A 56738-nucleotide genomic window follows, 5' to 3' on the forward strand; every position below is an offset into this window, starting at 1 on the left:
CCCGCGGAGCGGGTCCCTACGGGCCTTCGGCCCTCCGTTCGCGCCTGACCTTCGGTCAGGCGGCGGACCCGCTCCGCGTGTCCGCACCCGGGCTTCGCCCGGGTGGGCCCGGCGCTTCGCGCTCGGGCCGGCACCACTCCGCTTCGCTCCATGGTGCCGGTGGGCTGAGGTGTGTTCACATGGTTGAGCTGGGATTTTGGTTGAGCTTACTACGGGCTGACTAGGAGGGGGGTGGCGCGGAGAGGGCGCGTGCGGGTCGGCTTCACTCCTGCCAGATTGGTCTAGACCGTGGTCCAGTCCACTGTTTCGACCCCGCCGGGGGTCCGGCGTGCGCTACCCTCGAAGGGTGAGCAACGATCCTCGGTGTATCAGTCTTAGAGTGTCAGGCGATCCCGCCGTGAGTGGGGTCCGGACCCGTATTTTCCGGGTGTTCACCGGAATTCGTTACCGGGGACTGATATCCTTCCGGATGGTCGCTTCTATCGGGCTTGATTTCCGGTCGCCTCGATTCTCAGGCCGGTCCGTCGAATGTATCAGTAGGGCACTGTCAGCATTTCCCGCGTGGTCCCTGGTGTGGGCTCGGGAATGGGTGAGGGGAGACACGTCTTCGTGAACGTCGTGAAGCCTGGCCTGATGGCCGCTCAGTCCGCCGCCGGCATCTCGCTGCGCGGGCACCAGGAGGAGGCCCTGGAGGCCATCGTTCGGGGCCTGACGCCCCGTCCGGGGCACCCGGCCCCGGGCGGGCTGCGGGTGACGGTGCAGATGGCCACCGGCTCCGGGAAGAGCTACGTCGGGGCCGCAGCCGGGCAGAAGCTCGCGCCACGGGGCGTGATCCTGGTGGTCGTCCCGACCCTGGATCTGCTGGTGCAGATGATCGGCTCGTGGCGGGCCGCCGGCCGCGCCGGGGACATGCACGCCGTCTGCTCGCTGGTCGACAGCGAGCTGCCCTACGGGGTGATGGCGACCACCAGCCCGCTGATGATCGGCATGTGGCTGTCCCACGCGGCCAAGCACCGCCGGCCAACCACTCTGTTCGCCACCTACACCTCGGTCAGTGCCGTCGCGGACGCCTACACCTACTGGGCCGAGAGCAAAGGCGAGCTGCTGCCCCCGCTCGCCCTGATGGTCTGCGACGAGGCGCACCGGTCCTCCGGGAGCGTGGAGAAGACCTGGACCGTGGTCCACGACCAGGCGGCGATCCCGGCGGAGCGCCGGCTGTACATGACGGCGACGCCGCGGATCTGGGCGCCGCCCAGCAGCGCCATGAAGCGGCGTGAGAACGCCCACCAGCCGCTGCCGGAGGAACTGGCGGTGTCCATGGACGACCAGCGGATCTACGGGCCGCACGTCTACTCCCTGGGCCTGGCGGAGGCCATCGACCGCAAGCTGCTCGCGCCGTTCGAGATCGTCGTCCTGGAACTGCGCGACCCGCTCGGCGACCGGAAGGCCGCCGAGCAGCAGGGCGTGCCGTGGGGTCCGGGCGTCGGCGAGGCCGAGGACGGGAGCGAGGACGAGGTGCCGGTGGAGCGGATCGCGGCCATCCAGGCCGGCCTGCTCAAGACGGTGGTCGAGCGGGGGCTGGAGCGGTGCATCACGTTCCACAGCCGCACGATCGAGGTCCGCTATTTCTCGGAGACGCTGAACCAGACGGCCGAGAAGCTGCACTTCGAGAACCCGCAGAAATACCCGCCTGAGGTCTGGGCGCAGTGGCTTTCCGGCGAGCATGACATCGACTACAGGAAGGAGCTCATCGGAGACTTCGGAAAGGGCGAGGAGGACGACGGCCTCAGGCACCGGATCTTCAGCAACTGCAAAGTCCTGGGCGAGGGTGTCGACATGCCGAATGCGGATTCTGTTCTTCTGCAGGGCAGGGGCAGCATGGTGGATATCGTCCAGGCCATCGGCCGGGCCCTGCGCATGCAGCCCGGAGAGGGAAAGACCGCCAGCCTGATCGTACCGGTTTTCCTAAGGGCCGGTGAGCAGCCCGGGGAAATTCTGGAGTCGGACAGCTATGGTCCGCTGATCAAGATTCTGACTGCCTTGCGCTCTCACGACGCCAAGGTGGTGGAGGCCCTGGCGGTGCCGCAGAAGTCGGGCAAGCGGACGACCGGGCGCGGCGCTGAGGCTGCTGTTGGGCCTGGTGAGAGCATGGTTGGTGCGGGTGGGTCGGGGGCGTTCACGTTGCCGGTGCGGTTCCAGGCGCCGGTGGATGAGAACGTGCTGGCGCTGTTCATCGCGTCGCGGGTGCTGGTCGGTGAGACGCAGTTGTGGCGTGAGGGTATTGGTCATGCGCGGCGCTGGTTTGAGGAGACCGGCGGGCTTGATGTTCCTTATTCGGCGCTTGTCGGGGAGATGGGGAATTTCCCGCTCGGAAAGTGGCTTTCGGATCGTCGCGGTGAGAATGCGAATGGTGAGCTGGCGTCATATCGGGTGGAGATGCTGGACGCGCTCGGGATGATCTGGTCCGTGAGCGATGCGCGGTTCGAGGCCGGGTTGGACTGGGCGCGGGTGTGGGCGAAGGGTCATGGCGGGTCGCTGGCGGCGCCGGCGCGGGCCTCGGTCGGCGGGTACGCGATCGGGACGTGGCTCTCGGAGCTGCGGGCCGCGGCGCAGGTGCCGGCGGGCGAGCAGGGGGCGCTGGCGCCGGAGCGGCGGCGGGCGCTGGAGGAGATCGACCCGTGGTGGTGCCCGACTTGGCCGATCACCTGGCAGCGCGCCTACGCCACCGCCCGGCAGTGGTGGCTCGACTCCGACGGCCTGGTCGACTGGACCGTGCTGCCGGTGGACACCGTGTTCGAGGGTGAGCAGCTCGGGCGATGGGTGCGGGCGCAGCGGGCCGACTGGCCGGGGCTGAAAGCCGATCAGCGGGACCTGCTGACGGCGATCGGCATCGAGCCGGACGCCGATCTGGTGGCCGCGAAGGCCGCCGCCGAGGCGAAGCCGAAGGTGTCCCGCGGCGACAGGTTCGCCCAGGGCCTGGCCGCGCTCGCCCAGTTCGTCGAGCGGGAGCGGCATCCCCGGGTGCCCCGCCCGCACAAGGAGCCGATGGAGGCCGTGGAGGCGGGTCCTGGGGGTGAGGAGCAGGTGGTGGTGTCGCACTTCGCGCTGGGCACCTGGCTCAACAACCAGAAGGCCCGCCGGACGAAGCTGACCGCGGGCCAGCTCGCGCAACTCGCCGAGCACGGCGTCGAGTGGGCGTGACCGGTGTCGGACGCAATCCGATTGCTGGTGGTCGGCATCGCGCCGGCCACCGGCAACCGCCGTGCGGGGCGCGCCGTCTTCCTGCTCGGCGGGGGGCGCGGGGCCCGGGACTGCGGGGCCATGGGGTACGGTCACGGTTTCACGTCCGCTCAGTTCCGGTGACGGTCCGTCCGGATCGCCACCGGGAGAGCGGTGGGTCCCACCCGAACCGTGTACAACCCCTAGGGAGCTTCCTCGTGCACCAACTCCTGCGCCGGAGCCTTCCGGCCCTCGCCGCCCTCGGCATAGCCGTCGGCGCTCCGCTGCTCACCGCCGGCACCGCGCAGGCGCAGGCCGAGCACGGGTGCGGCGCCGTCGGCGTCCAGTTCTCCGTCGACGGCGGCGAGGGCTGGATCTCCGACGGCCGGATGTCCGAGCCGCATGGCGTCATCCAGGTCCGCCTGGTCGGCGACGTCGTGGACGGCTGCGACTACCGGGTCTCGCTGGCCTCCTACGACACCGAGGGGCCGACCTGGGCCACCTCGGGCAAGCAGACCTTCCTCGGCTGGGCGACCACCACGCTGCGCAGCGGAAACCGCCAGGCGACCCTGGACGTCTCCGCCCACCTGCCGAAGTGCTACGGCCAGATCGACCTGTACAACGGCGACAAGAAGTTCGACGGCGTCGCCAACCCCGCGCCGAGGTACCCGGACGGCGTCTTCCCGGACAACCTGATCTCGGCCTGGAACGGCGGCAAGGCCTGCACGCCGACCCCGACTGGCACGCCGACCGTCCCGGTGCCGACCTCCTCGGCGTCGCCCACGTCCACCGCGGCCCCGCACCCGACCGGGACGCCCACCGCCACGACGACGCCTTCGGCCACCGCCTCGCCCTCCACCACTGCCAAGCCGTCGGCGCCGGCCACCACCGGGACGCCGTCCAGCGGCACCCCGTCGACCGCCCCGGCGGACACGACCGGCCCGGTCGGCAAGCCGACCGCCAGTCCGGTCTCGACCACGCCGGCCAGCACCCTGGCCAGCACGGGTGGCAACAGCAGCCAGATGATCGTCTACGGCGCTGGTGGGGCCGCGCTGCTCGCCGTCGGCGGGGGCGCGCTGGTGATCGCCCGCCGTCGGGGCGCCCGCCGCTGACGCGGCACCGCTGAGGTACCCAGGACGCCCGCGGTCCCCGGACCGCGGGCGTCCGTCGTCCGTTCACGGTCCGGAACCGGCGCCGGTACCCCGTCTGCGTCGTACCGAGCTCGCGGCGGCGGGCCACGTTGGAGGAGATCGACCCGTGGTGTGCCCGGCCTGGCCGATCACCTGGCAGCGCGCCTACGCCACCGCCGGCCGTGGGCAACGCGGCCGGCACTGCGTCCCTGGAAGGCTGGTTCGGGGTGACGGCCGCGCCGGTGATGGCGTTCCTCGCGCAGTCGATGAACCACGTCACCCACGCACGATGACGCCGGACCGACCGCCACCGCGAACCTCCTTTGAGGTGGCGCCGGTGTTCGGAAATGGGCTACGGCTGGTATTGGAAGGTGGCGCCGTTGCTGGTGCCGCCCGGGCAGTGGACGGTGACGGTGGCCGGGCCGACGGCATGAGCTGGTGAGGTGGCCACGACCATGGTGTCGGAGACGGCGGCGAAGGACGCCGGGGCGGTGCCGAAGAACGCAGCGTCGGTGTAGGTGAGGTTGCTTCCCCTGATCAGGACGTCGTCTCCGCCGGATACCGAACCCTGGGCGGGGCTGATGGAGGTGATGACCGGTGGTGCGACGTAGATGTAGTAGGCGTTGCCCAGCCCGATGGTGCTGGTGCCGCCTGGTGTGGTGGCCGTGACCAGGACGGTCCCCGTGCCGGCGGGCGCGGTGACCGTGATCTGACTGTCGGAGATCACGGTGGTGTTGGTGGCCGCGGCGGAGCCGAAGTGCACGGCGCTGGTGAGAGCCAGGCCGGAGCCGAAGAGGGTGACGGTGTTCCCGCCGCCACTCGGACCCGTGGTCGGAATCAGGCCGGTGACGTCCGGGGCCGCGACGTAGATGTAGGGCAGTGGGTTGCTGGTGCCCGCGCTCGTCGTGACGGTGACGTTGACCGACTGCGCGGCTCCCGCGGGTGCCGTGACCGTGATCTGGGTGCCGGTGTTGGCGGTGATCGTGGCGGCGTGGGTGCCGAACAGCACCGAGGTCGCGCCCGACAGGTTGGTGCCGGAGATGGTGACGGTGTTCCCGCCGCTGGTCGGTCCCTGGTTCGGGGTCAGGCCGGTGATCACGGGTGCGTTGACGTAGGTGTACGTCACGCTGTTGCTGGTGCCCGCCGAGGTGGTGACGGTGACGGGGACGGAACCGGTGCCCGCGGGCGCCGTCGCCGTGATCTGGGCATCGCCGACGACCGTGAACAGTGCCGGGGTGCTGCCGAAGTGCACCGACGTCGCGCCGGTGAATCCGGCGCCGTTGATCGTCACCGTGTTGCCGCCGCCCGTTGGCCCGGAGGCCGGGCTCACCGCAGTGATCGCGGGTGGGGCGGTGTAGGTGAAGGCGACGTTGTTGCTGGTGCCCGCCGGTGTGGTGACCGTGACCTGGATTGTTCCGGAGCCCGCGGGAGTCGTGGCCTGGATCTGCGCATCGCTCTGCACCGCGAACGTCGCCGAGGCGGTTCCGAAATGCACGGACGACGCGCCGGTGAACCCCGAGCCGCTGATGAGCACCGAGGTCCCGGCCGTACCCGAGGCCGGGCTCAGAGCGGTGATCACCGGCACGGCACCGTAGGTGTAGATGACGCCGTTGCTCGTGCCGAGCGGCGTGGTGACGGTGACGGCGGCCGAACCGGTGCCCGCAGGAGCGATGGTGGTGATCTGGCTGTCGCTGACCAGTGTGAAGAATGGCACCGGCACGGTCCCGAACTTCACCGAGGTCGCGCCGGTGAGGCCGCTGCCGCTGATCGTGACGGCGGTACCACCTGCGGCTGGCCCGTGGTTGGGGTTGATACCGCTGATGACCGGAGCCATCGGTGCTCCTTTGCATGGCTGACGAGGATGCCCTGGCCGCCGTAGGCGGGCCAGGGCGCGGCGGGTCCGCGGTCGCGGACCGTCTGGTCCGCGCCCACGGCCGCGGGGACGGGGCGACCGTGCAGCCCGCTGCGCAGTGCCCGGACCTGCCCGAGGCCTAGACGACGACGAATTGGTCTGCGACGACGGCCGTGCTGGTACCGCCGGGGTTGCTGATCTGGATGTCGTAGGTGCCCGCGGCCAGGGTGCCGGGCACGTCGAGGGTCAGACTGCCCACAGCGGTGACGCTGACGTTGTCGGCCGGCACGGACGCGCCACCGCCGACCGGGGTGAACGTCACGGAGCTTACGTCGACGAAGCAGGTGCCGGCGACGATGACCCCGGTGGTGCCCGCCGACCCCGTGCCGGGCGTCACGCCGGTGACCGTCGGCAGCTTGTAGTAGGTGAACTGACCGACCGCCCCGATCGGGGAGCTGGTGCCGCCGGCGTTGCTGACGAGGCAGTCCGTCGCGTCGGTGCAGCCGGTGAAGGCGCCGTGACCCGGAGGGGTGACGGTCAGGTGGCCGTCCGACAGGACGGTGGGGACGGCGGTGCCGACCGTGCCGAAGGCCACCGAGGTCGCGGTCGAGAAACCGGTGCCGAAGACGTCGATGGCGCCGGGCGCGGCGGGGCCGGTGCTGGGGGTCAGCGCCGTGACCGTCGGGGCGGCGACGTAGAAGAAGGCGCTGCTGTTGCTGTTGACCCCGGAGACGGTCGCGATGACGTTGGCCTGACCGCTGCACCCCGACGGGATGGTGAAGGTGACGGAGGTGCTGCTGGCCGTGGTCGGCGTGACCGTCTTGGTGCCGATGTTCACCCTGGTCGTGCTCAGGCTCCCCAGACCGGTGCCGGTGATGGTCATCGTCTGGCCCGAGTGGCCCGAGGTCGGCGAGATGGAGCTGATAACGGGTGCCATGACTGATCTCCTTCGCTGTTTGCTGATCGGTTGGGTGCCACAGCGCCTGGGGAGGTGAGCCCGGCGATGTAGTGCCTTCGCCGTCAACCTGCGGCTCTGTGGTCGAGTTGGGCGCCGCGAGTCGCCCCCGGCCTCAGCAGGGCGCGGTCAGGGGCGGGGTGGCGGCGCAGTTGTCCGGGGTGTTGCCGGCGACGTTGGTGACGGGCAGCGTGACGGAGCCGGCGTTCTTGTAGATGCCGCCGCCCTCGACCGTGGCGGTGTTGCCGGTGACGCTGCTGGCAGTCATCGTCAGTGCGGTGTCGGTGTAGATGCCGCCGCCGAACGAGGCGCGGCTGTCGTTGACACCCCCGCCGGTCACGGCGACCGACCCACCGAGGTTGGCGATGCCGCCGCCCACCCCGAAACCGGCGTCACCGTTACTGATGGCGACCGCGGTCAAGCCGAGCTGACCGTTGTCGGCGGGCAGATGCGAAGGCCCGTCCACCTCGATGATGCGAAACGCGGGCGCACCCGGCGCACGGGAGATCTCGGTGGCAAGCCCGGTCATGGTGATCGGCGTGGTGATGTTCGGCAGCCCCGTCGGTCCAGCGCCCCCCGAACTGTGGACGCTGGTGAGGGTGTAGGTGCAAAACGGTGCCAGGATCAGGCCCCCGCCTCCGGCGGCGTTGGCCTCATTGAGGGCGCTCACCAACGCGGCTTCACTGCACGGCACGATCACCGCCAGCGCCGCACGCGGGGTCTGCGCGTGGGCCGCCGGGGCGGTGAACACGAGCGCACCGACAGCACCGATCCCAAACAGCGCTCGAAGCATCGTGATGGCTCGCAAGAACGCCTCCTCGGACGTATGAGCCACCCTCGTCAGCCAGTGCACCGAACGAGCACCCCGGCCAACGGCCTCCTCCGATGGGCGCCCTCGCGGACGAGCGGCAGGCACCCACACCACCAACACGCATGGGCGACCGTCCCCAAACGGAGGGGATGGGCAGCCCACCTGATCGGACGCTACGAGTAAGCCATCCGAGCTACCACACAGACAAGAGAGTTGACGATAGTTCGCCCATCCGGCGGAACACATCGCCGGTGTCGTTACGGGCGGTACGGACAAGGGGTGAGACACCCACGCGGGAGGCAGTTCAGGAACGCTGGGCTGTCCGAGTGACTAACCGTCAATGCTATTGCTTCATATCCATCCTGTCAGCGTAATGGTGACGTCTGAACCGGCGGGCCGCCCATCCCGTGCCGGGGAGCTCAGCCGGCGGCCGATCCGTTGTTCCAGCCCCCTCCCGGGCGTCCGGGGCTGATCCACTCCAGCCGTCCTGGCGCCAGCTCACCGGTACTCGCCGCAGCCCCTGGCCCAGACGCGTCGGTGTCCACAGCCGCGTGCCTCTCGGCCCGCCCTACGGCCGTTGACCGGCCGTGCCGCACGACCGCTCGGAGGGGTGACTGGACAGCCGACAGGACCGGGCCGGGCGGCGCGGCTGAAGGCCCGCCCGGCCGCCTTCACCTCACACAGGAGACGAATCGTGAACACAACTGTGCAGGCGGCGTCGTTGGCGCCGAGCCTCACGCTGCCCTGGCCGCTACCGCCCGTGCTGTTCGTGGACAGCCCCAACGCGGGGCCCGCGGCCGGCGGCAACATCGTCGCCCTCACCGGGCTGGGCCTCAACGCCGCCACCCAGGTCCACTTCGGATCGGCTCCGGCCACCATCGTGGCCGGTGACGTCCTCGGCTTCAGTCTCGTCGTCGCGGCCCCGCCCGGAAGCGGCACGGTGGCGGTGACCGTCACCACCCCGAACGGCACCAGCAACCCCGTGGCCTACACCTACCTGGTGGTTTCGCCGCCGTCCACGCCCAACCCCACGGCCATCACGCCCGTCTCCGGTCTGGTCGCCGACGGTACCCCGTTCATCATCACCGGTACCGGGCTCGACGGGGCGAGCGTGACCTTCGGCGGCGCCGTGGCCACCGTGCTGGCCAGCGCCTCGAACGTGATCGCGGGCCTGATCCCGGCGCACGCCGCGGGCAACGTCCCCGTGGTGGTGACCACCCCCGGTGGATCGGCGATCGTCCCGGGCGGCTTCACCTACCTCGCGCCCCCGCCGCCGGTCGTCACCACGCCCATCACTCCGGTGATCAGTATCCCGGCGGGTGGTGGCGTGTTCACCATCATCGGCACCGGCCTGACGGGTGCGGCCGTGACCTTCGGGGCGATCCCGGCGACGGTGACCAGCAACACCGGTAACGTCATCACCGGCATCATCCCGGCCGGTACCCCGGCCACCACCGTGCCCGTCACCGTGACCACTCCCGGGGGGACGGCGCCCGCCGGAACCATGACCTACACCGCCTGATCGACCCGGTGGCGCTGCCAGCCTTCGGATGTCACTCCGAGGGCTGGCGGCTGCTTCGGTGAGTTCGGGTCAGCGGTACTCACCGGTCATCTCCAGAGTGCGAGCTCGGACGGGCTGTCAGTTCCACAGGTCGGTCTGGTGCGCCTTGGGGCCGTGCTGCTGAAGTCGGTCGAGGTGGACCGTCAGGCCGGTGGAGGCTGGCCGCGATGTGGCCGGTGCGCCGTCCGCACCGATCGGTCGGTGCCGCTCGGAGCAGGGCCGCGCCTCCCGTCGAGGTGGCGGGAGGCGGGGTGGCCCGGCGGGTCCTGTCAGGGAGTGACGACCCCGATCTGGCTCGCGGTGCTCTCGGTGAACCAGAGGTTGCCGTCGGATCCGGTGGCGATCTCCAGCGGGCTCGAGCCGGAGGTCGGGATCGACAGTTCGCTGATCGTTCCCGAGGTCGTGATCTGGCCGATGTCGTTGCCGACGTTCTCGGTGAACCACAGAGCGCCGTCCGGCCCGGTGGTGATGCCCCACGGGAACGGGAAGAAGGCGGTATCCGTGAGGTCGTAGCCGGTGAACACGCCCGCGGTGGTGACCTGTCCGATCTGCGTTGCTCCGGCGTCCGTGAACCAGAGGTCGCCGTCCGGTCCCGCGGTGATGCCGATGGGCAGCGAGAACAGTGAGGGGACCGCGTACTCGGTGACCGTGCCACCGGTGGTGATCTGGCCGATGCTTCCGGACAGCACTTCGGTGAACCACAGGGCGCCGTCCGGCCCGGCCGTGATGCTCAGCGGGAAGGCGCCGGAGGTCGGCAGCGCGTACTCGGTGACCGTGCCGCCGGTGGTGATCTGGCCGATGTTGTCGGCGCCCGGCTCCGCGAACCAGAGGTTGCCGTCCGATCCGACCGTGATGCCCCACGGGTAGGCGCCGGAGGTCGGCAGCGCGTACTCGGTGAAGGTGCCGTCGGTGGTGATCCGGCCGATCTTGTCGACGTTCGACTCGGTGAACCACAGGGCGCCGTCCGGCCCGGTGACGATCCCGGCCGGGCCCGCGTTGGTGGTGGGCACCGAGTACTCGGTGAACGTGCCGCCCGTGGTGACGCGCCCGATCGCGTTGGCGGAGTTCTCGGTGAACCACAGGGCGCTGTCCGGCCCTGCGGTGATGCCGACCGGGGCCGCGTCGGCGGTGGGTGTCGCCAGTTCGCTGATCGTGGGGGTCAGCAGGGTCGGTGACATCCTCGGTCGGGGGTGTTTGCCCCGGAGGCAGGCCACGAGCCCCGCCGGCCCCCGGTACCGCACGCAGGACTTCACCCACGGGCGCAGGGACCCGGGAGGGCGGTGCTGGGAGTCACCGAGGGCGACGGTGCCGGGCGCTGCGACAACGGCCGTCAGAACGAGGACGACGAGCGCACGGGAAAGCCGCCTGAGACGGCCGGGACGGCGGGACATGAGACACCTTTCCGAAGGACACAGCGGGAGCCGGAGCGCCGAACCTGTGCACCGGCGGTCTCCTTGCCCCGGACCGTGATCGACAAGCACAGCGTGACGGCCGAACGGCCAGGGCGACGGGAGCCGTCCGACCACAGGCTGCACGATCGCTCCCTACACGCACGAGAGCGTGAAACGCGGCTCGCGAAGCGCACCAGGTTGCGACGCGCCAGCTCACGCCTTGCCCTCACGCGGACCGCGCAAGGACAGGGACATAGGCCGGTGGCATGCTTCCGTACGCCCACCCGGCTTCGCTGTCCCCAGCGCGGGTCACAGCGACCGGGCCGAGCGCAGCACGGGGTGCGACACGCTGCCCCGCGGACCCGGATCGCGGCCCGTCTGGCCGCCGCCCACCGCCGCAGTCACCCCGGCATCGACGTCCGCATCCGCGACACCGACCTGACCGACCCGGCCTGCGGACTGCGCGCCGACGGGTCGACATCGCACTGTCCCGGGCGCCGTTCGACGAGAGGGCCCCGACCGTGCGGGCGATCCTCCAGGGCCCATACGTCCCAGGGTGCAACCGGTCCGGTCGAAAGCGGGCCCCGACTTCGGCCGGTCGGCCGACACCGGCGGCCGGCCCTCACGGCACGGGGTGGCCCGCCATTCGCTCCCGCCATTCGCTCCGGCCGGTGCTGCGTCGGGGCCTGGCCCGGTCGGCCGTGGCCGAGGGCCTCCCGCACGCACTCGATGAACAAGGCCAGTTCGCCGCCGGGCAGGATGTCGCGCCAGCATCAGCACGGTGTACCAGGCCTCGTGGAAGCCGTCGCCGTGGTCGTCCAGGTCGCCGATCGAGCGGGTGAGGGCCCTGTCGAAGTACCGGACGAAGCCGCCCAGGCCGCCGCCCAGCGGCCCGTCTCTGCTCTCCTCCTCCATGGCGAGCCCGTCGAGGACCGCCCCCGCGTAGGTATCAAGCAGCGGCTCGGGCAGGATGTCGGCCATCGCGCACGCGGCCGTGACCGCCAGGCGGTACCGGGCGGGCCAGGTCAGGCGTACGTCGAAGCGCTCGGCCACGCACCCAGCGAGACGAAGCGGAAGTGAGTGGTGTCCACGCCGTCAGGAGGCCACGTCGCCGGCGGTCTCGCGCACTCGACCCGCTGACGGGGCGGCAAGTCGTCCAGTCGCACTTCGGACCGGGTACTCGGCGATCGAGTCGATCAGCGAGCGCTTCACCACCACCGTGCGGCCGATGCCGTCCGCGAAGGTCCGGCATCCCGGGTGCACGACCGGACGGACGCAGCCGGCGAAGGCGGGCAGGACGTCGAGGACGTGGCAGAGGCTGCGGATGACGAAGCGGGCGGGGCCGCGGGCTCCGGTGTCCTCGTCGACCGTGACAAGGCCCACCAGGCGCTGGCCGATCGTCTTCCGCCGCCCCGGCCGCGGCGCTCGCACCAGGGCGCGAACAGCCCGGCGGCAGCAGTGTCTCGACCACTTCCAGCGCGAGCGGGCACAGGGAGGAGGGGAGGTCCGGCGGGCCGACGACGCACCGCGGCAGCGCGTGGGCGGCGCGTGCCCGCGCGTCCTCCCAGGGAGCGGCCGACTCGCTCACCCGCGCCTGCCCGGCGTGCCGGGGACGGGCACCGACGAGGCGGGGGCGGTCCACCTGGGACATCCGGCCTCGTGCCGGTGGATCATGAAGACGGTACCGCCGAGGCCGATGGTGCGTTCGCTGCGCACCCGGCAGCAGCCCGCGCCGGGCGGACGGGACGGGGCCGGTGTCGCGGGGTTCGGCTGGGCGGGAACGACGTGGGCGCGCTGCTGATCGAGTGCGGCCGGTGGGGTGCCCGGAAACGTGGCGCGTGAGTGGCGCCGGCTGCGGCGGGGTCCTCGATACGTCATGGCGGACAGCATGCCGCCCGCGGTGGCGGCCGTGCGGGCTTCGACACGAAAGCCGTGTCCCGACCGCGCACGGTCGGGCCGTCGAGGCGCGGCCCGCACCCGCGCGCCAGGCCGGGCCGCTCACCCCGGTTCAACGACCGGACGCGTCCCGAGACACGACAACGGCGGCGACGGCGTGGGCGGGCAGCCGGACGCCGACCCGGCGACGCGGGCGCGACCGGACAAGACGGCGAGGAGCGCCCGTCCGGGTCGGGACGGACCCGCCCGGGACGGCCGACGGCCGGGAGCGCGGCGGGACGGTGTCGGGGCCGGGCTCCAGGAACGCTTCGAGGCGGGCAGCGGCCGCGGGCCGCGGCACCGCGTGACAGGGCCGGCCGGGGCAGGCACCGGAGCGGTAGGGGGAGCCCCGCCTCTCCTGCAGCGGCTGCCGGATGATTCGGCGATGCCCAGGGTGTTGTGGAAGATTGCACTGGTGAGCGGGGCGTTGGACCTCATCGCCCCGGGCGCGATACAGGGGCCCGCATTGCGGCAGGCCCCTGACCGGGTCCTCAGTGCGCGGATGGCTTCCGCGCTACTTGGTGTAGAGGGTCCACATCTGGTGCGGCTGGCCGTCCCACTCGTTGAGGGTCACCGCCGTGTCCAGCCCGTTCGCCTGCAGGACCTCGTTCAGGTTCTTCGCGCTGGCGATGGTGGTGTGCTCCTGAGCCAGGTTGACGATCCACCGCTGCGCCAGGGAGGTGGGGTCGCACGTGTCCTGGAGCACGGGGCTGCGGCTGCCGGCGTCCGCGAGGCACAGACCGTACTGCCCGCCCTGGAGCGTGTAGATGCCGGTCCCTTCCGGCGTCTCGCCGACCAGCGTGAAAGTCCAGTTCTGGAAGGCGAGCGACGAGTCGCGGGTCAGGACCTGCGTCGCCTGGAACTCGTCGAGGTTGGTGTTGTCGCTCTCGACCTGGACGGACTTGGTGAACTGCGAGGGAGGTTGAGCCACGGCCGTACCACTGCCGCCGAGGACGGCCGCACCCGAGAGGGCGGCCGTCGCGACAGTGACAGCGGCTTTCTTTCCCATGTTCACTGATCGTTCTCCTTGCTCTGCTCTTCACGAACATTCAGGGGAATGCCAGGAGGATCCGGCTGGCAGCGGGAATCCGTCAATAAGGTTCGCCAACAACCCATCAATTGTCAATCCATAATTGGTGAATCGCTAGAAATCCTTAAATACGCCTAGATTCCCATGGGGTGATTACGGAAGACGTGGGCCGGCGTCAGCGGACGGGGCTGCAGGGCGGGGGGTGCGGTTCCGCCGCGCACGAACGCGACCACGATCTCGTTCACTGCCATCGCACGCGGCGCACCCGAACGGCCGGCGCCCGGGCCACGGAGCACGCGGCGGCCGGGGGCGGCACAACTGGGCGCGGGCGCGGGCGTGGGCGAAGGAGCGTGGCGGGCCCCTTGCGGCGCCCGCCACGGCGCCGGCCGGACTTGTCACCCGGACCGGCGGCCTGAGGCACCACGTTCAGGTCGTGCCTCTCGAACAGGCCGTTCCGAGTCGAACGCGGATCCAGTCTTGGCAGTCATCCGATGAGGCGAAATACTCCGATCAGATCTGCCGTATCCTGATTGTTCTTGCAAAGTTGAATTCGCCTGGCGTTTCCGCTGGCCATCGGGGGTCATGCCTGATTGGCTCGGTAGAAGCCAAGAAGTCGACCCCTCCCGTTCACGCACCTCACCTGAACGAATTCGACGCAAAGATCGCTATCGGATACTAAGAGCGACATTCCCGGATGCCTGGGCCCGTCCGACGATACGTTCCGGCCGCCGGTCGTGGCAGGCGCACCAATCCTTACAGTTGACTCACAGTCAACTACGATCGGTGATCTTGTTTGACTGACGTCACGTCTGGTGCCGATCGTCTTCCAGCGCTACGGGCGGCGCCGCCGGCGCGGCGCGGTCGGAAGCGGTCCGCCCGGCTTTCCGGCGGTTCGCGGTCCTGGCCGCTCGGCGCCGGGGACGAGCGGGCGCAGGCGGCAGGCCGGCATCCGGACGGGGTCGGCGCCCACCGCGGCGGCCCGCATGTAGTCGGCGCGGGCCTGGGCCTGGCGGGCCCGGCCGGTGATGCCCGGCACGTCGAGCGGTACGGGCAGGACGAGCTCGGCCCAGACCACTTTCCCGGTGCCGGTGGACGTGCTCCCCCACCGCTCGCTCAGGGCCCGCACCATCAGCAGGCCCCGCCCACCCTCGGCCTGCCCGTCGCCGAAGCCGTCCGGACCGACGCTCGGCAGCGCGACGCCCTGGTCCTCGACGTCGACCCGCACCCGGCCGCCGTCCGACGCCAGGGAAAGGAGGACACGGACCCGCGCGGGACCCGCGTGCCGGCAGGCGTTGGAGAGCAGTTCGCCGACGACGACGGCCAGATCGTCCAGCACACCGTCCCCGACGCCCCAACCGGCAGCAGCGGAACGGATCGCCCGCCGCGCCGGCGGGATACAGGCCGCGCGCTCGGCGGGGTCGGGATCGGTCGCGGAGACGACCAAGCGGTACACCGCGCCGGGCCGCTCCCCCGGCCGCCCGGCGCTCACCGGGCGCCGTCCCGGTCGTGGCGGGTTCGAGCAGCGCTGCCGGTGGTCACCAGGGTGACGCCGAGGGCGGCCAGCACGTCGCTCGCGCGCACCCAGTCGCGCACGGTGGGACCGATCATCGGCCGGCCGATCGTGACGACCGCGCCGATCACACCGGCGGCGGCCAACTCGGCGACGTGCCGCCAGCCGGGCCGGTCGTCGAGCGGGAGCCCGTCGTCGGCATCGGTGACCATTGTGGCGAGCGTCCAGCCGTCCGCCGCCGCTCGGCGCTCGCACCAGGCTGCGAACAGCCCCGCGGAAGCGGGGACCAAGTCGGCGCAGACGTAGCCGACCGCTGCGGCCGGCCGGACCGGCACCAACGGCGGCGGGCCGGGGCGGTGCGCTGCGCTCGTCACGGGCTGCTCCCTGCCGATGCCGGAGGACGCGGCCCCGCACCCGGCACGGGGGGGGAGCCGGGCGCGGGGCCGCGATCGGGACCGCCGGCGGTGGTGGGAGCGGGTGCCCGGTCCTGCCACCGCGGGCGACGGATCGACGGTAGGGAGCAGCCGAACCCGACTACAACGTGTTTGCACGCGTTTGCAGACTTTCAGCCGAGGGAGTCGATCGCCCGGGAGATTAGGGTCCGCGCCTGCGCGCCGTACACGGCGAAGTCCTTCAGCCGGTCGAACGCCTGGGCGTAGAGCGCGAGCTCGCTGGGGGCGGTGACGGTCACCTGGGCGGACAGCAGTTCCACGCCGGCCTCCGCGTCGTCGAAGACGTTGAACGTCTCCACCGGCCACATGGTGCGCTGCGCGGTGAACGGGATGACGCCCAGCGAGACGGCCGGCAGCGCCATGGCGGTGAGCAGGTACTCCAGTTGCTCGGCCATCGTCTCGACGGTGCCGAGGCGGTAGTAGAGGACGGACTCCTCCATCAGGATCGCGAAGCGGTGGTTGCCGGTGCGGATGACGCGGGAGCGGGCAAGGCGGGCCTTGACTGCGTCGGCGACGTCGTTGGGGGTGCGGCGGAAGTCCGCGACGGTGGCGAGCAGGGCGGTGGCGTAGGCCTCGGTCTGCAGGAGGCCGGGCACGACGCGGGAGGAGTAGGAGCGGAAGTGCCGGGTGCGCTCGTAGAGGGGGACGGCGGACTCCTGCAGCCGGCGCAGGCCGGTGCGGGTGAGTCGGCGCCACTCGACGTACATGGAGTCGACGGCGCGGTTGGCGGCGATCAGGTCCTCGGCCTGGCCGCCGGCGTCGCAGGCCTGGCACCATGCGCGGATGTCCGCGTCGGAGGGTGCGGTCTTGGCGTGGATGATGCGGGAGGTCTTGGCGCCGTTCCAGCCGCACCGGGCGGCCAGCTCCTGCCCCGTCAGGCCGGCGTCCAGCATGATCTCGCGCAGCCGCGCGGCGAGCGCGAGGCGGGCTTCCTGGGCGCTGGAGGACGGGGAGGTGGACATGGAGCCGGTCGCCTGGCCGGGGTTCAGACGGTGTACTGCTCATGTGGGACGGCGCGCTCCCAGACGGCTTCGAACGCGTCCGCGCAGAGCTTCGCCACCGCAGGGTCCTCGCACATCTCCGGCCCGGCGGAGGCCCCGTCGCCGGTGAAGTGGTTGAACCGGACGATGCGGCCGTCGAAGAGCCAGAAGTCGTTGCCGGGCAGCGCGAGGTCGGAGGCCCGGCGGCGCGGGAGCCAGCGCACCTGCTCGCCGGCCGCGAGGTTGACCACGGTCCCGGCGTGCTCGTAGCGGATGTACGCGGTGACCGGCTCGGAGACGATCCGGGCACGGCGCACCACGACGCCGCGAGCGACGGCGGCCCGGATCATCGACACCCAGCCGGACCAGCCCTCGCCTTCCGGGTCGAGGTCCGGGTGCACGCCGGTCCTTTGGAACTCCTCGAACTCCGCGGCCTCGCCGGCGATGCCGTAGGAGTCGCGCATCTCCAGGTGCACCGCGCAGTGCCGGGCGTCGGCCAGCAGCTCAGAGAAGGCCGTCACGTTCGGCATCGTCGAGCGCCTTCCTGATGATCGCCGCCATGCGCAGCGGGATGCGGGTCACGTTCTCGTGGTCGGGGACGCCGAGTGCGTGGCCGTGTACCCACTCGGTGGTGCCGATCTCCGTCAGGAGCTCGTCGCCGGGCTTGAAGCCCTGGAAGACGAGCTCCCTCTTGGCGTCGTCCACCCACACCATCGGGCTCTCGTCCTTGCCGGTGTTGGGGTCGACCCCGCCGAACCGTAGCGCCATAATGCCCTCCCGTGCCAAGTCGGTTGCGCAGCCTTGCACGACGCTCCACCCATGGGTGACGTGACGTCAAGAGCACTCGGGTGCTGGCCGGCCGGCACGGGCCGCAAGAGCGGTCAGCTGGATCTCGTCCCCCGTGGGAGATGCTGGGCGGCGGGGTGGAGTGGGATGAGTCGCCGAAGGCCGGGGCGGTCCGGGAGGTGAAGGAGGAGCTGGGCCTGTCCGTCGTGGTGGGCCGGCTGCTGGGGATGGACTGGGTGGGGCCGCGGCCGGACCGCAGCGGGCATCGTCGCCGTCTTCGACGGCGGGGTGCTGACGGACGAGCAGGTGGCCAGGATCCGGCTCCAGGCCGAGGAGCTGCGGCGGACCGAGGGCATCACGCCGCACCGCGCAGGACGGCGCACGGCCAGGGAACTCCGCTGCCCTGCTCGAGATGAGCTGACGCTGCAGAGCTCAGTGCGACGCGCTGGCGGCCTCCTTGACGCGGTCGACGAACATGTGGGCCCATCCGATCGCGTTGCCCGACGTGGCGGTTCCCGTCGCCAAGACCTCCACGACGATGGAGTCCAGGCGCACCTTCACCGTTGTCAGCCCGTAGGACTCGTAGATGAGCGTCTGGTCCCCCAGGTTGGGGGACGTGTACGTCTGCCGCTGCATACAGGTGTTTTCGGCGGCGTCGAGCTCGATGGCCTTGATCGCCTCCTGTGCGGACGGCTCGCCGTTGTCGGTGCTGTTGTAGTAGTAGATCCAGAACTCTGCCCCGTCCGGCCCGTTGCCCCAGGTCTGGCCCGCGCCATGGCTGGAGTTCCCGGACTTCAGGCCCTGGAACGTGCGGCACGCAGGGGTGTCCTTGTGCAAGGCGGTGTTGAAGTCCTTGTTGAGCTGGTCGCCGCCGGTCCACACCAGTCCGTTGCGCTGCCATCCGGACGGCAGGTCCTGGGCGCCCAGGACTACCTGGTCGAAGGAGGGGATGGCCGGGTGCGCGGCGGAGGACGTGGAGTGGGCCTTGGTATCGGGTTGCAGAGCGGCGCCGGCAAGGTGCGCGCCGCCGTAGATGGCCAGCGCCAGGAGGGCGGCCAGCACCAGCGCGATCACCAGGAGAGGGCCGGCGCCTTGCTTGCGGATGAAGGTCTGCACGGTCTGGCTTCCGAGCGCCAGGTTGCTGTTCTTCATCCGCGGGTTGCCGCTGATCACGATGCTGTCCCGGGTGCCGGACGGCGCTTGGGCGGGCGGCGCCGAGGCCGGCGAGGCCCGGCGCGCAGTCCACCGCTGGAGCAGCTCGGCCCTGAACTCGGGATCCTCCGCCAGCAGCCTGGCCACGGCCGACTCCAGTGCCGCCCTGGATTCTTCGTCCGGCCGTGTCTCGGCCAACTCCACCTCTGCCGCTGCCGACGACCTGCGCAGGCGACCGCGCACCCAGTCCACCACCGCGCCCGTCACAGGCCCGCTGGCCGCCGTGACCGCCCCGCCCACCGCGGCCACCACCGCCGCGGCCACCGATGCCGGCAGATCCGACTCCTCCACGCCGCCCTCCCCCCTTCCAGCCCGACATGCCCCGACCATCGCACCACCGCCGTGACCGGCATGTCGACGTTCACGACGACCGCAACGGGATCGCAACCCTCCCGGCCCGGCGCCGGGCGCCCTGGCGACGCTGTCCGTAGCGGATGCCGGGAGGCATGGCGAAGGGGCAGCCGGGCGGTCTTCGCCCCGGCTGCCCCCCTTCGGGCCACTGGTCGGTGCTCAGGGGTGCATGAGCGTGGCGGCGTCGGTGTTCGCGCCGCAGAGCACCACACACACCTTCTCGCCGCTGGCGGGCCGGTAGCTGCGGCTCGCCGTGGCGGGCCGGGTCGGCAGGTCCCGGTCGGCCGTGTGCTGGTCGGTGGCGAGCAGGCCCGCCAGGGCGGTGGCCGCGCCGTGCTCCACCGCGATCCGCCGGTGGTCCCACAGCGCCTGGCGGGCCCGGGCGATCTCGTCGTCCGCCACCAGCACGGAGTGGACGCCGTCCTGGTGGGCCGCGGTGAGGGCCATGGCGCAGGTGCGGCGGGCGCCGAGGGAGTCGGCGGCGACCGAGTCCACGGGGACGTCGACCAGGCGGCCGGCCTGGATCGCGGCGTTCAGCGCGCGGCAGTTCTCCGGCTCGACCGCCACGGTGCGGATGCCGTGGTGCTGGGCGGCCGTGGCGACGCCGGCGAACAGCCCGCCGCCGACCGCGACCACCACGGTGTCCAGGCCGGGGATCTGCTGGCGGATCTCCTCCAGCAGGGTGCCGGCCCCGGCGGCGATCAGCGGGTGGTCGTAGGCGTGGCTCGCCAGGGCGCCGGTGGCGGCGGCGAACTCCTCACAGGCCGCCAGCGCCTCGGCGTACTCGGAGCCGACCAGGCGGACCTCGGCGCCGTAGCCGCGGAGCTTGGCCACCTTCACCTGCGGCGCCGTCTGCGGGAGGAACACGGTGGCGCGCACGCCCTGCTGCTGTGCGGCCCAGGCGCACGCCAGCCCCGCGTTGCCGCCGGAAGCGATGGTCACCCCGGACTCCGGCAGGGTGCCGGCGTCGCGGTGGGCCTGGATGAAGTTCTGCGCGCCGCGGGCCTTGAAGCTACCGGTGTGCTGCATGAACTCCATGGCCAGCCACACCTCGCACGGGGTGACCTCCCGATCGTCCAGGGGGTCGCGGTGGGCGGTGCGGATCGCGCCCGGGTCGACCGGGGCGAGGGTGACGGGGCGGATGCGTCCGGCGATCCGGTCGGTGGCGGCCTTGATGTCGCCGTACGTGAGCTGGTGCACTTCGTTGCTCCTGCTGAAAGGTGGTCACGACCAGGCGATGAGCTGGCCGGTGGTGGTCAAACCGAGGAAGAACGCGAAGGCGATCCGGCGCCCGCCCGGGTTCGGGGCGACCGCGTGGAAGTTCGCCGGGTTGAACAGCAGCCCGTCGCCGAGCTGCGGGGTCGGCGCCGTCCTGCAGATCACCGGCGCGTTCACCAACTCCCTGGAGTTCCCGGCCGCGGCCTCCGCCGGGCTCCTGCAGCTGTGCGTCGTGACGCTCACCTTCACCGGCGACGCCTGGTAGAACCGGCAGCCCGTGTCACGGCTGGTCGTCTTCGCCGTGCTCCCGCAGCCACTTCGCGGGGTCGGTCTCGTGCACCTGGCGACCCGTGAGCCCGCTCATCAAACCTCCTGGCCTGTATTGGGCAGGGTGTTCCGGAGCCACCTGGGCAGCGAGAACGAGAGCCACAGGGCAGTGCTGTCACGATTGCCGACTGCGGCTTCATGGCATTGGTCCTGTGTTCCGGGGATGCGGCCGATCAGCCGTGTAGCTGGATCCGCCCCACGGACTCGGTGGACACCGGGCCGTGTTCACCGGGTCGGCGGGCTGTTGCGACGAGTCGTCGCAGCGCGGCGTGGGCGGGTGGGCCCCAGGTGGCCTTGCCGCCGGGGCGCCCGTGGACGCCGGCCTCTCCGATGAGGATGCCGCTGAGGGCGCGCCACACTGCCCAGCCGCGGGCGCGGCGTAGGGTCGCGGTGTCCGGGGTCGGCTGGTAGGCGTGGTGGAAACGGTCGGCGGCGCCGTCCGGCAGCAGTGTCCACGCGGCGGCGAGGTCGATGGCCGGGTCGCCCGCGAAGAGGTCGCCGAAGTCGATCACGCCGCAGAAGGTGCCGTCGGCGGTGAGCACGTTGGCCGGGTGCAGGTCCCCGTGGAGCCACAGTGCCGGGCCTTCCCAGTCGGGTGCGGCGGCGGCGTCTTCCCAGACGGCGCGGACGGCGTCCGGGTCGGGGACCAGCCCCATGTCGGTGGCCGACGCGAGCTGCCTGGCGACGCCTTCGGCGTGGTCGGCCAGCGGTCCTCCGCGGTCACGGCCGGCAGGCGCCCCGTCTGGGGCAGGCCGGTGAAGGGCCGTCAGGAAGCCGGCCAAGGTGTCGGCCGCCTCCGCGGCGCGCGTGGCGGGGGCGCGGTCGGCGGGCTCGCCCGGCACCCAGGTGGTGACGATCCAGGGCCGCGGGAACCGCTCGGACGGCTCGCCGAAGCGCTGCGGGACGGGGACCGGCAGCGGAAGGCCCGGGGCGAGGGCGGGCAGCCAGGCGTGCTCCTTGCGCAGCAGCGCATCGGCGGACTGCGTCGCCCAGGGCAACCGCACGGCGAGGTCGTCGCCGAGCCGCCACAGCTGGTTGTCCCAACCACGCGCGCCGAGCCTCACCGGGCGATCGGCCAGGTCGGGATGCTGGTCACGCAACAGGTGACGGACCAACTCCGCCGTGACCTCGATCTGGGTGTGGGTCATACGGATCAACGGTAGTCGGGCAGCGGCCCGCCCGTGGGTCACCCGATCGAATATCTACCTCGCCTGTGGGGACCCGTTCGCTTTCGCTGGATTCACAAGCACATAACTGGCTCTCGCTCAGACCGCCGAAGTGGCTCCCGATCACCTTGTCGAAGACATCCTGGCCCCCATCGACCGTACGGGGCGACGGTGTCGGGCGGGCGCTGCGCTGAGGTGAGGTGTCCCACCCCTGCGGTCGGTCGGCTTGCCGTTGGCGTGGGCCCGGAGTCTCGAAGGCCCGGACAGACCCGTACACCAAGGGACGTGGTGCGACTCGGTGAACGCCTTCGACTACGTGAGCCAGGTCGTGCTCCAGTTCGCCGAGAAGGTCTCGATGCTGGGTGGCGAAGTTGGCGGGCAGCTTCCCGACCCCGGGGGCCGAACCGGTGTGGTCCTCCCACCGGCGACCCGTCCATCACGATCCGTGTTGGCCGCGGCCCGGGCGGCCGACAGGTGACGTCGCCCCACTCCACCCATCGTCCGACCATCGACATATTGCGATGATCGCTCTATGCTCCGCGCATGACCGACCGTCAATTACAGGAGCCGACCAGACTCGTGCTCACCGCACTGGCCGACGCCCCCCGGCACGGCTACGCGATCATCCAAGAGGTGCTCGCCATTTCCGGCGGCCACAGCCGCCTGAGCACCGGCACGCTCTACACCGCGCTCGACCGGCTGCTCCAGCAGGGCCTGGTACGGATCGAGAGCGAGGAGGTGGTCAGCGGACGACTGCGCCGCACGTTCGCCCTCACCGACCAGGGACAGGACACGCTGGTACAGGAGGCCAAGCGCCTGCGGGCCGCCGCCACCGAGGCCGAACGCCGGCTGGGCGCCTTCCGTCCGCGACCCGAGGGGGCGACCTCATGAACGACGTCACGACCGGCCACGACGCCCCACGGACGGGCCGCCTGCTGATCGGCCTCTACCCCGCCCGGTACCGCTCCGCGCACGGCGCCGACATCCACGCCACCTTCGCCGAGGCCACCGAGGGCCGCACACGCAGTGCAGTGCTCCGGGAGTACCGCGACCTCGCCACCCACGCCCTGCGACTGCGGTTACGGATCGGCCCCACGGACCCGGCCGGTCGCGTGCTGGCCGGAGCGGCACCGGTCGCGCTCGCGCTCGCGGCCGGCTGCGCCCTGTACTTCCTGCTGCCCCGGCTGCACGAGCTGGTCCACCGGATCCGGTACCCCTACCCCAACCTCGGCCTCGGCCACGCGGTGCTGAACGCGGTCCTCCAGCTGGCCAGCACCACGCCGTGGCTGCTCGCCCTCGCAATCGCCGTGACCGGCCGTTGGCGGGCCGCCCGGATCGCGGGCGTGGCAGCCGCCCTCCTCAGTGCCGGCGTGCAGGCCCTCATCGGGCTGTACCCGTACTCGGCGGGTCAGCTGGCGGGCACGGCACTGGTCGGCGCACTGGTGCTGCTCGCACCGGCCGGACTCGTGGACGTCACCCAGCGGGGCCGTTGGGAGATGGCCGGACTCGCGCTCGCCGTCGCGCTCCCCATGATCGCGGCCGACCGGTACACGGCGCAGTACCTGCCGCTGCCCATGCTGGGCCTCCTGCCGATCTGGCTCGGCACCGTGACGGCACCGGTCCTGCTGGGCCGACTGGCCGGCCGGCGCAGGGACGCGCTCCGAGCCGTGGGCGTCGGGCTCGGGACGCTGCCCTGGCTGATGCCCATGACGGCCGTGGCCGTCTTCGACCCGCCCGCACGTCTGCGCCCGCTGCTCGAATACGCCGGAGCCTGTGTGGCCCCGCTCGGCGTGGCCCTGGCGGTGGCCGGAGCGGTCCAGCTCGCCCGGCGGGTCCGGGCGACCGACCCGTCCGACCCGGCCTGACCCCGGCCCGGTGTGCGCGGGTTCCTCGGGCCCGCGTACCCCGGGCCTGCGCGCTCCGGGGCCCGGCGAGGTGTCCCACCCGGAGCCGGCCGGCTTGCCGTTGGCGCGAGCACGGAGGCCGAAGCAGATCGGTACACCAGTGGTGTACGAGCGGTATACGATCGCGGTATGGCTGATGCGACGATCAAGGTTTCCCCTGATACGCGTGACCGGCTGGCCGCTCTCGCGGCGGCCCGCGGCACCACGATCGGCGCCCAGGTGGCCCTGCTGGTGGAGGCGCAGCCCACCGCGGAGCAGATCGCGGAGCGCGTCGCCGAAGGGCGCCGGCTGCTGCGGGAGCACTTCGGGATGACCCTGTCCGACACGGAGCTGGACGAGGGCCCGGACCTGCTGCAGCGGGTCTACGGCATCGCCGCCGAGGACGCGCGCGCCAAGGTCACCCCGAGGCGCAGCGCGTGATCATTCTGGATTCCAGCGCCCTGTCCGCGCTGGCCGCAGGCCATCCCCGCCTGCACCGGATCGTGGACTCCGCGCTGCAGAGCCCGTTCCAGCACCTGCTGGTGCCGGTGCTGTGCCTGGTCGAGGCCGAGGTCAAGGACGAGGGCGCCGCACACGCGGTCCTGGCGTTGCCCTCGTTGGAGTTCGAGCCGTTGGACGCGAGCAGCGCCGTGGTGGTGGCGACAATGGTGCGCGACGGCTACGGCGGCCAGGACCTGGCGCACGCGATCACCACGAGTCTGCCCACCCCGGTGCGTCCGCAGCAGCATCTGATCCTGACGGCCCGTCCGGAGCTGTATCCGCCCGGGGTCGTCACCGTCGACATCGACGACCCCCGGCTGGAGCCGTAGGTAGCGCCGACCGGGACGTCAGGGGACGAGCTGTCTCTGGGCGAGGGCGCGCGCATTCTCGCCGAGGAGATCCTGCCCGCCGTGCTGCGCGGGGCCGTGCCGCAGGAGCAGCCGGTGGCGCGGTGTTCGCGGCCGGGCAGGCCAGCAGCGACAGACGCTCGTCGTGGACCTGGTGCACGCGGTCCCCGCGCGGCGAGGCGGCGCGGTGTGGGTGGACCGCGTCGCCTACAAAGTCCTCCACCCCCACTACCCCAGGCTCGTACACGCGCCCGGGCCGGCGATCCAGGCCGGGGCAGGCCTGCGGCCAGGGGCGGTGGTCCACGGATCTGGTGCACGCGAAGACCTGGGCTCGTCTCAGGTCGCCAGGCGATTCAGTCGTCGATGAAGAGGGTGTCGAGCAGGTCGCGGATCTCCCCCGTGTCTGCTCCCGGCCGGATCGTGCGGACGTTGTCCGGGTTCGATTCGACCACGGCCACCGTCCGGGCCTCGGTGGGCAGAAGGGCCAGGAACCAGGCGATGGTGTCGGCCCAGACCTCGGGGGTGCCGTCGTTCAGGACGAGGTTCCGGTGCTCGAAGTAGCTGCCCAGCCGGACCGTGCCGTCGATCTCCACCTGGAAGTCGACGTAGTCGGTGTCGCTGACGGGCGCGTGCTTGTGCCAGGTCCGCACGTCCGGGAAGCGGGTGCGCAGGTGCTCCTCGGCGTCGTCGCACGAGAGCGGCCAGGTGGTGCCTGGCGCGGCGGCGATGAAGATGGTGTCCACCGGGTCCTCTTTCGTCGGGTTGATTCAGGGCACGACGCGTTCGAGGCCTGGCGGCCCCGCCGGCAGTGCGCGGCGCGTCGGACGGCGTCGGCAAGACGAGCTCGGCCCCGCCGCCGTCCCGGTGCCAGCCAGGGTGCCCCGGCGGTCGGCGACGGCCCGGACCATCAGCAGACCCGACCGGTGGCGGCTCCAGGTTCCGACCTGCCGGGCCGACTGCGGTGGCGGTAGCGTCTGCGGACAGTGTGAGGGCCTCTGGCTCGCTGGCAGCAGCGAGCTTCGGGGCTCGGGGCAGGGGTGTTATCCGCGGACCACATCCTGGGAGCGCCCCACTGACCATCGCCTCCCCGGCACCGTAGGCCCCCGGAGCCAGTGGCACAGGCGGTACGCGTCCCGCCGTTTGTCGGGAGCTGTGGCGTCGCCCTGACACCGGCCCGGGCGCTGATGCAACAGCGCCCGGCCGGTGGGCCGGGCGCTGGGTGCCGTTCTAATAGGTGGGTTCCGGAAGAGAATCAGACCGTAGGGGGTACGGACTCGCGCTTCAGCAGCTCCAGCATCGCGGACGCCAGCTGCACGGCCTGGCGCTGGTCCATCGCGTCGAGGATCAGCTGAGCGGTCGCGTCGGGGTCAGACGGGGTCAGCCGGACCAGGATGGTTGGCATACCGTCAGCAGAAGCTTCGCGCTGGTCGGGCAGGGCGGTTGTGTAAACGCCGTTTACATCCGAGGGCCGGCCCTGCGAGCTGCGCTCCGTCTGCCGGGTCACGGCCTCGGTGTAAACGCCGTTTACACCGCCGTCAGAGCTGTCGCTCCGGGTGGCAGGCGCTGAGGCAGCGTCCTGTGCCGGCCGCTCCGTACGCTTTGCTGTCCGCGTCGCCGTCGCCGCCTTCTTGTCCGCCGCCGTCTTCCTCGCGGCCTCGGCTCGCTCGAGCTGCTCGGCAGGGGTGATCTTTCCCGATCGGGCCTCAGCACCGATCCTGCGAGCATCCTCGATGGCCAGTTCCCCGGCCCCTGCCTGCTCCTGGAGCTCAGGGGACAGATGCAGCAGTGCCAGCCGCTGTCCCACCCACGGACGCGACTTGCCGAGGGCCCGTGCCACGGCCGCTTGGTTGCCGTCGTAAACCGTGTCGAGGAGTTGCTGGATCGCCTGGGCCTCCTCGAACGGCGACACGTCCTCGCGGTGGGCGTTGGCGATCAGGGCAGCCTCGACCATGTCCGAGGCTCGCGAGACCAGGTCGTCGTTGAGGTCCACGCGCAGCGTCGTGAGCCCTGCATTCTGCGCGGCCCGCAGACGCCGGTTGCCGTCGAGTGCGACGAAGTCCGCCTCACCGATCGCTTCCGCTTGATCGGGGTGCGCGTCCAGGAAGGCGGCTCGGCTGACCACGGTGACGGGAACGATCTGCTGGCGGGTGAGGCTCTCAGCGAGTTCGCCGATCGACTCGTTGTCGATGGTCTTCCGGGGGTTGAGCGGGTTGAAGACGATCGAGGACACCGGTGCCGACGACGCACGCCTCACCCGGCCCGTCGCGTCCAGAGCCTCGCTTCGCGCCCTCACCTCATCCTCGCGGCCCGTGCCGTGGGCCAGAGCCCCGAAGGATCCTCCCCCGCCCTGCAACCTCTTGGCGATGCTCACGCGAGCCTCCGGCGGATCTCACGCATGCGCTGCGCCTGGGTGGACGTGGGTGCGTACATGAGCAGCGGCTGCTTGACGTGGACGGCCTCCCGCTGCTCCTTGAGGTCGGGAACGACGGAGACGACAGGTGGCGTTCCCAGGGATTGCCAGTTGCCGAGGGAGTGCGTGGCGACGTAGCCCTTGCGCTTGTCGAACTTGTTGACGACGAGTCCGAGCCGGTCGATGTCGACCTCGTAGTCGAGGCTGACGGTGCGGATCTGGCTGTCGAGCATGGCGTAGGCGTCCGCGGAGGAGTCCTCCGCTTCCACCGGGACGAGAACGCCGGACGTACCGGCCGCTTCGTTCTTGCGGCGGTGCCCGTAGTAGAGGCCGGCGTCCATCGCCAGGCCGAGGTTCGGGGGAGCGTCGATCACGATGACGTCGAAGTGTTCCTCGAGCGGGGCGAGGGCACGCTGCAGGCTGGTCTCGCGGGGCCCGCGCACGGAACCGAGCCGGGAGTCGAGAAGGAACGCGTCGAAGCTCGAGGGCAGCAGGCTGAGGCGGCCCTCGAAGTGCTCCGGCTCGATCGCCACGACCTGGTCGAGCAGCGAGCCCGCGACGCGGTCACGGTCGACCATGTGAGTCACCAGGCTCTCCTCGCCCGGCGGGATCTGCTTGACGCCGAGCTGCGAGGTCAGGTGGCCCTGCGGGTCGTAGTCGACGAGCAGGGTGCGCAGCCCCGGAAGTGCGGGCAGCTTCGAAGCGCCCGTGCTGGCGGGCAGGCCCAGCGCTATGGCCTGGCCCGTCCCGGCGGCGATGGTGGTCTTGCCGACGCCGCCCTTCTGGTTGCAGACGACGATTCGCCGTGTGTAGCGGGGGATCGTCAGCTCGGCGAGGGAGACGTGGTGGGAGTCGATCCACACGCGGACCGCCTGGGCGAGGCCTTGCACGAAGGAGATGCCGCGGTCAGCGCAGTCGTTCTTGAACGCTTCGTACAGGCCGGTGGGAAGCCAGGTGTTCCAGCTCTCCGCCCCGGACGTGTCGATGGTCGGGTTACTGTCTGCCGGCCGGGCGCGCCACTGCTCTACGGCCTGGGTGACGGCGTCCTGCATGTCGATGCCGAGCTGCGCCGCCCGGGTCTTGAGTTCCTGGCGGAGGGCTACAGGAAGCTTCGACGCAACCTTTTCCCGCTCGCCTCCGGAGTTTTGAGACGTCATGACGTCACCATAGTGGCGCCTGGCCGGTTTAGGCACATCCCGCACCCACGTGTCGCCCGTCCTCTCTCTTCCCCTCCGGTGTAAACGGCGTTTACACCGCCGCTTCCGACCAGGCCCCACGCCAGCCGATCCGGCGTCAGGTTCGCGGCGTGGCAAAGAAGGTTGTGGCTGCGGAGGCAGTCGAACGAGTTGACCGAGACCTGGCCGGCCTCCGGCACCGGTGCCAGCGCCCATGACCGGGTTATGGTCCTGCTGGGCTTTACCCCGCCGAGTGGACACTTCTGAGAAGCGGATCTTGGGGTCCGTGGAGAGGATGTCCTCATGGGTACTGCGAGGTACTCGGGGGAGTTCAAGCGGGACGCGGTCGCGCTGGTGGAGTCCAGCGGTCGGCGGGTCTCGTCGGTGGCACGCGAGCTGGGCGTCAACCCGGAGTCGCTGCGGCAGTGGGTCGTGCGGTCGCGCGCCGAGGCGGCTTCGAGCTCGGGCGGTGAGGGCCCGTTGACCCCTCAGGAGCGCGAGGAACTGCGCCGGTTGCGCAGGCAGGTCCGCGAGCTGGAGCCGGAGAAGGAGATCCTGCGGAAGTGTCTTGAACGGCCTCTGGCGGCCCCACTCGGACGGTTTCGCCTGGGTTCTGGCCTGACACAGCGTGACCGCGTCACACAACTTGGGCCAGAACCCACTGGACTCCGTCGCAGACAGCATCAGCCCGGGGATGTAAACCCTTGGGCCCATACAAGGTGCCGGAGGATCAATCAGTGGGTTGATGCTGCCCACCCGCCCCGCGTGACAGCTTTTCGCGCATGGACACCACGCCGATGGACACCACGCCGGTCGCACGCCGTACCGGACCGACCCGCCGCCGCATGCTGGGCGCCGCCCTCGCCCTGGGCGCCGTCGCGCCGCTGGGCCTCGCCCGCACCGCCTCGGCCGCTCCCGCTCCCGCTCCCGCATCCTCCGGCACCGGCTCCACCGCACGGCTCACCCTGACCGCTCCCACCGGCCCCTTCCCGGTGGGCATGGTGCCGCTGCACCTGCGCGACGAGTCCCGGCTCGACCCGAACGCCAGGCCCGGAAAGTTCCGCGAGCTGATGGCCACCGTCTGGTACCCGGCCCGTGCCGCAGACGCCGACGCGTACCCGCTCGCCCCATGGATGACCGACGGCGCCCTGAAGGCCCTGCTCGACGACATCGGCTTCCCGCTCCCCCTCTCGCTCGCCCCGCTCACCGCCGGCCACCAGGGCGCGCCCGTCCACCGGACCGGTCGGCCGCTGCCCGTCGTCCTCTACTCGCACGGCGCGGGCGGCCACCGCGGCGAACACACCATCGGGGTCCAGGAGCTGGCCAGCCACGGCTTCGCCGTCGTCACCGTCGACCACACCCACGATGGCATCACCGAGTTCCCGGACGGGACCGTCGTCACCCGGGACGGCGTCGCCCCCGGGCTGTACCCGAAGGACTACGCCGCCGACCTGCTCTTCCTGCTCGAACGCGTCGTCGACCTCGCCAACGGACGCAACCCCGACGTCGACGGCCGCGCCCTGCCGACCGGCCTGCTCGGCGCCCTGGACGCGCGGAACATCGGCGTCTCCGGCTGGTCCAAGGGCGGCACCGCCGCCGCCCTCGCCATGGTCGCCGACCCGCGCATCCGCGCCGGCCTCACCTTCGACGGCCGGATGGAGTCGAACCCCGCCATCACCACCGACATCGACCGGCCGTTCATGCTGATGACCGCCAACTACACCCGGGCCGCCAGCCCGTACGTCGAGACCTTCTGGGGCCACCTGCGCGGCTGGCGCCTCGATGTCCAGGCCACCGGCGCCAGGCACCCCTCGTACGGCGACAACATGACGCTGATCCCCCAGGCAGGCAGGCTGCTCGGCATGCCCGAGCAGCAGATCCAGTCCCAGGTCGGCACCATCGACCCCGACCGCTGCGTCCTCATCCAGCAGGCCTATCCGCTCGCCTTCTTCGACCTTCACCTGCGCAACCGGCACTGCGGCAATCTGCTCGACGGACCGTCGAGGGCCTTCCCGGAGGTCGTGTACCACCCGTAGGCCCGGTACGGCGGCGGGCGGCCGCCACGGGGGTACGGCCGCCCACTGCCCGCTAAAGCAGCCCGAAGAGGCGGCCGAGCGGTAATCGCTCGACCACCCCTTCGCGGCCTGCCCTTGTACTCGGCGGTGCCCGCGTCGCTGCCGGAGGGGTTGTAGAGCAGGTAGGCGGAGGGGTGAGCTGGCACTGGCACGTGGCGGAGCCGTCGCCCGCGCCGTCCCAGTTGTCCGGCTTGGTGAGCGCCCCGCCGCTGGAGTCGAGGTGGATGGCGCCCGCGGCGGCCCTCGCGGCCGCGTTGGCGACGGCGTCGACGGCGATCTGCTCCGGCGACGCGACCAGCTGCGGGGCGGCGGCGAACCGCTCGATGCGAATGCGGCGGCGCAGCGGGACCAGGACGTGGTGGGAGGTCTGGTCGGTGAGGAGGGCGGCGAGGGTGCCGGCGGCCAGGGCGAGGGTGATGCGGGTGTCGGTGGTGCGGGCCGTGAGGGCGCGGTAGGCGGTGAGGCCGGCGGCGGCCGCGGCGGCGACGGGGGCGGCCGAGTCGGCGGTGTCGACGACGGCGCGCAGCGTGCGGGTGCGCAGGTCGGTGGTCATGGGGGTCCGTTCGTTCGGTGGTGCCGGGTGTGGGGTGGGGTCAGCTGTTGTGGGGCCAGTAGCGGACGGGTCGGCGCAGGTGGTGGGCGTGGTCGATCTCGGCGCGGGTTCTGTCGCCGATGTAGCCGCCGGGGGCGACGACGAGGACTTCGTCGGTGAGGACGAGCTGGCGGGGGTAGCGACCGGCCGTCTCGGTGATGACGCCGTCCACGGTGACCAGGCTGAGGTCGGGGGCCGCGGTGAGGCGGGACAGGTTGTCGGTCATGCCGGAGTCCTCCTTGCTGGGGATGTGGTCTGCGGGTTGGGGTGACCGGGCAGCCGCGCCGGTCCCGGCGGGGCCGACCGCTGGGTGCGGTCGGGGTCCGGGGTCGGCGGCGGCGGTCCGCTCGGGGCGGGTCAGGCCGGGGCTGCGGGCGAGGCGGCTGTTCGCACGCCCGGCCGCCGGGCTCGGCCCTCGGCCGGGGCGGGCAGCGAACGGCCCCCAGCTCCGGGAGGAGCAGGGGGCCCGTTGGTCCGGTGGTGGGCTGTCAGGCTGTGGTTTCGACGGCTTCAGCGATGCGGCCGGCCTTGCGTGTCTTCCGCTTGTCCCACCAGGTCTCCGCGTCCCAGTGGGTGGCGTAGGTCAGGAGCAGGTAGGACGCCGTGGTACCGAGGGCGAGGATCCCGTGGGCCCAGCCCCACTCGGTGGCCTTGAGGCTGGCGCCGATGCAGTTACCTCCACCGATGGCACTGCAAAGCGTGACGATGACGCAGGCGGCCAACAGGGCGAATTCAGCATCTTCGGTAAGGCCGGCGCGGACGCCGTGGTGGATGGTGTAGCGGACGTGGAGGCCCAGCACGGTCAGTTGGACGGCCCACAGGGCCAGGAGGAGGGCGATGACGCCGGACAGGGTGACGAGGTAGTGCATCGGGGTCCCTTCGTGAGTGGTCCGGGCGATTTTCGGGAGCGGTGCGGCGCCCGGTCCCGGAGTTGGTGACTTTCGACCGGTTCGGGTGACGGCTGACCTCGCTGGGCGGCCCGGTAGTGCTAGTGGGGCGGGAGGACCGCCCGGCGGGATGGGAGTGCGGCCGGTCGTCCGGTAGTCAGCGGGCGAAGACAAAAACGACGAGCAGCACCGGGCTTCTTTGGGTCAGCGGGTGTGGGCCGGCTCGAGGTACGCGGGGGAGGTGGCGGTGATGCGGTCGACGGAGTTGAAGCCCTCGTCGAGCAGCTGGTCGGCGGTGGGCAGGTGGCGGTGCTGCTCGGCCAGGACGTGGTCCGGTACGACGCGGCTCCGGCCCGCGTTCTGGCGTCGGCACAGGTCGAAGGGCAGGTCGAACAGCACCGCGGCGGCGGGGCGCTGCCAGTAGCGGGCGCGGGCGAGCAGGTGGGCGCGCACGTGCGGGAGAAGTCCGGTGGAGTCGACGATCACGGTGAGGCCGCGGGAGAGGCGGGCGTCCAGGAGCAGGTCCTGGATCCGGGCGGCGACCGGAGTGGCGGACTGGTCGGCGGCGTTGTCGGTGGCCATCTCGCGGTAGGAGTCGAGGTTGAGCCGCCAGGAGGCGGGCCAGCGGTTCCGCGCGAAGGTGGACTTGCCGGCGCCGGACAAGCCGACCAGAACGACGACGGTGCCGGGGTCGTAGGTGAAGTTCACGGGTCTCCTCGGATCGGTGGCGGTTCGGGTGGTGGCCGGGCGGGCCGGTCCCGTCCCCGGGGTGCGAACCACCCCGCCGGACTGGGTACCGGGCGGGCGGTGCGATCCGGGGGCGAGGCCGGTCGACGGAACGTCAGCCGATGAGGGCCAGGACCGCAACGGCCGCGAGGGCCAGGAGGGTGAGCAGCGCGTTCGACGGGATGTTGACGCAGTTCTTGAGCTGTTCGATCTGGGCGGTGATGGCCTCGCATTCGCTGAGCAGCTGGGTGTGGGAGGCGGAGCCTTCGGGCATGTTGGCGAGTTCCTCGCTGAGGGGGCGGCGGGCCTGGCGCAGGGCGGCGATCTTGTCGTTGCGGTTCAGGGCGATCAAGAGGTGGTGGCCCTTTCGGGAACGGGTCGGTAGGTGGTTCGCAGTGCGGGACGATGAGGGCGGGCCGCGGACGAGACCGGCCCGCCGGGCACGTGGTGCCCGAACCGGCCCCGGGGTGGTTCGTGCATCCCGGGGCCGTCTCGTGTGGTTCGCGGTTCGGGCGGTGAACCGGTTCGCGAGTCGCCGGAATCCAGTTCGCGGTTCGCGGAATCCGGTTCGCGGTCCGCTGTCAGACGCCGACGCTGCTCGCGGTTCGCCGAACCGGGTTCGTGAACTCCCTGCGGGCGTCCGCGAGACGGTGGTGCGCGGTGGTCTTCTTCATGCCGGTGGTCGTCATAACGAAGTCGAGGTCGACCCTGTCGTAGCCGTGGGTCTCGATCAGTTCGAGAACCTGCTGAACCTGCTCGGCCGCGGCCTGCTGCGCGGCGCTGCGCCGGTTCGAACCAACCCCGGCGGCGGGGCTTTGCGGCTGGTCGGGGGCGGTTCGCGGCTCGCCGTCCGCCCCGGCCGGTTCGCCGGTCGACGCGGGGCGGTTCGCGGCTTCCAGCTCGCGGCGCGCCCCCGGTTCGCCGGTGCGCGCCGCGGGCAGGGCATGGTTCGCCGAACCGCCGGACCGGTTCGGGGTGCGGTTCGGCGAACCGACGCGGGTGAGGCGAACCGCGAACCGCGGGATCGCGGCCGGGTTCGGCGAACCGGTCAGCGCGACGGCGAGGCTGGAGTTCGGGATGCGGGGCAGTGCGCGAACCGGCACCCAGTCGCCGACACCGATCGCGGCGGCGACGAACCGGCGAACCGGGCTGAGGCCGGTTCGCCGAACCAGTTCGCGGTGGTTCGCCGCCGCGGTCCAGGCGAGCTCCACCGTGGACAGAGACTCGTCGGTGATCGCCAGCGACCACGCGGTGAAGGAGTGCGCGGGGTAGCGGACCCAGCGGATCGCTCCGATCCGCGGCCGCACCCGGGCGACCAGGCCCTCGTCGCGCAGCGCCTTGCGGTGGATCAGGCTGGCGTACAGCTCCCACAGCACGATGCCGACGATCGACATGGCCGCGAAGGAGACGGCCTTCGGCGTGGTGTGCCAGTAGGTCACCTGGTCCATCCACCGGCCGGTCACCGGATCGAGCGTGCGGCCGACCACTTCGCCGGAGGCGTGCCAGAAGTTCATCAGCGCGGCTCCCGCCGCGAACGCCCAGGTGCTGACGCGGTACAGCGTCCCGGCGTCACCGGCCTTGCGGGCCTGGTGGTACATCCACGCGGTGAACGCGGTGGACAGCTCCCACGCCGCGGCGAACAGGATGGTGAACGGCGCGACCCACCCGAGAATGTCGTGCGCGAAGCCGGCCTGACCGGTCCAGGCGACCGCCATCGGCGCGGTGATCGGCACGACGACCAGCAGCCGCTCGCTGTTGGCCCGCACGAAGGCCTTGAACCGGCTGGTGACGCTCACGCGCCCGGCCCGCTCAGCCGCCCGGGCCTCCCGCTTGAGACGGCGGCGCTCCAGCTTCCTGGCCGTACGGCTCGTGGCCTGCTGCAAGGTCCTCTGTGCGGCGACGTGGGCGAGGCCGGCCCGGTCGTTGGCCTCCCGCGCCTTAACCTCCAGCTTCTGCGCCTTGTCCAGCGCCTTGGCGGCCTCGGCCCGGTCCACGGCGGCGGCCTCCTCGGCCTCCTTGCGGATCCGGGCAACCTCCCGCCGGACCTCGCCGCGGACCCGGTCCGCCTCCGCGGCCACCTCCGTACGCCGACGCTCCGCGTCCTGCTCGGCCTCGTCCCGGATCCGGTCGGCCTCAGCCACCGCACTGGTGCGGACCTCACGGGCCGCCGCCGTCGCCTGGTCGATCTCCCGGTCCGCCCTCTCCCGCAGCCCGCGGGCTTCGCCGCGCACCCGGTCGACGTCGGCCTGAGCGGCCCGCCGCATCTCCTCCGCCGAACTACGGGCCTCGACGAGCAGACCGTCCGCCATGGCGCGGGCCTCCGCGAGCACGGCGGCAGCCTGCTCGGCGGCGACCTGACGAACCTTGGCCGCCTGCCGCTCAGCCTGCTCGCGCAGCTGGGCGGCCTCACGCTGCGCCTGGTCGCGGATCCCCGCGGCCTGCTGGCCCGCCGTCAAGGTCAGCGCATCGGCGGCCTGCCGCGCCTCTTCGCGGAGGCGGTCGGCCCCGACCCGGGTCTCGCTGCGCACCACCTCGGCCTGCTCCTTGGCGGCGCGGGTGAGGGCGGCCGACTTCTGCCCGGCTTCGGCGAGGATCGCCTCGGCCTGCACGGCGGCGGTCGCGAGGATCTCCTGCGCCTGCTGGTCGGCTTCGGCGAGGTGCTGCAGGGCGCCCTTTTCGGCGTCGGCCTGGATCGACTGTGCTTCGGCGAGGGCCTCGGCGCGGAGGTCCTGGGCGTGCTGCTCGGCGCCGGTAAGCAGCGCCTCGGCCTGTTCGGCGGCGGCGGTGCGCAGCTGTTCGGCCTCGGCCGCCCACTGCTGGGCGGTCGCCGTCTCCCGGCAGGCGGTTGCGGCGGCCTCGGCAACGATCCGGTCGGCGTCGTGCTCGGCCTGGGCGCGGACGGCGGCGGCGCGCTGCTCGGCGTCGGCCAGCAGTGCCGCGGCCCGCTGGGTGGCTTCCTCCAGCAGGTGGTCGGCCGCCGCCTGGGCGTCGGCGTCGGCTTCCTCGCGCTGTTCCCGGGCGTACTGGAGGATCAGGTCGGCCTGGTCGTTGGCCCGGTCGAGGATCCGCCGGACCGCCCGGTCGGCACGCTGCGTGACCAGCTCGACCTCGGCGGCGGCGTCCGCGCGCAACTGCTCGGCCTCGGCCGCCCACTGCGCGGCGGTGGCCCGCTCGTGGCCGGCGGTGACGGTGGCGCGCTCCAGGACGGCGAGCGCGTGCTCCTCGGCGAGGGCGAGGAGGTCGGCGGCGCGGTCGGCGGCGTCGGCCAGGACCGGGTCGGCGGCCGGGCGGGCCGAGAAGGTTGCGGGGACCTCGGCCAGGGGCTTCGCCGGGGTGCCAGCGGGGGTCTGCGGACGGGGCTTGGGGGCCTTGGCGGTGGTCTTCTTGGCGGCACCGCGGGTGCGCCGGGGAGTGGTGCGGGCCGTGGTCATGGCCGGCTCTCCTGTCAGGCTCGGTCACGTTGGGTGGTGGTGGACGGGGTGGTGCCGGTGGGTCGGTCGATGGGCCGTCTGCGGGCCGGATCGGGGCCTGCGGGCCGGTTTTCAGGGGGGTCTGGCGGTTTGATCGACCTGATCGGTTTCCGCAGGTCAGGATCGGTTTGCTGATCGGCCGACGATCGGCCAGTGATCGGCCGGGCTTTGGCCGGGCTTTGGCCCGTGGCCGATCACCGGCCAGTCGTGGTCCGATCGCCGGTCGATCAGTCGCCGGTGGCGGGCGGTTGCGTGTAGTCACGGATCGCGGCCAGGAGGTCGTCCCGGTAGATGCCGCGGGGCCTGCCCTCGATCTCGTCCAGGCGCTCCGTGGACAGCTCGATCCCCTCCCGGCGGAACTCCGCGCCGAGGGTCCTGCCGATCTCCTTTAGGAGCCCGTTCTCATCCTTGTCGTGCCAGCGATCCCAGCGCTTGGGGTCGGCCAGCATGAGGTGCGGGTGGAGCTGGCCGAGGGTCAGCATGTCGGCGTCCTCGGTGACGAAGACGCCGTGCAGGAGGTCGAGGATCTCGGGGAGATCCGGCTCCCGGTCCCCGTCGTCGCCATTCCCGGTGTTCTCCGGGCCGAGGGTCATGGCGCCGACAGCGAGCCGCTCCTGTGTACGGAGAGTTGCGGTCGTGGCGTCAAGGTGGGTGGCCTTGCGCAGGATCGGATCGCGCAGGCCGGGGGCGACGATGTAGTAGCAGCCGGCGTCGGCGGGGTCCCAGTCGCCGGGGCTGGGGGTGAGGCGGTGCGGCATCCAGCCTTCGGAGATCGCGGTGTCGGAGCCGACCACGAGCGGAACGTCGGCCTTACGGGAGGGCAGCATGATCCGGATGCCGAAGACGTCGGCGATGGCGTCGCCGACGACGTCGCTGGTGGCGTCCTGGGACAGCAGGATGACCGTGACCCTCGCCTTGCGGCCGATCCGCCCCAGTTTGATGACCTTCTGCTTCTGCTTCGGGGTCAGCTGCGGGTGCTCGTCCACGAGCACGAACACCGCCGGGGCGTCGTCGGTGACCTGCCAGTTGTCGACGTCGTCGCCCATCCGCTCGGTGCGGATCTCCGCTTCGCGGATCGCCCAGTCCAGGGCCTCGTCGATCCGCTTCTCGTCGTAGGCGCGCATCGCGGCAAGGCGGCGCAGCGGTCCCAGGCCCCGGCCGGTGGGGTCGATGTCGACGACAATGGCGTCGGTGCAGCTGGTGATGTAGTCGGCCATGTTGCGGACGATCTGGGACTTCCCGCCGCCAGGGACCGCGATGATCATGATGTTCTGCCCGGCCAGGGTGACCTGGGTGGGCGTGCCGTCCATGGACGGGCCGAGCGGGCACGGCTTGAGGATGCTGTTCGAGCGCGGCGCGTGGACCGGGTGGGGCGGCATCGGGTCGAACGGGTTGCCGAGCAGGACGCGCAGCACGACGGAGCCGGCGGCGGCCGCCTGGGGCTGGGCCATCACGCCTCCAGCACGCACGCCGAGGGCGACGTCGAGTTCGGGTAGGCGCAGGACGAGGCCGGAGGGCTTGCCCTTGGTGAGGTGGGCGGTGGCCTTCCAGCCCCACTTCTCCCGGGTGACCTCGGTGACAGCGCCGATGGCCAGGCCCTCGCCGAGCAATGCCTGCAGGATGGCCGTGCCGGCTTCCTGCTCGGTGGTGGCCTGGCTGATCGCGAACGGCGCGACACCAGCACGGGCGGCCGCGGCGGCCGGAGCCGGGGCGTCGGTCTTCCCCTTGCCCATGCCCTTGTCCTTCTCATCCTTGGCGGGCCGGCCACTCTCGATCTCGTAGGCGAGCGCCGGGACGTCCGGGAGCTCGCGGCGCCAGCCGGTGATGCGGCCCTTCGCCCAGGCGGTGAGGGTGATGCCGGTGGCGGTGAGTGCCGGGAGGGTAAGGGTGCCGATGGCCAGCTCAAGGCCGCCAATCGCGAGGCCGAGGGCGGCGAGCGCGGCCCAGCGCTTGTTGGCGGTGCGGCGGCGGTGGCTCTCCAGCTCGGCGTCGACAGGTTCGTGGTGGCCGGTGTAGGGCTGGCGCTGGATGTCGCGGGCCCGCTCGCGCCAGGCCGCGGCCTCCTCCCGGAGCGTGGTGGCGGCTGTGCCGCCCTGGCCGCCGGCGGCGGCGCGGCGGGCCTGTTTCTCCAGCTCAGTGGCCTTCTCCTCGAGGCGCTCCACCTCGGTGTCCCGCTTGGCCAGCCAGGTGTTGTAGCGGCGGTTCAGCAGGGCGGCCCGCAGGTGGGCGGGCGTTTCCCGGGACGCGTTCGCCCAGGCCCCGGTCTCGGTCTTGAGTACGGTCAGGCCCTCGCGCAGGGCGGTGTACTCGCGGCGCGCGAGGGCCAGGGAGGCGGTGGCGAGCCGGGCACCGAGGCCGGGGCCGGTCTTGGTCCCGTTGCCGGGCCCGGGGTTCGGGGTGGGCTGGTCGTCGGTGAGGAACTCGCCCTCGGTCTCGAGGTCGATGATGACGGGCTCGGGCGGGTAGGTCGTCATGGTGCTCCTCCGGGGCGCCGTGTGGGTGGAATGGGTCCGGGCGGTTGCGGCCGCCCGCGCACCGCAGGCCGCGCAGGGGCGCGGGGCGGGGCGTGGGCGACCGGTGGCGTCCGGGCCGGGTCAGGCGATGGTGCCGACGAGGGCGGCGCCGGCGGCGTTGACGGCGGGGATCACCGTGGCCATGACCATGCCGCCGAGGGTGGCGGACAGGCCGAGGAGGATCCCGGAGATGATGCCCAGGCGCATCCTCGGCTTGGCCTTCTTCGGGATCGCCTTCCAGGCACCGAGGACCGCGACGGTGAGCAGCAGGAGGACGAGGTTGCCCATGCCGGTCAGCTCCAGCTGGCTGGAGCGGGCGTTGAGGGTGGTCTCGCCGCCGGTGGCGCCCCACATCGTGAGGCTGCCGACGCCGTTGCTGGTCCAGGTGACCAGGCCCGTGACGGCGCCGATCAGGCCGCTGGTGGTGGCGGTGGCGATGCCGCCGTAGAGCATGCCGATGCCGAGCGGCAGGAGGTCCAGGGCGCCCTTCGTCGCGGTGGAGCCGTTCTTGATGCTGGCGATGGCGAACCTGCTGATGTGCCAGGTCGGCAGCGCCATGCCGATGAACAGGCCGCCGATGGTGAGCGTGGTGGTGGGGACGAACACGGTGGTGGCCTCCAGAGAGATGAGGGGAAGAGCGGCCGCTGCGGGCCGCCGGGGGATCAGGACTCGCGGGTCTGCTCGGGGTTGTCGCGCTCCCAGCGCCTGAAGTCGGCGATCGCCGCGGCCAGGAAGGGCACGGCGGCCGCCATCAGGGCGGGCTCGACCCACCAGGGGTGGTCGATCAGGACGACCCGCGCCGCGTGCCGCAGGAGCGGCGTGCACGCCGCGGCGCCGATCGCCGTACCGATGGCCGCGCCCCACAGGACGGGGCGCCGACCGAGACGGCCGTGGCGGGCCAGGTGCGGGGCGAGGTAGCGGAAGAAGGCGCCGTAGGCGGCGCCGGCGGCGGCCCCCACGGGCAGGCGGTAGAGGTGGTCCACGACGTAGGTGGGGAGCACGGTGGTGGTCTCCTGACGGTCAGTGGGTTACTGGAAGGGCAGGGCGGCGATGATCGAGTCGCCCAGGTGGTTCACGGCGGGGATGAGCGTGAGCGCGGCCAGGCCGGAGACGGCGCCGATCACTCCGGCGGCGGAGCCGACCAGGGCGCCGGCGCCGAGCTGGCGGCGAAGTTGGTTGTCGCAGCAGCACCAGGCGAGCGCGGCGACGACCAGAAGCAGGGTGGTGGCGATGCCGCCGGCGGGGGTCATGCCGGAGGGTGCGGTGGCGGGCAGCAGCCAGTCGCTGCCCTTGCCCGAGACCTTGTTGCCGAGCGGGTTGGTGACGCTGGTGACCAGGCGGCGGGCGGCCCAGCCGAGCAGGCCGCCCGCGCACAGGGCGCCGAGCAGGCCGATCAGCAGGCCACCCGCGATGGCGGCCGCCGAGGGCATCTGGCGGCCGCTGCGCCGCCAACGGGCGAGGGTGAACACCAGGACCGCGAACGCGAGAGCCAGGCCACCGAGGGAGAGCTGAGCGGGCGTCACGCTCACACCCCCGTGACGATGAAGCCGTACATGTACAGGCCCGCCGCCGTGACCGCGCTGGAGGCGATCAGGTTGCAGGTCAGCACCCGGACGAGCCAGGAGCGGCCGCGGTGGCGCACTTCCAGCAGCCCGGCGGCGGCCAGAGCGGCCATCATCACGCCGTACTCGTCACCGAAGACGTGAAAGACATTGGCGGTGACCGGCACCAGCAGCAGCCCGGCGACCAGCGCCGAGGCGTTCCACGCCGGGCGCAGGCGGGCGAGGCTGAACCTCGCCGGAACGGCGGCCGCAGGAGCGGCCGGGTAGTAGTGGTGGTGGTAGTGGACCTCGGTCAGCGGCATGTACACGGGGGCCGGGGCCGGAGCGGTCGCCACCCCGCCCCCGGTCCCGCCACCGGGCCTGCGCCACCACTCGCCCAGCTCCGGCAGCCCACCGAAACCCGCGCCCGGCGGGGGCCCGGGAGGCGGAGGCGGCGGCTCGCTGCCGCGCCGGGGAGGCGGCAGGAACCCGTCCGGCATGCAGACGGTCGGCGGCTGCGACGGCGGTGGCGGGGGCGGGGGCGGCGGGGGCGGGGGCGGCGTGGTGCCGCTGTCGCGCTCGCCGGAGAGGACGACACGGCTGGGCTCGATCGGCTGATCAGCCATCGGTTTCCTCCTGCTCGGTCTGCGGAGCGGAGTGGTTCTGGTGGGCCTCGGCGATCAGCACCAGCAGGCTCGTGATCGCGGAGACGGCGAAGAAGCTGAAGAAGAACTGGTCCATGACGACCTCCCGAAAGGGATCTGGGGACGGTGGTGCGGCGGGCACCGGACCGGTCGTGCTGGCCAAAGCGCGGCGGAAGGGTGCGTGGTGGTGAGCCCTGGTGGGCCCGCCGCACCACTCCCGGCGCCGCCCTTACATGGGCATGCCAGGACGGTTCCGAGAGACAGGCGGCGGGAGCCGTGCTGCAGAAAGAGCGAAGAGGGAAGGGGAAGAGAGCTACTTGCCGGAACCGGACCCGGAACCGCCGGCCTTCGCGGCCTCCCGGCGGGCCTGGTCCTCGCGCATCCGGCGCAAGGCCTCGTCGGCCTGGTTGGAGAGGACGACGGCCATCACCGGCGGCCTCCCTTCGGAGTGGCAGGCTTCGGCGGCGCGGGAACCGGCGTACCGCCGCCGGCGTAACTGCGGCAGAGGCAGAGGTGGGCGACCGTCACCGCGCACCCCCGTCCTCGCGGTACGGCCGACCGAAGTTCCGGACGATGTGGTCGCGGGACGGCTTGGGCGAGTTGACCCGGTGGCCGTACTGGTCGGTGCTGGCCTCAGGCAGCGGAACCTGCGTCATCCGGTGGTGGCGCAGCGCCTCGGCCTCGTCGTGGGCGCGCCGCCCCATGGACATCCCGCCGGTGCCGGTCGAGGTCCCGGACGAGTTGGAGGAGCTGTTCGAGCTGGAGGAGCCGAAGCCCAGGAAGGAGCGGATGCCCATCAGGACCGCCCTCCCGCCTGCTGAGCCTGCTGCTGGCGCAGCTGCTCGGCGAGTTGCTGATCGGCGGCGTGCCGCGCCGCGATGGCGGCGTTCTGAGCTTCGATCTGGCGCTGGAGTTCGGCGATGCGCTCGGCGTCGGTCATCGCGGTCACCCCGCCAGCGGGAGGTCGGCGGAGGCCGGCTGCTGGAGCTGGCCGCGGACCTGGGCAGCCACCGCCGCACCCATGCCGCCCTTCAGCATGTGGCGGCGCTGGGCGGAGGTGAGGCCGCCGGAGACGCCCCACTGGGCGGTGGGGCCGTAGGCGAGCTGCTCGGCAAGGCAGGCCTTGCGGCGGGCGAGGGGACAGGCGGCGCAGTGGTTGAGGGCGATCTGCTCGTCGGGGGTGACGGCGAGGGCGGACGCGGACTCGGAGCGCGGGTAGAAGGTCTCGGGGTCGGTGGTCTGGCAGGGCCAGGGGGCCGAGGTGTTGGCGTCGGTGGTGCTGGTGGCGGTGCGGACCGCGCTGTTCGGGCGGGCGGCGAGGTGGAGGACGGCCATCACGCCACCTCCAGCGCGCGGAGCCCGGCGAAGGCAACGCCGGCGGCCGGGCGCAGGGGCCGGGCCGGGGCGGCGTCGATCTGCTCGGCGAGCAGGTCGAGGCCGGCCGAGCGGGCGGAGCGTTGGGCGCGGGGGAGTCCGGCCGGCCACTCGCGGGCGCGGACGGCACGGACCCGGCGGACGGCGCCGTCGAGGAGGACGAGGAGGCCGTCCAGGCCGTAGTAGCCGGCGGGGTAGTGGCCGGCGGCGACGTCGGCCCACACCTCCTGGGTGACGTCCTCGTCGAGCTCGACGGCGGCCGGGCCGATCGCGGCGAGGCGCTCGGCCGCGGCGGCGAGGAGCCGGCAGGAGTAGCGGGCGTAGAGGGTGTGGAGGGTGGTGTCGTCGTGGGGGATGATGGGGTCCACGGTCGTGGTCCTTCCGTTGGAGGGTGGTGTGCGACCGACACGGCCTCGGGGGCGCAATCCCCGAGGCCGTACTCGCTGCTGCCGTACGAGCAGCCACGGCGCCGCCCACCCCCGTCGTGCTCGTGGGGGTGGGCGGCGCCGTGGTGGTTCGTACTACTGGTGGTCAGGCGGCGGGGCTGAGCGTGCGAGGGCGCTCGAAGCCGCGGGGCCGCGCGCGGGAGAACGGCCTGTGCCCGCCGACGATCGCGTCGGTGGCGAATTCGGCGACGTCAATGGTGTCGGCGGCGGTGTCGAGCCGGCCTGCGGCGGTCACCGGCGGCCGGTCGTGGAGGCGGCTCACGAGGAGCACGGCGTTGACGTCCAGCGTGTCCAGGAGCTCGGTGAAGGAGCGGCCGGAGGAGACTGCGAGCTCCACCGCGTGCAACCACAGGTCGCCGCACAGGTCATCGACAGTGTCGCTGGCGATGTCCAGGCCGGCGTCGTCCAGCAGCTCCCGCACAAGGTCGCGCAGGGTGGTGGCGTACCAGGTGTAGGCGTCGGCGAGCTGGCTGGGGGTTCGGGCATCGCGGTCTCCTCAGGGACGGTCTCGCTGGGCGGGGTGCTGTGCGGGCAAGGCGACGGCCGCCGCCCACCCCGTCGTGCTCGGGGTGGGCGGCGGCCGTGGCCGTTCGTGCCGCTTCAGTTCTGGCATCGGGCCGGGCCCGGGCGGTGCGGGTCAGGCGGCCGTCTTGCGGTCCTTCCGGATCGGGTTCAGCGCGAGCACTTTCTCCGAGCTGGGGATCGTCGCGATCGGCCGAGCTCCGACGGGCACCGCCGCGCCCTGGATCGGGGAGCGGGCACCGACCAGCGAGTCCTGCCGGGTGGTGTTGGCCTTGGCGACCGCCTCGTCGACGTCCGCCCACTGCTTGACCCGGCGGGCCGGGGCTGCCTTCGCGCTCTGCTTCTCCGACTTGAGCAGCCGCTTGTGGGCGGCGAGCAGGCTCAGGCCGTCGCGGCACTGCACTTCGTCGGTGCAGGCCGCGCAGGTGGCACGGTGGCGGCTGAGGTTCACGTACACGGTGTCGGCGGTGACCGGGCCGTTCAGTGCCGGGGTGATCGGCGTCTTCACCTTGCGCAGGACCTTGGTCGGCCGGCGGGCGGCGGCGTCGGCGCTGGCCTCGACCCGCTGCTCCTGCCACCGGGCGAGCTGGACGTCGATGACGACCAGGCGGTTGGAGTTGCTGCAGCGGCGGGCACCGGGGGTACCAGCGCGGTCGGTGTGGTGCGGGGCGATCTTCCAGCGCTTGGTGCCCTTGTCCAGGGTCAGCGGGCACCAAGTCGCGCAGGCCGGGCAGGCCAGGACCTCGGCGCGGTGGGTGAGCTGGACCGAGCTGAGCGGGAGCTTCGACACCAGGAGCGCCGGCTGGGAGGAAACGTTCGTGGTGCGGGTCCGGCTCTTGCGCTCCCGGGCGGTGGGGATCGCGGTCGAGGTGGTCATCAGGTGCTCCTCGTCTGTGCGGAGAGAGAGGGGAGGGCCGCATTGCGGTGCTCTCTCCGCTCGCCAGGCCGCACGGGAGATCCCGGCGCCCTGGGGAGCGGACAGCGCATCAGCACTGCTGCGTGGCAGTCGCATGGGTTTGGTGGAGCTACCCGGCACCCGAACTGTGGGCGGCGACTACCTGCGGTTTCGTGCTGCGCAGCACCGCTAGAGGGTGGCAGCCGCGCGTTCTGCTCCGCTGGCGTTGCTAGCGCTGGCCTCGCAGATTCAAGGTAACCATCATTGCTAACCATGTCAACATAGATGTCATGCCTATCTATGCCGGGTGACTGAAGGTACGATGGCACTCATGAGTAGCGACCCGAGGCGACAGCAGGTGCCGTATCAGCAGCTGGTCCAAGCCGTGCTGACACAGATTCGCTGCGGGGAGCTGCGCCCCGGAGACAAACTCCCGAGCACCCAGCAGCTGGCAGCTGAGCACGGCGTTGCTGCCGGCACGGTGCAGCGAGCCCTCGCGGAACTGCGTTCTCGTGGTGCCGTCTACTCCCAGGCCGGGCGGGGCAGTTTCGTAAGCTCGCCGGACGACAAGCCAACCGCGAACCTGACGATGGAGGACCTGGCGCGCGAACTCACCGAGTTGCGTGAGCGCGTCGAACAACTGGAACGAGCCCAGCGGCCCGCCAGTTGACCCATTCACCCGGCTTGCCGGTGACCACCCCCGCAACTGCTCCCCTCCCTTCTCGCGCAGCGTCCTCTTGCTGCTGTCTCAACAAGCATCGGGATCAGGCAGGTTGGACGAGAGGTGCGCTCGTGGCACTGGTGTGGAACCAGCGTGGAACTCAAAGCTGACTGCTCGTTAGGGGGGTGAGACGGTGGTCTCAGTTGAACAGTGGAGCGGGCGGGAGGCCGCGTTGCTCCAGGCCGTGATGCGGGAGTCGATCCGCGGTTTCGCCGAGCGTCTCGGGATCTCGCCCCGCACTGTTACGAAGTGGCGAAAGGAGGGGGCCGCAGTGGTCTGTCGCCCAGAGATGCAGCAGATCCTGGACACGGCCCTCGCTTCATGCACGCCGGACGAACAGGCTGCGTTCCAGCGGCGCATCGGTATGGGAGAACCGGTGGCAGCCACCATCCCGCGACAGCTGGCTACTTCGGCCGGAGGGCCGTTCACCGTCGTCGCGCACCGCTTCCTGCCGGCGTACGTAGGGGCCGCAACCGACACCCTGAACGCAGTGGGACAGCTCCAGCCTGCAGGTGTCGGGGGGCTGGTCAGGCGGGTGCTGGATGTGCAACACCCCAACGCTGGTCTAGCTCGCCTTCATACATTTGATTGCGGCGTCGCTGTCCTGCACCTCGAGGAGTCGGTCGAGTTCGACTCTGTGACAGACCTGGCGGTCTGGCGCTACCACTCCTACGCCGCGGATCGGACCTGGGCGGGCAAGCAACTCCGGGAGCTCCTCGCGCAGCACGGAGGTGACGGTCTGTCGGTGGCACCACCTGAATATGTGCTCTCCGCATACGAGCTGCGCGATCACCATTGGCAGGGCAATGAGCTGGAGACAGCGCTGCAGCTGCTCGCCACGCCCTCGGTACTGGTCGATCGCTCAGACAGTACCCGGGTAGTTCCTCTCGGGCCTGGCATCGAAGCAGCGAAGTTCGGCGAGAAGTGGGCTCATCCGGAGGCGGTCGCCTTTGGGGGCGGTGTTTCGGAGGGCGTCGCGGCATGGTCTGGGGTGGCGTATCACCCCCGACCGGAGGAGCGGGCTCTGACAATGCCCGACATCGTGGGGCTGGAGCTCGATGCCCAGGCGCTGTGGGCTCTGTCCTCGCACATCCTGAAGATGGTCGAGGAGGGCCTGGACCCGGTCATGCCCGAGGCCTTCAGCTGGCGGTGGATGCGGGGTGCACTCACTCGGCTCACCACGGCACGGCCCCTGGAGACAGCGCAGCATCGGGTGATGCGCGAGGCCGTTCTGGCAACCAGCGAGCTCCCCGGGCGACTGCGCGCTGCTCAGGAAGCTCTCCGAGACAGCAACCCGTGAGGAGGAGACTGGTGGATTTGCGTCGGGCAGTGCTCGTGGTTGTTGACGTGCAGGTTGGGTTCATCAACGACCACAGCCGAACGGTGGTGAGTGGCATCGTCGACCTAGTCCAGGCGTGGCAAAACGCTGGCCTTCCGATCGTGGTCGCTCGGTTCCGCAACCCCGCCGGCTCACCCTACGAGGTGATCACCGGCTGGACCCGGCTCCGTTCGGAGGCCGAGTGCGCGCTTGCCCCGGAGCTGGAGCCGCTTGCTGGTGGGGCCACTGCGGTGATCGAGAAGACGGGTTCCAGCATCCTCACCACAGAGTTCGGGCGGATTGCCCGCGAGGCTGGGTGGGCTGACATCATCCTCTGCGGAATCGACACCGACTCCTGCGTCTACGACTCCGCTGTCGCCACCTACCAGGCCGGCTACCGGCCCTGGCTCGTCACCGACGCCTGCGCATCCAGCGGCGGCGCCCAATTTCACGACGCCGCGCTCATGCTCGCCCGCCGCAATATCGGTTCCACACAGCTCATCAGCAGCAGTGACGTCCTGGCTTGGATCCGCAACACCGTGGAGGTGGCATGAGTACCGCACAGCACGACGCCCAGCTCGTGATCGTCGGCGCCGGCCCCGCAGGATGCTCAGCTGCCCTGATGGCCGCGAGCCTCGGGCTGACCAGCGTCATCATTGAGGCGACGGGCTCCGTTGGCGGGAAGCTCGCCTTCATCAAGGCAGCGGAGAACATCCCAGGTGGGTGGCTCACTGGCCCCGATCTGGCACTTGCACTCACCGCCGACTTGGAACGCATCTCATCCAGCTGCCGCCTGATTACCGGCCAGGCCCAGGCTGTGACCAGCTATGACGACCGGGTCGAGGTGCTCCTCGCCGACGGGCGGACGGTGAGTGGCGACACCGCGATCATCGCGACCGGAGTTCATCCGCGCACCGCAAGCGAGGCTGGATGGATCAACCAGAGCGGCAGCGACAGCTACTCGCCGCTGTGGCGTGCACGGCCCATTGACCTCACCGGCCCGGCCGTTGTACTGGGTGCGGATCGCCCACTCGGAACCTGGCTACGTGGCCATCCGGAGTTCGACGGGATACTCGACGTCTTCTATACGGCTGACGACGAGTACAAGATCGATGAGGTCGCCGCCGACTCGCGACTTCGGCTCCACCTCGTCGACTCCGTCGAGTTGGACGGATCAGCCCCGACGGTGGTCACCGCTCATGCGGTAGCCGGAGGACGCCAGCAGCTCACCGTCGACACTGTCCTTTTGAACCTTGGCAGCGCCCCAGGAAGCCTGCCTGGCCTGACACGAGCCCCAGACGGCTACTGCCCACCGGAAGCTCAGCCCCCCCGTATAGGCACTGCCGGCGACCTTCGATCTGCTCGCTATCAGCGGATTGTCACAGCCCAAGGCTCGGGCGCTCAAGCAGTCCTGACGCACTACTACCGCGCCGCCTTGACTCCAATAACACAGGGGACGCATGGATGAGACGGCCAATGAGCCAACCGGCAGTTGCGTCTACGTCATCGCTGGGGTGGCCGGAGGTCCGGTAAAGATCGGCCACACCTCGGATCTGCAGCGCCGACTAGCGGCGCTGCAATGCGGCTCCCCTGTCAGACTCGAAACCCTGGCGACGTTCGTCGGCGGCCAGGAGCTCGAAACAGCGCTTCACCTCCTGCTGACTGACCATCGCATTGAAGGGGAGTGGTTCGACCTCGCCGACAAGAACCCCGTCGAGGTCGTATCCGAACTCGTGAAGCGGATCAGCAAGGGGATGTTGCCTCAGCAGAAGGCTGCTGTCGCCGCCCGCCCGTTCGCGCTCGCTACCTGCTCCTGCGGACATCGGGCCCAGAACCACGGCTACCGCAGCCTCACGATCGGTGGCAATCTGATGACCTGCGGGACGGACCTCCCCTTTTCCACCGAAAACACCGATTGGCCCTGCCGGTGCGCCGGCTACAACGGGCCAGGGGGCGAAGCCGCAGTTCCCCACCGGGGGGTCGCCGACGTTCCGCCTTCGCGCTACTCCGTCTCGGAGCGGCTCGCTGATGGTAGCTGGGGGCCAGCCCGGCCGCTCTACGAAAATCCATCGGGCTTCTGATGGACTGGGCGCAGGCGGTTCTGCCGCTCAATCAGCATCTCTCTCCGTCAGTTCGACACGGAGGGTGGGGACGTGCGTGCAGGGAGCTGTGGGGGAGTAGGCTGGCCCCGGACTTGATCCACGCTACAAATGAATTCGCCGCCCGGACCTTAGGCAAGTCCGAGCGGCGCGAATGGATCGGCGCCCCCTGGCAGGGGCCCTCTCCGTGGTCAGACCTAATGAAGGAGGTCGACATGTTGCAGCGTACCCGTACGCGCCCCGACACACACACGCGGCACCCCGCCGTTGACGCGATCACTCGATGGTCGCTCCGGCGGGGTGCCGTCATGTCTGTACGTGGATACACCTCGCCCCCGAAGGGGGTTTGTGAGATGACGTAGCCGTCGCTGGCGGCTCCCGACCCGTACCACCGGGTCTCCGCCGCCGGCCGCCGCCGGTGTACCACCACCAGCTCGCGGCCCAACTTCACCGCTTCCGAGCTACCAACTCGGTCGCGAAGGCCCGATCTCCGGCTACCAACCGGCCGATCAGGCGGACTTCAGGTTCTGCCGAGAACCAGCGCCCCAAGGGGCGCCCAGCGCCAGAGGCGCCTTTTCCATGCCCACCTTTCAGAAGGAGGCCTTGCCATAATGCAGCAGCCCCGCCCGGGCTGCCAGACCTGTCGTGCTCGTGGTGTCGTCATCGACGCCGCGCGGCCTACTGTTCCTGGCGGTCTTACTGATCGTTCCGCATGCTCCGATTCCGCTTGCTGCCTGGCCACTCAAGGCCTCGCCGGGACCGGGGACGCTGTCGTCACGCCGACTCGCCGTCAGCTTGCCGTGACACAAATCACCCTCCTGGACGAAGCTTCTGCTGCGCACAAGGGAGCCATTCCGCAGCCTTTGATGCGGACGCGCACCAGTGTTGGTCCGCTAATTCCCGCCCAGCGGACCGAGGCGTGCGCGGAGTCCACCTCCGGGTCGTCCCGGGTGGCGTGGGTGCCGGCCGAGCACCAGTTGGTGTCCGGGACGGCGGGCCGGATCGCGCCCGACGGCTACAGCTGGAGGCAGGCCGCGCACTGGGTGCACGGCACCGGCCTCTACGTGCCGACGCACGGCCCGAAGTTCGGGGAGACGACGCTGCGACTGGTGGAGGTGCTGGCGGAGCTGACGCCGTGCCGGCCGACCACTGCCTACCTGATGCGCATGTTGGCGGCGAGCCGGCGGACCGTGCAGTACCACCTGGAGATCCTGCGCAGCACCGGCCTGCTGGCCTGGCGGTCGATCGGCACCCGGCTGCCGATGACGGAGGGCCAGACCCGGGTGGAGAGCAGGGCGTCCGAGTTCGAGCGCCTCATTCCGGTCAGCTACGACCAGGCTCTCGGCATCCGCACCGCGGGCGAGGGCCTGGGGCGGTGGATGACCGGTATCTCGGAGGAGGGCCGGAGCCTGATCGCGCAACTCGGGCAGAAGGCCTCACGGAGGCCCCGCCGCACCCGTCGCACCGTTCGTCACAGCCGTGCCGGACAGTCCGTCAGCATGCCGCGTTGCACCCCAATGGAGGGTGGTACCACTGACTGCCTGAGCTCTTCCTCTGTGGGTGATTCAAAAACTACGGGCACGGCCCGTGAGACGACGTCCAGCACCAAGGGGAAGCGCACTGCGCGGCAGACCGGGGACCGACGCCGGACGGTGCTCGGGCAGGTCGTCACGGCCGCGATGATGGCAGCCGGCGACCAGCTCGCCAAGGTCGCGTACCGGCAGGTGCCGTGGGTACGCCAGGCCAGCCACGATCAGCTGCGATGGGTCCTCAACGACGTAGTAGCACGGGGCTGGGACGAGCAGCGCGCGGTGGCCTGGCTGGGTGAGGTCGCAGGTCAGTACGGGTGCGCCGGCCTGCTGTGGCGCCCCGAGCGGCCCCACTCCCTGATCGCCCACGCCCTGCGCCAGGATGTCGAGCAGGAGCAGCACGACCAGGAGGTTGCGGCCCGGGCCGCTGTCCGGGTCGACGACACCTCGGTGGCCGCGGTTCGCGAGCGCGCCGACGAGTTGGAGTTCCTCGCCGGCCTGTTCGGCGAGGCTGCCGTCGCCAGCGCCGCCCCGGTCAGCGAGCAGGACCGGCAGGAGGCGTACTACCTTCCCGCAGCGGCGGCCGCCCGGATGGAGACCGCCGGTGACCTGGCCTTCGACCTGTACGGCGCCGATATGGTCGCCCGCTATGCCGCCCTGGCCGCCAGCCCGAACGTCCAGCTCGGTGTTACCCGCTGAGCACCCCGCACACATCTCCGTCAGGGGGTTTCGCATGACCAGCACCACCGACCAGACACCCGGCGGCGCCGACCTCGCCCGCACCGCGCTGCGCGCCGCCCGCCGCTCCGCCCGTCTCAACGGCAACGTCTCGGCGAAGAAGCAGATCGCGTCCCGCCAGCAGATCGCCCGTGCCGGCCGGGACGCCCGTGAACCCTCCACCCTGGCCGCCGTCGTACCCGCGATGGCGGCCGCCCAGGGCTGGGCGCTCGGCACCGCCCAGGGCACCATGCGCGACAACTGGGCCCAGCTCGTCGGCCCGGAGCAAGCCGCGCACTGGGCCCCGGCCAGGTTCAACGCCGAAACCCGCACCCTGCGGGTCGCCTGCGACTCCCCGGCCTGGGCCACCAAACTGCGCCTGGAGCAGCGCACCATCCTGGCCAAGCTCAACACCGCCAGGCCCGACACCGTCCGCACCCTCGACATCCGCGTCGGCCAGACCGCACCCGCTCAGACACCCGAGGGCGACCCGGCCACTGCCTCGGTCCAGCGGCAAATGGACCAGGCCCCCGCGCCGGTCGCGCCACCGCTCGCCGACAGCCCCTCCTACCAGCAGCTCCGCCAGCAGATGCGCAAGCAGGCCGCCACCCGCCAGGCCGCCCTCGACGAAACCGCCACCGCCCGAGAGGAAATCCTGCGCCGCCACTACAACAAGCTCCGCGAACCCGAACACGCCCACCGCCCGCCGATCGAGGACGAACAGGCCCTGGCCGAGGCCGCCCGCGCCCGCCAGCTCCGCGAGAGCCACCACGCCGCCCTCGCCGTCGCCCGCAGCCACGCCGTCCCGCTGCGCACCGCCCGCCAGCCGCAGCCGGCCCCCGTGCGAGGTGCCGCGTGACCAGGACCGGGCCACCTCTGCGGGGACGAAGTGGACGGTCTTGGACACGCTGACGTCCAGGTCGACGGTGGGCCACCTCCGCACGGGCGGAGCGGACGACCATCGCAGAATCGTCGATCCGCCGACGACCGGGGCACCTCCGCGCGGGCGGAGCGGACCGAATTCTGCTCGCCGCCTATCGAGAGCGCGACGGGCCACCTCCGCACGGGCGGAGCGGACCCCCGCACCACCACGTTGCACTCCGGCGGTCGTGGGTCGTATCCACGCGGGCGGGGCCAATCAGGAACCCGCGGTCGCTCAGCGCCGCGAGCGCGGGCCACCCCCGCGCGGGCAAGGCCGATCAGCCATCGCTGATCTCGACACGGCTGAACGGCGGGTCACCTCCGCGCGGGCGGAGCGGACTACCGGTCGCAGTGCGCGCCCAGGGCCGCGGTCGGGGCACCTCCGCGCGGGCGGAGCGGACTCCTTGCTCACGGCCAGCGTCCGGCCACAGGCCGGGGCACCTCCGCGCGGGCGGAGCGAACAGCCAGGCCTTCGAAGCGCTGCGCCCCCTGTTGGGGCCACCCCCGCACGGGCGGAGCAGACACCGCCGACACCGAGCGCCTGGCCGCCTCCGCGTGGGCTGTCGGGGGTAGGAGGCGGGGCCGAGCGAGACCGGGCGACCCCCGCGCGGGCGGGGCCGATGGGCAGCCGTCGTGCCGCAGCTCGGTGCCGGCCGGGCCATCTCCGCACGGGCGGGGCCGATCCCCTCCCGGAAGCGGGACCTCCGTGCGGGCGGAGCGGACGAGGAGATGGCCCGCCACGCCGTGGCCGAGCACGGGGCACCTCCGCGAGGGCGGAGCGGTCTACCTGGATCGCTGGGCGGCGGACAACCTGGTCGGGCACCTCCGCGCGGGCAGAGCGGACAACCACGCCGGACCGTGTACGCCGGGGATCCACGGGGCACCTCCGCGCGGGCGAAGCGGACCCCTTCTGGTCGTAGACCACGACCAGCGGCGTCGGGGCACCTCCGCGCGGGCGGAGCGGACCCCTCCGTGACCTGCGACGCAGCACGGGCTTTGCCGTTTCTTGACCTGGAGCCGGATCGTCGAGAAGGCTGTTGTGATGTCAAGGAGCGTGTCCATCCTGGCAGGTATTGCGACACCAGTGCCGTCAAGGTGCCTCGCCCGGCCGCGGGAAGCGGCGAACCCCGGGCCCCCGGAGCGGAGCAGCAGCGGCCTCACCCAGGGCGACCACGGCTCCGCCGACACCGGAAGGCCTCCGCGCGGGTGGCGCGGACCTCGCGCGAGGGCGAGCTGATACCGAGGAAGTCCGGGCCACCTCCGCGCGGGCGGAGCGGACCTTGCCCGCAATAACCACAGGACACCTGACCACGGGGAACCTCCGCGCGGGCGGAGCGGACTCCGACGACGACCCCAACGGGCGGGTGATCGCCGGGGAACCTCCGCGCGGCCGGAGCGGACGTCGAGGGTGCACAGCAGCGCGACCTCGTCGCCGGGGAACCTCCGCGCGGGCGGAGCGGACATCAGCGAGCGGGTGATGATCTCGCCGAGCGTCGGGGAACCTCCGCGCGGGCGGAGCGGACACACTGTGCCGGGCTGCCCAGCGGCGCTGTTCCGGGTCACCTCCGTGCAGACGGAGCAGACGGCCTCAAAGCGGCTACCAGGCGACCGAGGACGGGTCACCTTCGCGCAGGCGGAGCCGACTCGTCGATCTACTCGGCCCGCTTGCCGTCCGGGGGGCCGTCCCCACCCGGACAGGGCCGATCCTTCGGGGCGACTGCGGCAGCGGTCCGGTGCGGGGTCACCCCCACGCGGGCGGAGCTGATCCGGCGCTCGTCGGCGATTTCGGACCGCCGCTGGGGTCACCCCCCGCGCGGGCGGAGCGGACGCCCAGTTGACCTGCTCGGCGAGCTTGAGCAGCGGGGCACCTCCGCGCGGGCGGAGCGGATCATGGCGCGGGTGGCGGAGGTGGACGAGATCCGGGGAACCTCCGCGCGGGCGGAGTGGACGACCATCGCAGAATCGTCGATCCGCCGACGACCGGGGCACCTCCGCGCGGGCGGAGCGGACGCGAGGGCGAGGGTGGTGTACGCCTGCGAGCGCGGGGCACCTCCGCGCGGGCGGAGCGGACGGGATCGGCGTCAGGCTGCACTTCCTGGTCGGCGGGGAACCTCCGCGCGGGCGGAGCGGACGGCGGCTGGCCGTTCTCGTAGTTACTGATCGACGGGCCACCTCCGCACGGGCGGAGCAGACTCGTACTCCACGCACCCCACCAGCAGCGACAGCGGGCCACCTCCGCACTGGCGGAACGGACTGCGGTTGTCTCTGCGGTTGCTCCTGAGGTTTCGGGCCACCTCCGCCGGGCGGAGCGGACTCCGACTGCTCGTCCATCGTCCTGGACAGCTGCGGGTCGCCTCCGCGCGGGCGGGGCCGATGACGGCGCCCTCCTGCACCTCGCCACCGCACAGGGGTCACCCCGCACGGGCGGAGCGGGCGGTGTGGGCTCAATCGTCATCGCGGGGATTGGCAGGCCACCTCCGCGCGGCGGAGCGGACGAGCTGACTGGGGACCTCGACCAGCTCGCGCGCGGGCCACCTCCGCGCGGGCGGGGCTGATCCGACCTGTGACAACCTGGCCCAAAACGGCCTCAGGTCACCCCTGCGCGGGCGGGGCTGATTCGGCGGCGAGGGTGGTGCGCGCCCACCAGAGGGGATCACCCCCGCGTGGGCGGGGCTGATAAGCCCGTGATCGTCATCTGCTTCGCCATCGGGGGGCCACCCCCGGCGCGGGCGGGGCTGATGGGACAAGCCTCGTCGTCTAGAACGGACGTCCTCTCGGCGAGCTTGGCGGTGACAGTCGGCGGGCCACCTCCGCATGGGCGGAGCGGACGCGAGGTTGGCGTCGCAGCGGGCGGCGCCCTCCGGGGCACCTCCGCGCGGGCGGGGCTGATGTTCCCGGCGGCAGGTCACCGGTGGGGATGAGGGGGGTCACCCCCGCGTAGGCGGGGCTGATCGGCTGCTCCTGGCGGCGCTGTACCACCCCGAGGGGTCACCCCCGCGCGGGCGGGGCGGACTTCGGGCAGTTCCCCGAGGCCAACCTCTCCAACGGGCCACCTCCGCGCGGGCGGAGCGGACAGTGCGATGGCGGCCGCTCGCTCGGGCAGCCCCGGGCCACCTCCGCGCGGGCGGAGCGGACGAGGCCGAGCTGACCCTGGACCTCCGCAAGCACGGGCCACCTCCGCGCGGGCGGAGCGGACTTCTTCAGCCCTATCTCCAGCAATCGGCCGTACGGGCCACCTCCGCGCGGGCGGAGCGGACCCTTCGTGACCTGCGAAGCAGCACGGGCTTTGCTGTTTTTTGACCTGGAGCCGGATCGTCGAGAAGGCTGTTGTGATGTCAAGGAGCGTGTCCATCCTGGCAGGTACTGCGACACCAGGGCCGTCAAGGTGCCTCGCCCGGCCCCGGGGAGCGGCGAACCCCGGGCCACCGCCACCCCTGGGCGAAGCAGCAGCCTCACCAGGACCACCACCACGGCTCCGCCCGCACCGGAAGGCCTCCGCGCGGGCAGAGCGGACTTCGCCCACCGCTCGGCGATCGCATCGACCGCCGGTCACCTCCGCACGGGCGGAACAGACGTCGGGCACGCGCAGTCGGTCGCCGGCCATCGCGGGCCACCTCCGCACGAGCCCCTGGGCTGGGCCCCGGTCTACGGCGACGGGTCACCTCCGCACGGGCGGGGCTGATTACGACAGCGCCGTCGATGCCAACCACTCCGGCGGGTCACCCCCGCGCGGGCGGGGCTGATGCGGATCTGGGCCGCGGGGTTGCCGCTGCCGCGGGGTCACCCCCGCGCAGGCGGAGCGGACGCGATGGTGCCGTTGGTCTCGAACTCGACCCGCGGGGCACCCCCGCACGGGCGGAGCGGACCCGCCGGAGGGTGCGTCAGCGGGCCTCACAGACGGGTCACCTCCGCGCGGGCGCAGCGGACCCCCAGCCGGACTACATCACGTCGCCCCGGGACGAGCCGCCTCCGCGCTGGCGGAGCGGACGCAGGCCCCGGCCGAGCCGATCGCCTCGGTCGCGGGTCACCTCCGCGCTGGCGGAGCGGACGCTCAAGCTGCCCTCGGGCCGCGTCGTCTGACCGGGTCACCTCCGCGCTGGGGGTGCGGACCAACCCGGTGGTGGGGGGCGGGGCGCCGACTGCGGGTCACCTCCGCGCTGGCGGAGCGGACGCCAAGCAGATCACGAAATCGGAGCCCTGCGTCGGGTCACCTCTGCATGGACGGAGCGGACCCGGGGTCCTTGTCGGCCTTGACCTGGATATCCGAGTCACCTCCGCATTGGCGGAGCGGACAGGTAACGCGACCGCCAGGTGAACTGGGTCGTCGGGGCACCTCCGCACGGGCGGGGCTGATGGCTCGTACACCAGCGACATCGACCGGCGCGCGGGGTCACCCCCGCGCGGGCGGGGCCGACAGCCAGGCCCGCGCCTGGGTCAGGGCGCCCAGCGGGTCACCCCCGCGCGGGCGGGGCCGACGCCGCGGACGCCGACACCCCGCCGGCGGAGTGGGGGTCACCCCCGCGCGGGCGGGGCCGACGACCCGCCGCCGGGACGCCGGTACGTGAACGTCGGGTCACCCCCGCGCGGGCGGGGCCGACTGTGAGACTGCGGGCGACGAGATTCCGCAGCAGGGGTCACCCCCGCGCGGGCGGGGCCGACACCATAGCCCTCCGTAAACGGCCCGTCAAAGAAGGGGTCACCCCCGCGCGGGCGGGGCCGACGCTTTCTGACCTGCGACGTTATCCCACACCATGCGCTGGCTCATTCAGTCCGCACGGCGAAACGGACCTCCTCCTCGCCTGCGGCACAGCACCCATGGTGAAGACATGGCCGTCGTGGTTGTTTGTGGTGTCAAGGAACGCATCTGCATCGTGCCACGGGCCGCGGACAGCGACCTGCTACTCGCCGCCCACAGAGCCACCGCACGGGCGGAACGGACCCCCGCACCGCTTCGGCCTCGCCAACCTCCTCGACAGGCCACCTCCGCGGGGACGGAGCGGACATCTCCTCGGCGATGGCGGGGCGAATGTCGACCTGGTCACCCTGCCCGCCGTCCTGCGACAGGCCGGACACGAGCCCAGCCCCGCCCAGGTGCTGGACCTCTACCTCGACGCCACCGCCGCGCAGGGCGCCAACTGGACGGCCCGCTCGTTGAAGAACGCCCTGCGCGCGTACGCGGCGGCCACCGGGCTGGAGAGCCTGCACGGCCTGGACCGGTGAACGCCGAAGGCCCGGTGCCCCGCTGAACCCTGGTGGTCAGAGGGGCACCGGGCCTTCGACGCGTTCTACGGGCCCTCGATGCCGACGATGGTGCCGAACGGGTCGCGCAGCTTGGCGATGCGCCGGCCCGGCTCGATGGTCAGCGGGCCGCGGTGGTGCTCGCAGCCGGCCGCCAGCAGCCGCTCCCGGACCCGGTCGACGTCGTCCACGCCCCAGTACACGACCGGACTGCCGCCCCGGGGGTTGCGCTCATCGTCCGCCGGGTGGAAGCCGACCTCGACCCCGCCGACCTCCACCCAGGCGTAGACCACCCCGGTGTCGCTGAC

The 56738-nt window shown here is 71.7% G+C and carries 54 protein-coding genes, 2 pseudogenes and 1 CRISPR repeat array (1 of these 57 running past the window's edge); of the genes and pseudogenes, 20 read left to right on the top strand and 36 right to left on the bottom strand.

Going from position 1 to position 56738, the window contains the following annotated elements; genetic code table 11:
* The first annotated feature begins 609 nt into the window (after positions 1-609).
* Together ACPC54_RS38140 and ACPC54_RS38145 are read left to right on the top strand one after the other, a co-directional pair.
* The gene (locus ACPC54_RS38140; protein WP_498971639.1) at positions 610-3201 is read left to right on the top strand and encodes a helicase associated domain-containing protein; all 2592 of its coding nucleotides are present in this window, start codon (positions 610-612) and stop codon (positions 3199-3201) included.
* Between the two features lie 236 nt (positions 3202-3437).
* Entirely contained in the window at positions 3438-4331 is an 894-nt protein-coding gene (locus tag ACPC54_RS38145; protein WP_498971641.1) for an LAETG motif-containing sortase-dependent surface protein, read from the top strand.
* Between the two features lie 370 nt (positions 4332-4701).
* Here the strand turns inward: ACPC54_RS38145 and ACPC54_RS38150 are convergent, their stop codons facing one another.
* The 3 genes from ACPC54_RS38150 to ACPC54_RS38160 all read right to left on the bottom strand — a co-directional run bounded on the left by ACPC54_RS38150 (position 4702) and on the right by ACPC54_RS38160 (position 7964).
* Positions 4702-6183, bottom strand: a complete 1482-nt coding sequence (locus ACPC54_RS38150; RefSeq protein ID WP_498971643.1) for a beta strand repeat-containing protein — start codon at positions 6181-6183, stop codon at positions 4702-4704.
* A gap of 157 nt (positions 6184-6340) precedes the next feature.
* Positions 6341-7138, bottom strand: a complete 798-nt coding sequence (locus ACPC54_RS38155) for an IPT/TIG domain-containing protein (RefSeq protein WP_498971645.1) — start codon at positions 7136-7138, stop codon at positions 6341-6343.
* Positions 7139-7271: 133 nt separating this feature from the next.
* The gene (locus ACPC54_RS38160; protein ID WP_498971647.1) at positions 7272-7964 is read right to left on the bottom strand and encodes a hypothetical protein; all 693 of its coding nucleotides are present in this window, start codon (positions 7962-7964) and stop codon (positions 7272-7274) included.
* 697 nt (positions 7965-8661) lie between these two features.
* Between ACPC54_RS38160 and ACPC54_RS38165 the strand changes: the two genes are divergently transcribed.
* Entirely contained in the window at positions 8662-9489 is an 828-nt protein-coding gene (locus tag ACPC54_RS38165; protein ID WP_498971649.1) for an IPT/TIG domain-containing protein, read from the top strand.
* A gap of 308 nt (positions 9490-9797) precedes the next feature.
* On the opposite strand, the gene ACPC54_RS38170 is transcribed toward ACPC54_RS38165, so the two are convergent.
* Positions 9798-10706: a Vgb family protein gene (locus ACPC54_RS38170; protein ID WP_498971651.1), complete on the bottom strand. Its 909-nt coding sequence runs from the start codon at positions 10704-10706 to the stop codon at positions 9798-9800.
* Positions 10707-11291: 585 nt separating this feature from the next.
* On the opposite strand from ACPC54_RS38170, the pseudogene ACPC54_RS38175 reads away from it, so the two are divergent.
* Positions 11292-11464, top strand: a pseudogene (locus tag ACPC54_RS38175) (LysR family transcriptional regulator); the annotation flags it as partial.
* A gap of 550 nt (positions 11465-12014) precedes the next feature.
* Here ACPC54_RS38175 and ACPC54_RS38180 read toward each other — a convergent pair.
* The 7 genes from ACPC54_RS38180 to ACPC54_RS38210 form a co-directional block, all read right to left on the bottom strand.
* On the bottom strand, positions 12015-12302 hold the full coding sequence (locus ACPC54_RS38180; RefSeq protein ID WP_498971653.1) for an RDD family protein: 288 nt from the start codon (positions 12300-12302) through the stop codon (positions 12015-12017).
* Between the two features lie 1066 nt (positions 12303-13368).
* Positions 13369-13863, bottom strand: a complete 495-nt coding sequence (locus ACPC54_RS38185) for an RICIN domain-containing protein (protein WP_498971655.1) — start codon at positions 13861-13863, stop codon at positions 13369-13371.
* Positions 13864-14716: 853 nt separating this feature from the next.
* On the bottom strand, positions 14717-15337 hold the full coding sequence (locus ACPC54_RS38190) for an ATP-binding protein (RefSeq protein WP_498971656.1): 621 nt from the start codon (positions 15335-15337) through the stop codon (positions 14717-14719).
* Between the two features lie 32 nt (positions 15338-15369).
* Positions 15370-15768 carry a hypothetical protein gene (locus ACPC54_RS38195; protein WP_498971658.1) on the bottom strand — a complete coding sequence of 133 codons (399 nt, stop codon included), beginning with the start codon at positions 15766-15768 and terminating at the stop codon, positions 15370-15372.
* Between the two features lie 191 nt (positions 15769-15959).
* Entirely contained in the window at positions 15960-16808 is an 849-nt protein-coding gene (locus ACPC54_RS38200) for a helix-turn-helix domain-containing protein (protein WP_498971660.1), read from the bottom strand.
* 23 nt (positions 16809-16831) lie between these two features.
* Positions 16832-17356, bottom strand: coding sequence for a DUF6879 family protein (locus ACPC54_RS38205; RefSeq protein WP_498971662.1), 525 nt, complete (start codon positions 17354-17356; stop codon positions 16832-16834).
* Complete coding sequence (locus ACPC54_RS38210; protein ID WP_498971664.1) at positions 17331-17594, bottom strand: hypothetical protein; 264 nt, start codon at positions 17592-17594, stop codon at positions 17331-17333. Before ACPC54_RS38210 ends, ACPC54_RS38205 begins: the two co-directional genes overlap by 26 nt.
* Before the next feature lie 80 nt (positions 17595-17674).
* On the opposite strand from ACPC54_RS38210, the gene ACPC54_RS38215 reads away from it, so the two are divergent.
* Positions 17675-18028 (top strand): NUDIX domain-containing protein, encoded by a 354-nt coding sequence (locus tag ACPC54_RS38215; protein ID WP_498971666.1) that lies wholly within the window; start codon positions 17675-17677, stop codon positions 18026-18028.
* A 16-nt stretch (positions 18029-18044) separates the two neighbouring features.
* Here ACPC54_RS38215 and ACPC54_RS38220 read toward each other — a convergent pair whose 3' ends face one another.
* Positions 18045-19115: a hypothetical protein gene (locus ACPC54_RS38220; RefSeq protein ID WP_498971668.1), complete on the bottom strand. Its 1071-nt coding sequence runs from the start codon at positions 19113-19115 to the stop codon at positions 18045-18047.
* 219 nt (positions 19116-19334) lie between these two features.
* The gene (locus ACPC54_RS38225; protein ID WP_498971670.1) at positions 19335-20375 is read right to left on the bottom strand and encodes a threonine/serine dehydratase; all 1041 of its coding nucleotides are present in this window, start codon (positions 20373-20375) and stop codon (positions 19335-19337) included.
* 4 nt (positions 20376-20379) lie between these two features.
* Here ACPC54_RS38225 and ACPC54_RS38230 point away from each other — a divergent pair, with 4 nt between their 5' ends.
* The gene (locus tag ACPC54_RS38230; RefSeq protein WP_498971672.1) at positions 20380-20658 is read left to right on the top strand and encodes a hypothetical protein; all 279 of its coding nucleotides are present in this window, start codon (positions 20380-20382) and stop codon (positions 20656-20658) included.
* Positions 20659-20893: 235 nt separating this feature from the next.
* Here the strand turns inward: ACPC54_RS38230 and ACPC54_RS38235 are convergent, their stop codons facing one another.
* The gene (locus tag ACPC54_RS38235; RefSeq protein WP_498971674.1) at positions 20894-21868 is read right to left on the bottom strand and encodes an aminoglycoside phosphotransferase family protein; all 975 of its coding nucleotides are present in this window, start codon (positions 21866-21868) and stop codon (positions 20894-20896) included.
* A gap of 561 nt (positions 21869-22429) precedes the next feature.
* On the opposite strand from ACPC54_RS38235, the gene ACPC54_RS38240 reads away from it, so the two are divergent.
* The 4 genes from ACPC54_RS38240 (at position 22430) to ACPC54_RS38255 (ending at position 24599) form a co-directional block, all read left to right on the top strand.
* A complete protein-coding gene (locus ACPC54_RS38240; RefSeq protein ID WP_498971676.1) occupies positions 22430-22777 on the top strand; it encodes a PadR family transcriptional regulator in 348 nt (115 codons plus the stop codon).
* On the top strand, positions 22774-23751 hold the full coding sequence (locus ACPC54_RS38245; protein WP_498971678.1) for a hypothetical protein: 978 nt from the start codon (positions 22774-22776) through the stop codon (positions 23749-23751). The genes ACPC54_RS38240 and ACPC54_RS38245 overlap by 4 nt, the downstream gene beginning before the upstream one ends.
* A 168-nt stretch (positions 23752-23919) precedes the next feature.
* Complete coding sequence (locus ACPC54_RS38250; protein WP_498971679.1) at positions 23920-24210, top strand: hypothetical protein; 291 nt, start codon at positions 23920-23922, stop codon at positions 24208-24210.
* The gene (locus tag ACPC54_RS38255) at positions 24207-24599 is read left to right on the top strand and encodes a PIN domain-containing protein (protein ID WP_498971681.1); all 393 of its coding nucleotides are present in this window, start codon (positions 24207-24209) and stop codon (positions 24597-24599) included. The genes ACPC54_RS38250 and ACPC54_RS38255 overlap by 4 nt, the downstream gene beginning before the upstream one ends.
* A 371-nt stretch (positions 24600-24970) precedes the next feature.
* Here ACPC54_RS38255 and ACPC54_RS38260 read toward each other — a convergent pair whose 3' ends face one another.
* The 3 genes from ACPC54_RS38260 to ACPC54_RS38270 form a co-directional block, all read right to left on the bottom strand.
* Positions 24971-25360, bottom strand: a complete 390-nt coding sequence (locus ACPC54_RS38260; RefSeq protein WP_498971683.1) for a hypothetical protein — start codon at positions 25358-25360, stop codon at positions 24971-24973.
* Between the two features lie 509 nt (positions 25361-25869).
* Positions 25870-26988 carry a ParB/RepB/Spo0J family partition protein gene (locus ACPC54_RS38265; RefSeq protein WP_498971685.1) on the bottom strand — a complete coding sequence of 373 codons (1119 nt, stop codon included), beginning with the start codon at positions 26986-26988 and terminating at the stop codon, positions 25870-25872.
* The gene (locus tag ACPC54_RS38270; RefSeq protein ID WP_498971687.1) at positions 26985-28184 is read right to left on the bottom strand and encodes a ParA family protein; all 1200 of its coding nucleotides are present in this window, start codon (positions 28182-28184) and stop codon (positions 26985-26987) included. The genes ACPC54_RS38265 and ACPC54_RS38270 overlap by 4 nt, the downstream gene beginning before the upstream one ends.
* A gap of 321 nt (positions 28185-28505) precedes the next feature.
* Between ACPC54_RS38270 and ACPC54_RS38275 the strand changes: the two are divergent.
* Together ACPC54_RS38275 and ACPC54_RS38280 are read left to right on the top strand one after the other, a co-directional pair.
* Positions 28506-28718, top strand: a pseudogene (locus tag ACPC54_RS38275) (transposase); the annotation flags it as partial.
* Positions 28719-28984: 266 nt separating this feature from the next.
* Positions 28985-30238 (top strand): alpha/beta hydrolase family protein, encoded by a 1254-nt coding sequence (locus ACPC54_RS38280; RefSeq protein ID WP_498971689.1) that lies wholly within the window; start codon positions 28985-28987, stop codon positions 30236-30238.
* Positions 30239-30290: 52 nt separating this feature from the next.
* Here ACPC54_RS38280 and ACPC54_RS38285 read toward each other — a convergent pair whose 3' ends face one another.
* The 18 genes from ACPC54_RS38285 to ACPC54_RS38370 form a co-directional block, all read right to left on the bottom strand.
* The gene (locus ACPC54_RS38285; protein ID WP_498971691.1) at positions 30291-30830 is read right to left on the bottom strand and encodes a hypothetical protein; all 540 of its coding nucleotides are present in this window, start codon (positions 30828-30830) and stop codon (positions 30291-30293) included.
* A 40-nt stretch (positions 30831-30870) separates the two neighbouring features.
* Positions 30871-31095, bottom strand: a complete 225-nt coding sequence (locus tag ACPC54_RS38290; protein ID WP_498971692.1) for a hypothetical protein — start codon at positions 31093-31095, stop codon at positions 30871-30873.
* Between the two features lie 262 nt (positions 31096-31357).
* Complete coding sequence (locus ACPC54_RS38295) at positions 31358-31738, bottom strand: hypothetical protein (protein ID WP_498971694.1); 381 nt, start codon at positions 31736-31738, stop codon at positions 31358-31360.
* A gap of 222 nt (positions 31739-31960) precedes the next feature.
* Positions 31961-32464, bottom strand: coding sequence for an AAA family ATPase (locus ACPC54_RS38300; protein WP_498971695.1), 504 nt, complete (start codon positions 32462-32464; stop codon positions 31961-31963).
* A gap of 133 nt (positions 32465-32597) precedes the next feature.
* Positions 32598-32834, bottom strand: a complete 237-nt coding sequence (locus tag ACPC54_RS38305; RefSeq protein ID WP_498971697.1) for a hypothetical protein — start codon at positions 32832-32834, stop codon at positions 32598-32600.
* A gap of 229 nt (positions 32835-33063) precedes the next feature.
* Positions 33064-35913, bottom strand: a complete 2850-nt coding sequence (locus ACPC54_RS38310; protein ID WP_498971699.1) for a coiled-coil domain-containing protein — start codon at positions 35911-35913, stop codon at positions 33064-33066.
* Between the two features lie 266 nt (positions 35914-36179).
* Positions 36180-38426 carry a P-loop NTPase family protein gene (locus ACPC54_RS38315; RefSeq protein ID WP_498971701.1) on the bottom strand — a complete coding sequence of 749 codons (2247 nt, stop codon included), beginning with the start codon at positions 38424-38426 and terminating at the stop codon, positions 36180-36182.
* 120 nt (positions 38427-38546) lie between these two features.
* Positions 38547-39071: a hypothetical protein gene (locus tag ACPC54_RS38320; RefSeq protein ID WP_498971703.1), complete on the bottom strand. Its 525-nt coding sequence runs from the start codon at positions 39069-39071 to the stop codon at positions 38547-38549.
* A 56-nt stretch (positions 39072-39127) separates the two neighbouring features.
* Complete coding sequence (locus ACPC54_RS38325; protein WP_498971705.1) at positions 39128-39466, bottom strand: hypothetical protein; 339 nt, start codon at positions 39464-39466, stop codon at positions 39128-39130.
* Between the two features lie 27 nt (positions 39467-39493).
* Positions 39494-39988, bottom strand: a complete 495-nt coding sequence (locus tag ACPC54_RS38330; protein WP_498971707.1) for a hypothetical protein — start codon at positions 39986-39988, stop codon at positions 39494-39496.
* 2 nt (positions 39989-39990) lie between these two features.
* Positions 39991-40632, bottom strand: coding sequence for a hypothetical protein (locus ACPC54_RS38335; protein WP_498971709.1), 642 nt, complete (start codon positions 40630-40632; stop codon positions 39991-39993).
* Positions 40625-40747 (bottom strand): hypothetical protein, encoded by a 123-nt coding sequence (locus ACPC54_RS38340; protein ID WP_498971711.1) that lies wholly within the window; start codon positions 40745-40747, stop codon positions 40625-40627. The genes ACPC54_RS38335 and ACPC54_RS38340 overlap by 8 nt, the downstream gene beginning before the upstream one ends.
* Before the next feature lie 427 nt (positions 40748-41174).
* On the bottom strand, positions 41175-41447 hold the full coding sequence (locus ACPC54_RS38345; RefSeq protein ID WP_498971713.1) for a hypothetical protein: 273 nt from the start codon (positions 41445-41447) through the stop codon (positions 41175-41177).
* Entirely contained in the window at positions 41447-41590 is a 144-nt protein-coding gene (locus ACPC54_RS38350) for a hypothetical protein (RefSeq protein ID WP_498971715.1), read from the bottom strand. Before ACPC54_RS38350 ends, ACPC54_RS38345 begins: the two co-directional genes overlap by 1 nt.
* 5 nt (positions 41591-41595) lie before the next feature.
* Positions 41596-41985, bottom strand: coding sequence for a WhiB family transcriptional regulator (locus ACPC54_RS38355; protein WP_498971717.1), 390 nt, complete (start codon positions 41983-41985; stop codon positions 41596-41598).
* Positions 41985-42392 (bottom strand): hypothetical protein, encoded by a 408-nt coding sequence (locus ACPC54_RS38360; RefSeq protein ID WP_498971719.1) that lies wholly within the window; start codon positions 42390-42392, stop codon positions 41985-41987. Before ACPC54_RS38360 ends, ACPC54_RS38355 begins: the two co-directional genes overlap by 1 nt.
* A gap of 163 nt (positions 42393-42555) precedes the next feature.
* Positions 42556-42891 carry a hypothetical protein gene (locus ACPC54_RS38365; protein ID WP_498971720.1) on the bottom strand — a complete coding sequence of 112 codons (336 nt, stop codon included), beginning with the start codon at positions 42889-42891 and terminating at the stop codon, positions 42556-42558.
* A 216-nt stretch (positions 42892-43107) separates the two neighbouring features.
* On the bottom strand, positions 43108-43869 hold the full coding sequence (locus tag ACPC54_RS38370) for a hypothetical protein (protein ID WP_498971722.1): 762 nt from the start codon (positions 43867-43869) through the stop codon (positions 43108-43110).
* Positions 43870-44218: 349 nt separating this feature from the next.
* On the opposite strand from ACPC54_RS38370, the gene ACPC54_RS38375 reads away from it, so the two are divergent.
* The 8 genes from ACPC54_RS38375 (at position 44219) to ACPC54_RS38410 (ending at position 56412) form a co-directional block, all read left to right on the top strand.
* Positions 44219-44557, top strand: a complete 339-nt coding sequence (locus tag ACPC54_RS38375; RefSeq protein ID WP_498971724.1) for a GntR family transcriptional regulator — start codon at positions 44219-44221, stop codon at positions 44555-44557.
* A 340-nt stretch (positions 44558-44897) separates the two neighbouring features.
* Entirely contained in the window at positions 44898-45908 is a 1011-nt protein-coding gene (locus ACPC54_RS38380; protein WP_498971726.1) for a helix-turn-helix domain-containing protein, read from the top strand.
* Between the two features lie 11 nt (positions 45909-45919).
* The gene (locus ACPC54_RS38385) at positions 45920-46480 is read left to right on the top strand and encodes a cysteine hydrolase family protein (protein ID WP_498971728.1); all 561 of its coding nucleotides are present in this window, start codon (positions 45920-45922) and stop codon (positions 46478-46480) included.
* The gene (locus ACPC54_RS38390) at positions 46477-47394 is read left to right on the top strand and encodes an NAD(P)/FAD-dependent oxidoreductase (RefSeq protein ID WP_498971730.1); all 918 of its coding nucleotides are present in this window, start codon (positions 46477-46479) and stop codon (positions 47392-47394) included. The genes ACPC54_RS38385 and ACPC54_RS38390 overlap by 4 nt, the downstream gene beginning before the upstream one ends.
* A complete protein-coding gene (locus tag ACPC54_RS38395) occupies positions 47387-48007 on the top strand; it encodes a GIY-YIG nuclease family protein (protein ID WP_498971732.1) in 621 nt (206 codons plus the stop codon). The genes ACPC54_RS38390 and ACPC54_RS38395 overlap by 8 nt, the downstream gene beginning before the upstream one ends.
* Positions 48008-48984: 977 nt before the next feature.
* A complete protein-coding gene (locus tag ACPC54_RS38400; protein WP_498971734.1) occupies positions 48985-50253 on the top strand; it encodes a hypothetical protein in 1269 nt (422 codons plus the stop codon).
* 34 nt (positions 50254-50287) lie between these two features.
* On the top strand, positions 50288-51130 hold the full coding sequence (locus ACPC54_RS38405; RefSeq protein WP_498971736.1) for a DciA family protein: 843 nt from the start codon (positions 50288-50290) through the stop codon (positions 51128-51130).
* Between the two features lie 4388 nt (positions 51131-55518).
* Positions 55519-55913: direct repeats of the CRISPR family, unit length 28 nt; unit sequence GGGTCACCCCCGCGCGGGCGGGGCCGAC.
* A 370-nt stretch (positions 55914-56283) separates the two neighbouring features.
* Positions 56284-56412, top strand: coding sequence for a hypothetical protein (locus tag ACPC54_RS38410; RefSeq protein ID WP_498971738.1), 129 nt, complete (start codon positions 56284-56286; stop codon positions 56410-56412).
* Between the two features lie 65 nt (positions 56413-56477).
* Here the strand turns inward: ACPC54_RS38410 and ACPC54_RS38415 are convergent, their stop codons facing one another.
* Positions 56478-56738, bottom strand: the 3' portion of a protein-coding gene (locus tag ACPC54_RS38415) for a VOC family protein (RefSeq protein ID WP_498971740.1). Its footprint extends 75 nt past the window's final position; 261 of the gene's 336 nt are visible here — the last part of the coding sequence; the start codon falls outside the window, past its right edge; its stop codon occupies positions 56478-56480.

The organism is Kitasatospora sp. NPDC094028 (genome assembly GCF_049543595.1).
Classification (GTDB): Bacteria; Actinomycetota; Actinomycetes; order Streptomycetales; family Streptomycetaceae; genus Kitasatospora.

Coding starts and splice junctions, on each gene's coding strand:
- ACPC54_RS38150 (WP_498971643.1), bottom strand. CDS start 6,183: ATGGCTCCGGTCATCAGCGGTATCAACCCCAACCACGGGCCAGCCGCA.
- ACPC54_RS38155 (WP_498971645.1), bottom strand. CDS start 7,138: ATGGCACCCGTTATCAGCTCCATCTCGCCGACCTCGGGCCACTCGGGC.
- ACPC54_RS38170 (WP_498971651.1), bottom strand. CDS start 10,706: ATGTCACCGACCCTGCTGACCCCCACGATCAGCGAACTGGCGACACCC.
- ACPC54_RS38185 (WP_498971655.1), bottom strand. CDS start 13,863: ATGGGAAAGAAAGCCGCTGTCACTGTCGCGACGGCCGCCCTCTCGGGT.
- ACPC54_RS38200 (WP_498971660.1), bottom strand. CDS start 16,808: ATGTCCACCTCCCCGTCCTCCAGCGCCCAGGAAGCCCGCCTCGCGCTC.
- ACPC54_RS38205 (WP_498971662.1), bottom strand. CDS start 17,356: ATGCCGAACGTGACGGCCTTCTCTGAGCTGCTGGCCGACGCCCGGCAC.
- ACPC54_RS38210 (WP_498971664.1), bottom strand. CDS start 17,594: ATGGCGCTACGGTTCGGCGGGGTCGACCCCAACACCGGCAAGGACGAG.
- ACPC54_RS38235 (WP_498971674.1), bottom strand. CDS start 21,868: ATGACCCACACCCAGATCGAGGTCACGGCGGAGTTGGTCCGTCACCTG.
- ACPC54_RS38240 (WP_498971676.1), top strand. CDS start 22,430: ATGACCGACCGTCAATTACAGGAGCCGACCAGACTCGTGCTCACCGCA.
- ACPC54_RS38245 (WP_498971678.1), top strand. CDS start 22,774: ATGAACGACGTCACGACCGGCCACGACGCCCCACGGACGGGCCGCCTG.
- ACPC54_RS38250 (WP_498971679.1), top strand. CDS start 23,920: ATGGCTGATGCGACGATCAAGGTTTCCCCTGATACGCGTGACCGGCTG.
- ACPC54_RS38270 (WP_498971687.1), bottom strand. CDS start 28,184: ATGACGTCTCAAAACTCCGGAGGCGAGCGGGAAAAGGTTGCGTCGAAG.
- ACPC54_RS38280 (WP_498971689.1), top strand. CDS start 28,985: ATGGACACCACGCCGATGGACACCACGCCGGTCGCACGCCGTACCGGA.
- ACPC54_RS38285 (WP_498971691.1), bottom strand. CDS start 30,830: ATGACCACCGACCTGCGCACCCGCACGCTGCGCGCCGTCGTCGACACC.
- ACPC54_RS38290 (WP_498971692.1), bottom strand. CDS start 31,095: ATGACCGACAACCTGTCCCGCCTCACCGCGGCCCCCGACCTCAGCCTG.
- ACPC54_RS38295 (WP_498971694.1), bottom strand. CDS start 31,738: ATGCACTACCTCGTCACCCTGTCCGGCGTCATCGCCCTCCTCCTGGCC.
- ACPC54_RS38310 (WP_498971699.1), bottom strand. CDS start 35,913: ATGACCACGGCCCGCACCACTCCCCGGCGCACCCGCGGTGCCGCCAAG.
- ACPC54_RS38315 (WP_498971701.1), bottom strand. CDS start 38,426: ATGACGACCTACCCGCCCGAGCCCGTCATCATCGACCTCGAGACCGAG.
- ACPC54_RS38335 (WP_498971709.1), bottom strand. CDS start 40,632: ATGGCTGATCAGCCGATCGAGCCCAGCCGTGTCGTCCTCTCCGGCGAG.
- ACPC54_RS38340 (WP_498971711.1), bottom strand. CDS start 40,747: ATGGACCAGTTCTTCTTCAGCTTCTTCGCCGTCTCCGCGATCACGAGC.
- ACPC54_RS38345 (WP_498971713.1), bottom strand. CDS start 41,447: ATGGGCATCCGCTCCTTCCTGGGCTTCGGCTCCTCCAGCTCGAACAGC.
- ACPC54_RS38350 (WP_498971715.1), bottom strand. CDS start 41,590: ATGACCGACGCCGAGCGCATCGCCGAACTCCAGCGCCAGATCGAAGCT.
- ACPC54_RS38355 (WP_498971717.1), bottom strand. CDS start 41,985: ATGGCCGTCCTCCACCTCGCCGCCCGCCCGAACAGCGCGGTCCGCACC.
- ACPC54_RS38370 (WP_498971722.1), bottom strand. CDS start 43,869: ATGACCACCTCGACCGCGATCCCCACCGCCCGGGAGCGCAAGAGCCGG.
- ACPC54_RS38375 (WP_498971724.1), top strand. CDS start 44,219: ATGAGTAGCGACCCGAGGCGACAGCAGGTGCCGTATCAGCAGCTGGTC.
- ACPC54_RS38380 (WP_498971726.1), top strand. CDS start 44,898: ATGCAGCAGATCCTGGACACGGCCCTCGCTTCATGCACGCCGGACGAA.
- ACPC54_RS38390 (WP_498971730.1), top strand. CDS start 46,477: ATGAGTACCGCACAGCACGACGCCCAGCTCGTGATCGTCGGCGCCGGC.
- ACPC54_RS38395 (WP_498971732.1), top strand. CDS start 47,387: ATGGATGAGACGGCCAATGAGCCAACCGGCAGTTGCGTCTACGTCATC.
- ACPC54_RS38405 (WP_498971736.1), top strand. CDS start 50,288: ATGACCAGCACCACCGACCAGACACCCGGCGGCGCCGACCTCGCCCGC.